48 protein-coding genes, 1 other RNA gene and 1 riboswitch (1 of these 50 running past the window's edge) are annotated in these 56582 nt (G+C 75.1%); of the genes, 22 read left to right on the top strand and 27 right to left on the bottom strand.

The window, feature by feature from the left end; genetic code table 11:
- Positions 1-793 carry part of the coding region annotated (locus SM793_RS26955) for a Tat pathway signal protein (protein WP_320440875.1) on the top strand (this coding region is incomplete at its 5' end). Its footprint begins 258 nt before the window's first position, so 793 of the 1051 annotated nt are shown.
- Positions 794-806: 13 nt separating this feature from the next.
- Complete coding sequence (locus tag SM793_RS26950; protein WP_266269214.1) at positions 807-1298, top strand: TrmO family methyltransferase; 492 nt, start codon at positions 807-809, stop codon at positions 1296-1298.
- Between the two features lie 108 nt (positions 1299-1406).
- On the opposite strand, the gene SM793_RS26945 is transcribed toward SM793_RS26950, so the two are convergent.
- The 6 genes from SM793_RS26945 to SM793_RS26920 form a co-directional block, all read right to left on the bottom strand.
- The gene (locus tag SM793_RS26945) at positions 1407-2258 is read right to left on the bottom strand and encodes an ECF transporter S component (RefSeq protein WP_320440874.1); all 852 of its coding nucleotides are present in this window, start codon (positions 2256-2258) and stop codon (positions 1407-1409) included.
- Positions 2255-3877 carry an ABC transporter ATP-binding protein gene (locus SM793_RS26940; RefSeq protein WP_320440873.1) on the bottom strand — a complete coding sequence of 541 codons (1623 nt, stop codon included), beginning with the start codon at positions 3875-3877 and terminating at the stop codon, positions 2255-2257. Before SM793_RS26940 ends, SM793_RS26945 begins: the two co-directional genes overlap by 4 nt.
- On the bottom strand, positions 3874-5190 hold the full coding sequence (locus tag SM793_RS26935; RefSeq protein WP_413816040.1) for a CbiQ family ECF transporter T component: 1317 nt from the start codon (positions 5188-5190) through the stop codon (positions 3874-3876). The genes SM793_RS26940 and SM793_RS26935 overlap by 4 nt, the downstream gene beginning before the upstream one ends.
- Positions 5187-6068: an SCO2322 family protein gene (locus SM793_RS26930; RefSeq protein ID WP_320440871.1), complete on the bottom strand. Its 882-nt coding sequence runs from the start codon at positions 6066-6068 to the stop codon at positions 5187-5189. The genes SM793_RS26935 and SM793_RS26930 overlap by 4 nt, the downstream gene beginning before the upstream one ends.
- Entirely contained in the window at positions 6065-7441 is a 1377-nt protein-coding gene (locus tag SM793_RS26925) for a prenyltransferase/squalene oxidase repeat-containing protein (protein WP_320440870.1), read from the bottom strand. Before SM793_RS26925 ends, SM793_RS26930 begins: the two co-directional genes overlap by 4 nt.
- Positions 7442-7580: 139 nt before the next feature.
- A riboswitch (cobalamin riboswitch) is annotated at positions 7581-7622 on the bottom strand.
- A 137-nt stretch (positions 7623-7759) separates the two neighbouring features.
- Positions 7760-8335, bottom strand: a complete 576-nt coding sequence (locus SM793_RS26920; protein WP_320440878.1) for a TetR family transcriptional regulator — start codon at positions 8333-8335, stop codon at positions 7760-7762.
- Positions 8336-8676: 341 nt separating this feature from the next.
- On the opposite strand from SM793_RS26920, the gene SM793_RS26915 reads away from it, so the two are divergent.
- The 3 genes from SM793_RS26915 to SM793_RS26905 all read left to right on the top strand — a co-directional run bounded on the left by SM793_RS26915 (position 8677) and on the right by SM793_RS26905 (position 11981).
- Positions 8677-9987: a glycosyltransferase family 4 protein gene (locus SM793_RS26915; protein ID WP_320440869.1), complete on the top strand. Its 1311-nt coding sequence runs from the start codon at positions 8677-8679 to the stop codon at positions 9985-9987.
- 153 nt (positions 9988-10140) lie between these two features.
- Positions 10141-10902, top strand: coding sequence for a class I SAM-dependent methyltransferase (locus SM793_RS26910; protein ID WP_320440868.1), 762 nt, complete (start codon positions 10141-10143; stop codon positions 10900-10902).
- Positions 10899-11981, top strand: a complete 1083-nt coding sequence (locus SM793_RS26905) for a prenyltransferase (protein WP_320440867.1) — start codon at positions 10899-10901, stop codon at positions 11979-11981. Before SM793_RS26910 ends, SM793_RS26905 begins: the two co-directional genes overlap by 4 nt.
- A 146-nt stretch (positions 11982-12127) precedes the next feature.
- Here SM793_RS26905 and SM793_RS26900 read toward each other — a convergent pair whose 3' ends face one another.
- The 7 genes from SM793_RS26900 to lanL all read right to left on the bottom strand — a co-directional run bounded on the left by SM793_RS26900 (position 12128) and on the right by lanL (position 23794).
- Positions 12128-13078, bottom strand: a complete 951-nt coding sequence (locus tag SM793_RS26900) for a hypothetical protein (protein ID WP_320440866.1) — start codon at positions 13076-13078, stop codon at positions 12128-12130.
- Positions 13079-13368: 290 nt separating this feature from the next.
- Positions 13369-14433 carry an N-acetylmuramoyl-L-alanine amidase gene (locus SM793_RS26895; protein WP_320440865.1) on the bottom strand — a complete coding sequence of 355 codons (1065 nt, stop codon included), beginning with the start codon at positions 14431-14433 and terminating at the stop codon, positions 13369-13371.
- 7 nt (positions 14434-14440) lie between these two features.
- Positions 14441-15745 carry a hypothetical protein gene (locus SM793_RS26890; protein WP_320440864.1) on the bottom strand — a complete coding sequence of 435 codons (1305 nt, stop codon included), beginning with the start codon at positions 15743-15745 and terminating at the stop codon, positions 14441-14443.
- Between the two features lie 271 nt (positions 15746-16016).
- Positions 16017-16673: a class I SAM-dependent methyltransferase gene (locus SM793_RS26885; protein ID WP_320440863.1), complete on the bottom strand. Its 657-nt coding sequence runs from the start codon at positions 16671-16673 to the stop codon at positions 16017-16019.
- Positions 16674-16825: 152 nt separating this feature from the next.
- Positions 16826-18196, bottom strand: coding sequence for a M48 family metalloprotease (locus tag SM793_RS26880; protein ID WP_320440862.1), 1371 nt, complete (start codon positions 18194-18196; stop codon positions 16826-16828).
- A gap of 139 nt (positions 18197-18335) precedes the next feature.
- Positions 18336-20342 (bottom strand): alpha/beta fold hydrolase, encoded by a 2007-nt coding sequence (locus tag SM793_RS26875; RefSeq protein ID WP_320440861.1) that lies wholly within the window; start codon positions 20340-20342, stop codon positions 18336-18338.
- Positions 20333-23794 (bottom strand): class IV lanthionine synthetase LanL, encoded by a 3462-nt coding sequence (lanL, locus tag SM793_RS26870; RefSeq protein WP_320440860.1) that lies wholly within the window; start codon positions 23792-23794, stop codon positions 20333-20335. Before lanL ends, SM793_RS26875 begins: the two co-directional genes overlap by 10 nt.
- Before the next feature lie 560 nt (positions 23795-24354).
- Between lanL and SM793_RS26865 the strand changes: the two genes are divergently transcribed.
- The 3 genes from SM793_RS26865 to SM793_RS26855 are packed head-to-tail and all read left to right on the top strand — an operon-like array spanning position 24355 to position 27105.
- On the top strand, positions 24355-25191 hold the full coding sequence (locus tag SM793_RS26865; RefSeq protein WP_320440859.1) for a Nif3-like dinuclear metal center hexameric protein: 837 nt from the start codon (positions 24355-24357) through the stop codon (positions 25189-25191).
- A 23-nt stretch (positions 25192-25214) separates the two neighbouring features.
- Positions 25215-25958, top strand: a complete 744-nt coding sequence (locus SM793_RS26860; RefSeq protein WP_320440858.1) for a zinc ribbon domain-containing protein — start codon at positions 25215-25217, stop codon at positions 25956-25958.
- A gap of 10 nt (positions 25959-25968) precedes the next feature.
- Complete coding sequence (locus tag SM793_RS26855; protein WP_413816041.1) at positions 25969-27105, top strand: bifunctional RNase H/acid phosphatase; 1137 nt, start codon at positions 25969-25971, stop codon at positions 27103-27105.
- Between the two features lie 97 nt (positions 27106-27202).
- On the opposite strand, the gene yaaA is transcribed toward SM793_RS26855, so the two are convergent.
- Positions 27203-27988: a peroxide stress protein YaaA gene (yaaA, locus tag SM793_RS26850; RefSeq protein ID WP_320440856.1), complete on the bottom strand. Its 786-nt coding sequence runs from the start codon at positions 27986-27988 to the stop codon at positions 27203-27205.
- A 259-nt stretch (positions 27989-28247) separates the two neighbouring features.
- Positions 28248-28679, bottom strand: a complete 432-nt coding sequence (locus SM793_RS26845) for a DUF3995 domain-containing protein (protein WP_320440855.1) — start codon at positions 28677-28679, stop codon at positions 28248-28250.
- 188 nt (positions 28680-28867) lie between these two features.
- Between SM793_RS26845 and SM793_RS26840 the strand changes: the two genes are divergently transcribed.
- The 3 genes from SM793_RS26840 (at position 28868) to rnpB (ending at position 32299) form a co-directional block, all read left to right on the top strand.
- A complete protein-coding gene (locus tag SM793_RS26840) occupies positions 28868-30358 on the top strand; it encodes an RNB domain-containing ribonuclease (RefSeq protein ID WP_320440854.1) in 1491 nt (496 codons plus the stop codon).
- 111 nt (positions 30359-30469) lie between these two features.
- A complete protein-coding gene (locus tag SM793_RS26835; protein WP_320440877.1) occupies positions 30470-31888 on the top strand; it encodes an MFS transporter in 1419 nt (472 codons plus the stop codon).
- A gap of 13 nt (positions 31889-31901) precedes the next feature.
- Positions 31902-32299: RNase P RNA component class A (rnpB, locus tag SM793_RS26830), an RNA gene on the top strand.
- 70 nt (positions 32300-32369) lie between these two features.
- Here the strand turns inward: rnpB and SM793_RS26825 are convergent.
- Positions 32370-32627 carry a Prokaryotic metallothionein gene (locus SM793_RS26825; RefSeq protein WP_320440853.1) on the bottom strand — a complete coding sequence of 86 codons (258 nt, stop codon included), beginning with the start codon at positions 32625-32627 and terminating at the stop codon, positions 32370-32372.
- Positions 32628-32742: 115 nt separating this feature from the next.
- Complete coding sequence (locus tag SM793_RS26820) at positions 32743-33141, bottom strand: ACT domain-containing protein (RefSeq protein ID WP_320440852.1); 399 nt, start codon at positions 33139-33141, stop codon at positions 32743-32745.
- Positions 33142-33322: 181 nt separating this feature from the next.
- Between SM793_RS26820 and SM793_RS26815 the strand changes: the two genes are divergently transcribed.
- Positions 33323-33982 carry a PadR family transcriptional regulator gene (locus tag SM793_RS26815; protein WP_413816039.1) on the top strand — a complete coding sequence of 220 codons (660 nt, stop codon included), beginning with the start codon at positions 33323-33325 and terminating at the stop codon, positions 33980-33982.
- 28 nt (positions 33983-34010) lie between these two features.
- Here the strand turns inward: SM793_RS26815 and SM793_RS26810 are convergent, their stop codons facing one another.
- Both SM793_RS26810 and SM793_RS26805 read right to left on the bottom strand, forming a co-directional pair.
- Positions 34011-34208, bottom strand: a complete 198-nt coding sequence (locus SM793_RS26810) for a hypothetical protein (RefSeq protein WP_320440850.1) — start codon at positions 34206-34208, stop codon at positions 34011-34013.
- A gap of 29 nt (positions 34209-34237) precedes the next feature.
- Positions 34238-34468: a hypothetical protein gene (locus SM793_RS26805; protein WP_320440849.1), complete on the bottom strand. Its 231-nt coding sequence runs from the start codon at positions 34466-34468 to the stop codon at positions 34238-34240.
- A 481-nt stretch (positions 34469-34949) separates the two neighbouring features.
- Between SM793_RS26805 and SM793_RS26800 the strand changes: the two genes are divergently transcribed.
- Complete coding sequence (locus tag SM793_RS26800; RefSeq protein WP_320440848.1) at positions 34950-35651, top strand: bifunctional DNA primase/polymerase; 702 nt, start codon at positions 34950-34952, stop codon at positions 35649-35651.
- A 72-nt stretch (positions 35652-35723) separates the two neighbouring features.
- On the opposite strand, the gene map is transcribed toward SM793_RS26800, so the two are convergent.
- Positions 35724-36569 (bottom strand): type I methionyl aminopeptidase, encoded by an 846-nt coding sequence (gene map / locus SM793_RS26795; RefSeq protein ID WP_320440847.1) that lies wholly within the window; start codon positions 36567-36569, stop codon positions 35724-35726.
- A gap of 132 nt (positions 36570-36701) precedes the next feature.
- Here map and SM793_RS26790 point away from each other — a divergent pair, with 132 nt between their 5' ends.
- A complete protein-coding gene (locus tag SM793_RS26790) occupies positions 36702-36935 on the top strand; it encodes a hypothetical protein (RefSeq protein ID WP_320440846.1) in 234 nt (77 codons plus the stop codon).
- 13 nt (positions 36936-36948) lie between these two features.
- On the opposite strand, the gene SM793_RS26785 is transcribed toward SM793_RS26790, so the two are convergent.
- Both SM793_RS26785 and SM793_RS26780 read right to left on the bottom strand, forming a co-directional pair.
- Positions 36949-38340 (bottom strand): MFS transporter, encoded by a 1392-nt coding sequence (locus SM793_RS26785; protein WP_320440845.1) that lies wholly within the window; start codon positions 38338-38340, stop codon positions 36949-36951.
- A 129-nt stretch (positions 38341-38469) separates the two neighbouring features.
- Positions 38470-39093 carry a hypothetical protein gene (locus SM793_RS26780; protein ID WP_320440844.1) on the bottom strand — a complete coding sequence of 208 codons (624 nt, stop codon included), beginning with the start codon at positions 39091-39093 and terminating at the stop codon, positions 38470-38472.
- A gap of 47 nt (positions 39094-39140) precedes the next feature.
- Here SM793_RS26780 and npdG point away from each other — a divergent pair, with 47 nt between their 5' ends.
- Together npdG and SM793_RS26770 are read left to right on the top strand one after the other, a co-directional pair.
- Positions 39141-39833, top strand: coding sequence for an NADPH-dependent F420 reductase (npdG, locus tag SM793_RS26775; protein ID WP_320440843.1), 693 nt, complete (start codon positions 39141-39143; stop codon positions 39831-39833).
- 212 nt (positions 39834-40045) lie between these two features.
- On the top strand, positions 40046-40231 hold the full coding sequence (locus SM793_RS26770; protein ID WP_320440842.1) for a hypothetical protein: 186 nt from the start codon (positions 40046-40048) through the stop codon (positions 40229-40231).
- A 41-nt stretch (positions 40232-40272) separates the two neighbouring features.
- Here the strand turns inward: SM793_RS26770 and SM793_RS26765 are convergent, their stop codons facing one another.
- The gene (locus SM793_RS26765) at positions 40273-41088 is read right to left on the bottom strand and encodes a site-2 protease family protein (protein ID WP_320440876.1); all 816 of its coding nucleotides are present in this window, start codon (positions 41086-41088) and stop codon (positions 40273-40275) included.
- A gap of 205 nt (positions 41089-41293) precedes the next feature.
- Between SM793_RS26765 and SM793_RS26760 the strand changes: the two genes are divergently transcribed.
- Positions 41294-44716 (top strand): AfsR/SARP family transcriptional regulator, encoded by a 3423-nt coding sequence (locus tag SM793_RS26760; protein WP_320440841.1) that lies wholly within the window; start codon positions 41294-41296, stop codon positions 44714-44716.
- A gap of 103 nt (positions 44717-44819) precedes the next feature.
- Here SM793_RS26760 and SM793_RS26755 read toward each other — a convergent pair whose 3' ends face one another.
- The 3 genes from SM793_RS26755 to panB form a co-directional block, all read right to left on the bottom strand.
- Positions 44820-45662 (bottom strand): ABC transporter permease, encoded by an 843-nt coding sequence (locus SM793_RS26755; RefSeq protein WP_320440840.1) that lies wholly within the window; start codon positions 45660-45662, stop codon positions 44820-44822.
- Positions 45659-46693, bottom strand: a complete 1035-nt coding sequence (locus SM793_RS26750) for an ATP-binding cassette domain-containing protein (RefSeq protein ID WP_320440839.1) — start codon at positions 46691-46693, stop codon at positions 45659-45661. Before SM793_RS26750 ends, SM793_RS26755 begins: the two co-directional genes overlap by 4 nt.
- Positions 46694-46902: 209 nt before the next feature.
- Positions 46903-47772, bottom strand: coding sequence for a 3-methyl-2-oxobutanoate hydroxymethyltransferase (panB, locus tag SM793_RS26745; RefSeq protein ID WP_320440838.1), 870 nt, complete (start codon positions 47770-47772; stop codon positions 46903-46905).
- A 277-nt stretch (positions 47773-48049) separates the two neighbouring features.
- Between panB and SM793_RS26740 the strand changes: the two genes are divergently transcribed.
- From SM793_RS26740 to SM793_RS26730, 3 genes are all read left to right on the top strand, one after another.
- Positions 48050-49696 carry a DHA2 family efflux MFS transporter permease subunit gene (locus SM793_RS26740; RefSeq protein WP_320440837.1) on the top strand — a complete coding sequence of 549 codons (1647 nt, stop codon included), beginning with the start codon at positions 48050-48052 and terminating at the stop codon, positions 49694-49696.
- A gap of 145 nt (positions 49697-49841) precedes the next feature.
- A complete protein-coding gene (locus SM793_RS26735) occupies positions 49842-50483 on the top strand; it encodes a TetR/AcrR family transcriptional regulator (protein WP_320440836.1) in 642 nt (213 codons plus the stop codon).
- A 285-nt stretch (positions 50484-50768) separates the two neighbouring features.
- On the top strand, positions 50769-51815 hold the full coding sequence (locus SM793_RS26730; RefSeq protein WP_320440835.1) for an endonuclease/exonuclease/phosphatase family protein: 1047 nt from the start codon (positions 50769-50771) through the stop codon (positions 51813-51815).
- A 61-nt stretch (positions 51816-51876) separates the two neighbouring features.
- Here SM793_RS26730 and SM793_RS26725 read toward each other — a convergent pair whose 3' ends face one another.
- Positions 51877-53631, bottom strand: a complete 1755-nt coding sequence (locus SM793_RS26725; protein ID WP_320440834.1) for an NAD+ synthase — start codon at positions 53629-53631, stop codon at positions 51877-51879.
- 152 nt (positions 53632-53783) lie between these two features.
- On the opposite strand from SM793_RS26725, the gene SM793_RS26720 reads away from it, so the two are divergent.
- A complete protein-coding gene (locus SM793_RS26720; protein WP_030391579.1) occupies positions 53784-55145 on the top strand; it encodes a glutamine synthetase family protein in 1362 nt (453 codons plus the stop codon).
- Between the two features lie 183 nt (positions 55146-55328).
- Positions 55329-56540 carry a hypothetical protein gene (locus SM793_RS26715; RefSeq protein WP_320440833.1) on the top strand — a complete coding sequence of 404 codons (1212 nt, stop codon included), beginning with the start codon at positions 55329-55331 and terminating at the stop codon, positions 56538-56540.
- Positions 56541-56582: the final 42 nt, after the last annotated feature.

The following is a 56582-nucleotide window of genomic DNA, read 5'->3' as shown; positions in this document are numbered from 1 at the left end:
GCGGGGGAAGTTCACCGACGAGAGGGTACGCCGTGACCTCTTCTCCGCAGCCAGCGAACTCGCTTACCTGGCAGGCTGGATGGCGTTCGACGGTGGCCAGCACGCGATGGCGCAGCGGTACTTCGCCGAGGCGGTGAAACTCGCGGCCGAGGCCGACGATCCGCCGATGGCCGCCCACGTGCTGCGAGCGATGGCACACCAGGCCATCGACCTCGGACACCATCAGCAGGCTCTCGACCTCGCCGCCGCATCCGTCGACGGCGATCGGTACGCGCTCGCCTCCCCAAGAGAGCGGGCTCTCCTCGGCGTCGTCCACGCCCGGAGCCTGGCTGCAGCCGGGCGCAAGAACGCCGCTGCCAAGGCGCTGCTGCGGGCCGAGGGCGACCTGTCCGCCGCGAGCGACGACATTGCCGAGCCGGACCGGGTGTTCTTCTTCGGTGAGGCCAGCCTGGCCCACGAGACCGCGTGCACCCTGCGCGACATCGGAGACCTCGACGGCTCCGTGCGCGAGTTCCAGCACAGCGTCCGCACCCGCAGGGCGACGAATTTCACCCGCACCCACGCGGTGACGCTGGGATACCTCGGCTCCGTCCACGCGCAGATGAACAACATCGACCGGGCCTGCGCCACCTGGTCCCAGGCACTCGACGCCATGGACGGCGTGCGGTCCGGCCGCACCCGCCAGGCCGCCGCCGACATGCGCACCCTGCTCTCCCCCCATCGGCGGCGCGGTAGCGCGGCGATCTGCGAGATCGACGCGCGCGCTGCCGCGTACCTTTCCGAAACGGCCTGACGAGGAGTCACTGATGGCAGACGGTGCAACGTTCGAGGTCGAGGCGCTGGGCCAGGTGGTCGGCGGTCGGATCGAACCCACTGACGACTTCTGGGGCGGCACCCGCGCGATCGTCCGGCTGGACGGATCCCGCTTCACCGCCGACGCGACCAAGGGCCTTGAGGAGTTCTCGCACCTGGAGATCGTCTTCCGTTTCCACCTCACCGACCCGACCGACCTGAACCTCGGTGCCCGTCGGCCCCGGGACAACCCGGAGTGGCCGGAGGTCGGGATCTTCGGTCACCGCAACATGCGGCGCCTGAACTGGCTGGGTGTGTCACGCTGCCGCCTGCTCAAGGTCGACGGGCTGGACCTGCACGTCGAGGACCTCGATGCTGTCGACGGCACGCCGGTCCTGGACGTGAAGCCGTGGTTCGGTGAGATGGGACCCCGTGGAGAGCAGCACCAGGCCGAATGGACGACTGTCATGCTCCGTGACTACTTTGCGCCCGGGGCCGGTGATTGACGACGGACCGTGACTGTCCGATCGTGACCGGGCCCTCCTCGCCGTACCCGATCGGGGCGGTGGCCCGCAGGCCGAAGGTGGTTGCTCCGGCGCCGGAGCGCGCCGCTGTCAGTCGGCCGGAGGCCGGAAGGCGACCGGGGCGGTGAAGGCGGCGCGGCGGGTGGCGCGGCGCAGGGCGCGCAGGACGGGGGTGCCGAGGGTGAGGCAGAGGACCACGGTGAGGGCGGCGCGGGGGAGGTCCCAGCCGAGGGAGGTGGTGAGGCAGTAGGCGGCGAAGCGGACCAGGTTCTCCGGCAGCGGGTCGCCGGGGACGAAGGAGACCGAGCCGGCGAGGCCGGCGATGTAGGGCCAGCCCTGGAGGTTCATGACCACCCCGTAGAGCAGCGAGGCCACGGCCCCGTAGGCGGCGAGCAGGGCGAGTTCGCGGCGCCCGCGCAGCCGGGCCGGGCCGGGGAGGAGGCCGGCGCCGAGGCTCACCCAGCCCATGGCGAGCATCTGGAACGGCAGCCAGGGCCCGACGCCGCCGGTGAGCAGCGCGGAGGCGAACATCGACAGCGCGCCGAGGACGAAGCCGAAGCCCGGTCCGAGCACCCGGCCGGACAGCACCATCAGGAAGAACATCGGCTCCAGTCCGGCCGTGCCCGCGCCGAGGGGGCGCAGGGCGGCGCCCGCGGCCGCGAGGACGCCGAGGAGCGCGACGGACTTGGCGTCCAGCCCGGGGGCCCCGCCGCCCGCCGTGCGGCCCTCGGAGATCTGGGCGACGACGACGGCGAGGAGCAGCGGGAGCAGGAGGGCGAACAGCCAGGGGGCGTCGGCGGAGTGGCCGACCAGGGCGGACCGTGCGGAGGCGAGCAGCGGCCAGCCGAAGCCGGCCACGCCGACCAGGGAGGTCAGGGCCAGGGCGAGGACCGAGCGGCGGCCGAGCGGGACCGGGCGGGCGAGCGGGGTCGGCGGGGTCATGCGGCGGGCCCGATCCGGTCGAGGGCCTCGGCGACCTGGTGGACGGTGAGCCAGGGGCCCGGGGCGAGGATCTTGGCGACCTGCGGGGCGAAGGCCGGCGAGCCGAGCACCACTTCGGGGGTCGGGCCGTCCGCGACGATCTCGCCGTCGGCCAGGACGGCCGTGCGGTCGGAGAGTTCGGCGGCCAGCTCGACGTCGTGGGTGGCGAGCAGGACGCCGTGGCCCTCGGCGGCGAGGCCGCGCAGGATCTCGACCAGCCGGGCCTTGGCCGCGTAGTCGAGGCCGCGGGTGGGCTCGTCGAGCAGGATCAGCGGCGGGCGGGCGGTCAGTACCACCGCCAGGGCGAGGGTGAGCCGCTGGCCCTCGGAGAGGTCGCGCGGGTGGACGGCGTCGGGCAGGCCGGGCAGCAGCCGCTCCACCAGGGCGCGGCAGGTGCCGGGTTCGGCGCCCGCGTCGTGGTCGGCGGAGGCGCACTCGGCGGTGACGCTCTCGCCGTACAGCAGGTCGCGCGGGTCCTGCGGGACGAGGCCGACGTGGCGGACGAGTTCGGCGGGCCGGGTGCGGTGCGGGGTGCGTCCGCCGACGGTGACCGATCCGGAGGCGGGCGCGTGCAGGCCGACCAGGGCGCCGAGCAGGGTGGACTTGCCGGCGCCGTTGCGGCCCATCAGCGCGGTGATCGTCCCGGCGTGCAGGGTGAGGTCGACGCCGCGCAGGGCCGGGACGGCGCCGCGTCGGACCACCAGGCGGGAAGCGGTGGCGAGCGGGGTGCCGGGGGCCGTGGCGGCGTCCGCGGCGGGCGGCCGGTGGCCGTCCAGCCGGGCGCGGAGGCCGGCCGCCCGGCGGCGGGCGTCGCGGACGGTGAGCGGCAGCGGGTGCCAGCCGGCCAGCCGGCCGAGCCCGACCACCGGCGGGTGGACCGGTGAGTGCGCCATGATCTCGGCGGGCTCGCCCAGGACGGGCGGCGCGCCGGGGGTCAGCAGCAGGACCTGGTCGGCGTACTGGACCACGCGCTCCAGCCGGTGTTCGGCCATCAGCACGGTGGTGCCGAGGTCGTGGACCAGCCGCTGGAGCACCGCGAGCACGTCCTCGGCGGCGCCCGGGTCGAGCGCGGAGGTCGGCTCGTCCAGGACCAGCACCTTCGGATGGACGGTGAGCACCGAGCCGATGGCGACCCGCTGCTGCTGGCCGCCGGAGAGCGAGCCGAGCGCCCGCTGCCGCAGCTCGGCCAGGCCCAGGAGGTCGAGGGTCTCCTCGACCCGGCGCCGCATCACGTCCGGCGGCAGGCCCAGGGACTCCATGCCGTAGGCGAGTTCGTCCTCGACCGTGTCGGTGACGAAGTGCGCCCTCGGGTCCTGGCCCACCGTGCCGACCAGGTCGGCGAGTTCGCGCGGCCGGTGGTAGCGGGTGTCGCGCCCGCCGACGGTGACCCGGCCGTGCAGCACGCCGCCGGTGAAGTGCGGGACGAGGCCGCTCACGGTGCCCAGCAGGGTCGACTTGCCGGAGCCCGACGGGCCGACGAGCAGGCAGAGTTCGCCCTCGGGGACGGTCAGATCGACGCCGTCGATCGCGGGCGCCTCGGCGTCGGCGTACTGGACGCCGACCTGTTCGAAGGTGATCACGGAGTCCTCCCGGGCCCGGACGGGGTCTTGGCGGTGCCGACGGCCTCGGTGGCCCTGGTGGCCCTGGTGGCGGTGGTGGCGGTGGTGGCGGTGGTTTCGGTGGTGCTTCCGGCGGTGCTGCCGGTGCCGCCGGTGGTGTCCGGCGGTACGGGGGTGACGAAGGCGGGGAGCAGTCCGACCAGGACGGCCGCCGCCGCGGCGACCGGCAGTACCGGCGCGGTCGGCGGCACGACGGTGGGGGCGAAGGCGAGCGGGTCCAGCGCGGCCAGCCAGGCCGTCGCCGCCGCCACCACGACCCCGGACCCGGCGGTGAGCCACTCCGGCAGTGCCCAGGGGTCGGGCCGGTAGCGGGTCCGGACCGAACGCCGCCCGCCCAGCAGCAGCCCGGCGAAGGCGGCGGCCAGGCCGATCACGAGCACCGGCGCCGCCCAGCCGGCGCCGCCCGCCGTCAGCAGCCCGTACGCGGCCAGGCAGACGCCGAGCAGTCCGGCCAGGGTCAGCCCGGCGGTGAGCACGGCGATCCGGCGCGGCACGGCGGCGGTGCGCCCGAAGCCGCGGGTGTCCATCGCCGCCGCCAGCGCCACCGAGCGCTCCAACGCGCCCTCCAGGACGGGCAGTCCGACGCTGAGCACGGCGGCCACGCCCCGGTCGGTACGGCCGCGCAGACGGCGGGCGGCGCGCAGCCGCTGCACGTCGGCCACCAGGTTGGGCGCGAAGGTCATCGCGACCACGACGGCCACGCCCGCCTCGTAGAGCGCCCCGGGGAGGGTGCGCAGCAGCCGGGCCGGGCTGGCGAGGGCGTTCGCGGCGCCCACGCACACCAGCAGGGTGGCCAGCCGCAGCCCGTCGTACAGCGCGGCGAGCAGTCCTTCGGCGGTCACCCGGCCGCCGATCCGGACGCCCTGCGCCCAGGCGGGCAACGGGACTTCGGGGAGGGTGAGGAGGACGTGGGTGCCGGGGACCGGCGAGCCGAGGAGGACGGCGAACAGCAGCCGGATGCCGAGCGCCAGGAGGCCGAGCCGCAGGAACGCGCCGTAGGAGCGCGACCAGGGAGCGTCACCGCGCCGGGCGGCGACGACGTAGCCGGCGACGGCGGCGAGGAGCAGCAGGACCAGCGGATTGGTGCTGCGGGTGGCGGCCGCGCCCAGGCCGAGTGCCCACAACCACCAGGCCCCGGGGTGCAGTTGGCGAGGTCCGGCGGCCGGTCGGCGGCGGGCGGCGCGGGGTGTGGGCACGGTGGGGTCCAGGGGGTCGGTCCGGAGTGGGGCGGCGGCGGGTCGGCGGGGCCGGGTTCGGGCGGCGGCCTGACTCATCGGCGGCGGCGCGACTGCCAACGGGCGCCCACGGCCACGGCGAGGACGAGGGCCAGGCCGGCGCCGACCCCGAGGGCGGGTCCGGCGGCCCCGGGGGAGGCCCCGGCCGCTCTCGCCCCGGCGGGGTCGGCGCCGGTGGCTCCGGTCGAGGGGGCCGCGGTGCCGGTCGGCCGGGCCGCCCCGCCCAACTGCTCGCCGCAGCCCGTGCGCGGATAGCCGGCGATGGCGCAGAGCAGTCCGTTGCCGTCGTACCGCAGCGGCGGGGCGACGACGGCCAGGACCTCCGCCGAGCCGGCCCGGGCCGGCACGACGGCACACGCGGTCCGGGGCTCCGGCGGGGTCTCGCGGGCGGGCGCGTCGGCGGGGCCGCCGAAGTCCAGCACCACGGCCACCCGCTTGCGCCCGGCCTCGGCCGGCGTACCGGCGCAGAGGGCGGCGAAGTCCCCGGCCGGACCGGGCCGGGTGGCCTGCCGGCCGTCGTCGGGGCTGACGGCGAACCGCCAGCCCTCGACCGCGCCGTCCGCCGGGACGTGCACGGCGGGGCCCTGCTGCTGGTACACCCAGCCGCCGTCGGACCACCGCCAGAACGACCAGTACCGGTAGCCGGCGGCCTGCGCCGGCGCGGCGCCGAGCAGGAGCACGATCAGCAGGCCGGCGACCGTCCCGGCCAGGAAGCGCAGGGCCGCCCGCGCCACCCGCCGCCGTCCCGCCGCCGCCTCGTCCTCGTCCTCGACGAGGACGGCGGTGGCGGTGGCGGTGGCGGTGGCGGTGGCGGTGGCGGTGGCGGTGGCGGCGGTGGCCGTGGCCGTGCCGGTGGCAGCGGCCGGGACCGCGGCCGTGGTCGGACGCGCTTCCCGGTCCCGGCCGGGAGGGGTCACAGCTTCGCGCCGCGCTTGCGCTGGAGGCTGAGCACCAGCCCGCCGCCGATGCCGATCAGCAGACCGATACCGAGCAGCCAGAACTTGCCGATACCGCTGTCCTTGTCCTTGTCCTTGTCCTTCTCGGCCGAGGCCGAGGCCGACGCGGAGGCACCGGCGGACGCCGCACCGACGGCCTTGGGCGCCGGGCCGAGCGCGGTCAGCTGCTTGACCAGGTCGGTCCCGCCGAAGGCGGCCGGGTCGCGCTGCGCGGCCTGAGCGACCAGCACCAGGGTGGCGGTGGCGGCGGCGTCGCTGCCGCCCTTGGTCCAGTTCCCGCCCTCCTCGGCCAGCCAGTCGACGGCCCCCGCGGCCTGCTGCGGGTGCCCGCCCTGGACCAGGCCGAGCGCCGCCCAGGCGGTGGCGGTGTAGTCGGGGGTGGGCGTGGCACCGGGCATGTTCAGGGTCAGGTGCCGGCCGCCCGCCGCGAGCTGCGCGGTGAGGTGGGCGCCCGCCGCCTCGCCGGAGTCCGCCCGGGGGACGGCAGCGGCGGCGATGGCGGTGGCCGTGGCGGTGGCGGTGGCGGTGGCCGTGGCGGTGGCCGTGGCGGTGGAGCCACCGTCGGCGCAGGCCAGGGCCTTGGGGGCGGCGTCGGTCCGGTTGCCGTTGGCGACCGGCAGCTTCCCGCCGGCTGCGGCGAGCGCGGCCTGGCCGCTGGCGAGGGCGTTGGCCTCGGCGGCGGGGGCGCCGGCCGGGGCGGTCTGGTAGACGAAGGCACCGCGCTGGTCGGCGGGAGCGGCGCAGCCGAGCTGGAAGACGGCGAGCCCGTCGAAGGCGTTGCGGCCGGCCTTGGCGACGCCCGCCGGGTCGGCCTTGGTGGCGATCAGGGCGTTGACGGCGAGGCCGGTGGAGTTGGCGTCGCCCGGGTTGCCGGGGTTGTAGGCCCAGCTGCCGTCCGCGTTCTGGTTGGCCCTGAGCCACTGGACGCCCTTGTCCACGGCGTCCTGGTGTCCGCCGAGGGCGGTCAGCGCCTGGATCGCCAGCGCGGTCGCGTTGCTGTCCTCGGACGCCGGGTCGCAGGCCGTCGCGGCGTCGGCGCGGTACGAGGGCCAGCCGCCGTCCGCGCACTGCTGTCCGGTCAGCCAGGAGACGGCGGAGTCGGCCGGGGTCACCTTGGCGGCGGTCAGCGCCGTCAGGGCGAGGGACTGCCGCCACACCGCGTCGTAGGTGGGGTCGCCCTTGCCGTACAGGCCGTCGGGGAGCGGAGCGGCGCCGAGGCTCGCGGTGGGGCTCGGGACGTCGGCGAACGCCGGGGTGGCGGCGGCGCCGGCGAGCAGCGCGGCGGTCAGGGCGGCGGTCAGGGCGGCGGCGCCCGCGCGGGCGGCGGTCAGCATGATCGGAGTTGTGCCTTTCGATGAGCGGTACCGGCCGGGACCGGCCGTTCCGTGGACCTCGACGGTGCCCGGCGGTGGTCCGCCCGGCGTGGGCCCGCCCGCCCCTCCCCGGGTGCGTCGGCTCACCGGCGGGCGGGCGCCGGGCTCACGGTCGCGGGGACGGCGCCGGATTCGCACCGGCCTTCCCCGGGGTCGGAGAAGCGGGACGGAGTTGTCCTGCCCGTCGACTTTAGCCGCCGGGCCGGGCGCCCGGACGCGGTCGGGGTGAGAACAGGTTCCAGTTCGACGGGCCCCCGCCGGGCCGGGGGCGGCCGGGCCTCAGGGCAGCTCCAGCAGCCGGGCGGCGGTGTGCAGGTCGGCCCTGACCTCGGCGATCGAGGCGCGGCCGGACAGCCAGGCGACGAGTGCCGCGTGCCAGGTGTGCTCGATCACCCGGACGGCGGCACGCTGGCTCCCGGTGGGCGGTCCGGACTGCCCGATGGCGTCCAGGATGAGCTGCCCGGTGGTGGCGGAGACCTGGTCCACCTCGGCGCCCACCGAGCGGTCGGCGAAGGAGAGCGCGCGGACCATCGCCTCGGCCAGCAGCGGCTCGCGCTGCAGCGCGTAGAACGCCCGGGTCAGCGTCTCGGCGACCCGCGGCGCCGGTTCGCGCTCGGTCGGCGGGTGCCGCCGGACCTGCTCCTGGAGGCCGCGCAGCTGCTCCAGCATGACCGCGACCAGCAGGTGGACCTTCGACGGGAAGTACCGGTAGAGCGTGCCCAGAGCCACCTGGGCGCCCTCCGCCACCTCCCGCATCTGGACCGCGTCGTAGCCGCCGCGGGCCGCCAGCGTGGTCGCGGTCCGCAGGATCCGCCGCCGCCGTTCGGCCTGCCGGGCGGTCAGCGGGGGTGCCATCGGGGCGGCCGGGAGCGGCGCCGGGGCGGCGCCGGACGAGGGGGTGGCGGAGGGGTCGGACGCCTGCGGCGCGGGCGGTGCGGGCGGGGGTGAGGACGGTGACGGCAAGGACGCTCCCGGGCGCGAGAGTGGTGGGGCTGCTCCGGACGGGCACGGTCGGCCGGGCGTGGCGGCCGGGCGTGGCGCGAATCACCAGCCCTGGATCCTGGGCGGAAGCTACGGGCCGGTATCTTCGAGGTCTCTCATTGTTCACAGGGTCACCGGTGAACTCCACACCACACTGAAACCTGATCTACTTTACCGACCGGCAGCACAGACAGCAGCAGAGATGAGGGCCGACGATGACCGCGCAGCCGCTGCGGATTGCCCTGCTCTCGTACCGCGGCGACCCGTTCTGCGGCGGTCAGGGCGTCTACGTACGGCACCTCTCCCGTGAGCTGGCCCGGCTCGGCCACCATGTGGACGTGATCGGCGCCCAGCCGTACCCCGTCCTGGACCAGGTCGAGGGGCCGGGTTCGGTCCGGCTGGTGGAGCTGCCCAGTCTGGACCTCTACCGCGCCGACGACCCCTTCCGCACCCCGGCGCGCGAGGAGTACCGGGGGCCGGTGGACGTCCTGGAGTACGCCACCATGCGCACCGGCGGCTTCCCCGAGCCGCTGACCTTCTCGCTGCGCGCCCGCCAGTACCTGGCCCGGCACCGCGGCCGCTACGACGTGGTGCACGACAACCAGACGCTCGGCTACGGCCTGCTCGGCCTGGCCCGGCACGGCTTCCCGCTGGTCACCACGATCCACCACCCGATCACGGTGGACCGCCGGGTCGAACTGGACGCGGCCCCGGGCCGGCTGAAGCGGCTGTCGCTGCGCCGCTGGTACGCCTTCACCCGGATGCAGCGCCGGGTCGCCGCCCGGCTGGACCACATCATCACCGTCTCCGGCAGCTCCAAGCGCGAGATCGCCGAGCACCTGGGCGCCGCCCCGGACGCCGTCTCGGTGGTGCCGATCGGCGCAGACACCCGGCTGTGGTCCCCGTCGGACGAGGTCGCCCGGGTGCCCGGACGGATCGTCACCACCTCCAGCGCCGACGTCCCGCTCAAGGGCCTGGTGCACCTGGTCGAGGCGCTGGCGAAGGTCCGCACCGAACGGGACGCGCACCTGGTCGTGGTCGGCAAGCCGCAGAAGGAGGACGGCCCGATCGCCCGCGCCGTGCGCGCCTTCGGGCTGGAGCCGCACATCGAGTTCCGGCACGGCCTGACCGACCGGGAGCTGGTCGACCTCTACCGCTCGGCCGAGGTGGCCTGCGTGCCGTCGCTGTACGAGGGCTTCTCGCTGCCGGCCGCCGAGGCGATGGCCACCGCGACCCCGCTCGTCGCCACCACCGGCGGCGCGATCCCCGAGGTGGCCGGTCCGGACGGCGAGAGCTGCCTGGCGGTGCCCCCGGGCGACCCGGACGCGCTCGCGACGGCGCTCGGCCGGCTGCTGGACGACCCGGAGCTGCGCGCGGCGCTCGGCGCGGCGGGCCGGGAGCGGGTGCTCGCCCGGTTCACCTGGGAGCGCGCCGCCGAGCTGACCGTCGAGGGCTATCGGGCCGCGATCGCCACCGGAACCGGCCGCCGGGCCCGCTCCGGCCCGGGCTGGCGCTACGTGGCCTGACGGCGTCCGCCGAACGGCCGGGCGGGCGCGGCGGCTGACCGGCGCCCGCACCCGCCGCCGCGCCGGCCGGCGCCCCCGCCCGCTCGTCCGTCCCCGTGATTTCTCTGACTCGGCGTCAGGAACCCTTTGGTACCGAAGGAATGGGAGTCCGCAGTGCTGACCGTTGATTTCTCGCGCTTCCCGCTCGCCCCCGGCGACCGGGTGCTCGACCTGGGCTGCGGCGGGGGACGGCACGCGTTCGAGTGCTACCGGCGCGGAGCCGACGTGGTCGCCCTCGACCAGAACGCCGAGGAGATCGCCGAGGTCAGGAAGTGGTTCGCCGCCATGGAGCAGGCCGGCGAGGCACCGGAGGGCGCGTCCGCGGTCGCCATGGAGGGCAACGCGCTCGCGCTGCCGTTCGAGGACGAGCACTTCGACCGGATCATCATCTCCGAGGTGATGGAGCACATCCCGGACGACAAGGGCGTGCTCAACGAGATGTTCCGAGTGCTCAAGCCCGGCGGCCTGCTCGCCGTCACGGTGCCGCGCTGGCTGCCCGAGAAGATCTGCTGGGCGCTCTCCGACGAGTACCACGAGGTCGAGGGCGGCCACATCCGGATCTACCGGGGCGACGAACTGCTCGACAAGCTCAAGGACGCCGGTCTGGAGCCCTACGGCACCCACCACGCCCACGCGCTGCACTCCCCGTACTGGTGGATCAAGTGCGCGGTCGGCGTCGGCAACGACAAGTCGCTGCCGGTCAAGGCGTACCACCAGCTGCTGGTCTGGGACATCGTCGGCACCCCGGTGATCAGCACCCTCACCAAGGCGGCCGAGCGGGCGCTCAACCCGGTCATCGGCAAGAGCTTCGTCGCCTACGCCACCAAGCCCCACCGGGCCGGGCGCGGGGCCGAGGGCGCGGGCGGGACGGAGTGACCGCCGCCGTCCCCGAGGTCCTGCTGCTGGACGGGGTGCTCGACGCCGAGCAGGCCGCCGGCACCGTCCGCAGCATCCTCGCCGAGCAGCAGCCCGACGGGGCCGTGCCGTGGTTCCGCGGCCACCACCTCGACCCGTGGGACCACACCGAGGCGGCGATGGCGCTGGACACGGCCGGCGAGCACGCCGCCGCCGAGGCCGCCTACCGCTGGCTGGCGGAGCGCCAGAACCCGGACGGCTCCTGGTACGCCGGCTACGCCTACGGGAAGCCGGGGCACGCCGACGGCGAGGTCTGCGACACCGCCAAGGAGACCAACTTCTGCGCCTACCTGGCGGTCGGCGTCTGGCACCACCACCTCTCCACCGGTGACGAAGCCTTCCTGGGGTGGATCTGGCCGACCGTCCGGCGCGCGCTGGACTTCATCGTCGCCCAGCGGCTGCCCGGCGGCCCGATCGCCTGGCGGGTCGACGAGGACGGCCGGGCCACCGACGAGGCGCTGCTCACCGGCTCCTCCAGCATCCTGCACGCGCTGCGCTGCGGGCTGGCCGTCGCGGACTACCTGGACGAGCCGCAGCCCGACTGGGAGCTCGCGGCCGGCCGGCTGCGGCACGCCGTCACCCACCACCCCGAGCGGTTCCTCGACAAGGACCGCTACTCGATGGACTGGTACTACCCGGTGCTCGGCACCGCGCTGCGCGGCCCGGCGGCGCAGGCGCGGATCGCCCGGGACTGGGACCGGTTCGTCGTCCCCGGCCTGGGCGTGCGCTGCGTCAGCGACCGCCCCTGGGTCACCGGCGGCGAGAGCGCCGAGCTGGCGATGGCGCTGTGGGCGATCGGCGAGTCCGACCGCGCGGTGGACATCCTGCGCTGGATCCAGAAGCACCTGCGGCACCCCGACGGCTCGTACTGGACCGGGTACGTGTTCGAGGACGACGCGATCTGGCCGGAGGAGCGCACCACCTGGACGGCGGGCGCGCTGCTGCTGGCGGTCGCGGCGCTCGGCGGCGACCCGGCGACGGTGGCGGTGTTCGGCGGCGAGGAGCTGCCGACCGGACTGGTGGTCCAGGACTGCTGCTGAGCGGCGGCCGCGGCCGTCGGGCTGTCACGCCCGCGCGGCGCCCGCGGCGCCCGCGGTACTCGCGGTCGGCGAAGCGGTACGGCGAAGGGGCGGGACCGGATTTCTCCGGTCCCGCCCCTTCGCCGTACGGGGTGTCGGGCGGCGGGTCAGCCGCGCTGGATGCCCGAGGTGTCGGCCAGCACGCCCTGGGTGCCGTCCTGGAGCTGGGCGACCAGCGCGGCGCCGCGCTGCTCGACCGCCAGGTACCAGGTGCCGGGCACGAGTTCGCCGACCGGGCCGCCGGCCGGGTTGTCCTTCGGGGCCAGCTGGCGCGGCGCCGGGACGGCGAACCAGAACGGCGCGAAGTCCGCCGCCGGGGCGGGCTGCGGCTGGGCGGCCTGCTGGGCGGAGGCCTGGCGGGCGGCCTCGGCCTCGGCGGCCTGCGCGGCCGAGGCCTGCTGGGCGACGAGGTCGTGCGGCTGGCCCGGGACCGGCTGACCGGGCTGACCGGCCTGCGGGGACGGGTAGCCGTAGCCGCCGGGCTGGCCGCCGAAGGCCGGGGACTGCGCCTGGCTCGGGTCCTGGCCCGGGCCCGGGTAGCCGTACTGGCCGGGCTGGCCCGGGGCGGGGTAGCCGCCGGCCGGGAAGGCGGCCGGTGCGGCCGGCCGGTCGGTGACCAGCGGGGTCTTGAGCACCGGGATCAGCTGGCCGCCGGCGGAGGCGCCGGCCAGCAGGATCAGCGCGATGACGGCGAGCCAGGCGCCGAAGCCGTGGCCGATGCCCTCAAGGCCGCCGCCGAGCGCCCACACCGCGGTCCAGAGCGCGGCCACCGAGAAGGCGATGCCCCACTGGTCCAGGCGAAGGCCGAGGATCTGACGGTTCGCGGCCGCCTGGCCCTGGAAGCGCTGCACCAGGATCAGGGCGGCGGCGAGGATGCCGAGCAGGAAGACCGAGGGCAGCACGGGGAACAGCACACTGTCCCAGGCGTTCGTCGAGGTGTCGCCGCAGTACTTGCCCTTGCACTCGACGGTCCAGTACGGCAGGAAGGAGGCGATGAAGAGCAGGACGGCCGCACCTGCGACGGCGGCGTCTCCCTTGGTGAGAGCGCGCAGATTCACTAACGTTCCCCTCGTTGGTGTGTCGTGGTCGGCGGTTTTCGGTTCGGCGCTCGGCCGCTGTGTTCCGGCGCCCGTCCGGTCGGCTGACCGGCCGGAAAACCCCGAACGGACCAGAAGCCTAGGGCCAACGGCCTCGCGGGTGCACAGCGGGCTCGGGAACAGGGCGAAGTCGTTGCAAATCACGCGCTTCCGGTCCCGGCCCGTCGGCCGGCCCGTCCATCGTTCCAGTGCCCGGTCCGTCGCCCCGTCAACCGGGCCGGTGGTGGGTGCCGGGGCCGCCGGACGGGTCCCTACCGGGTGGTCAGGAACGAGGTCAGCGCGTCGGCGATCCCCTGGGCGGCCTGCTGGCGCCACTGAGGGTCCGTCATCCGACCGGCGTCCGCCGGGTTGCGCATGTTACCGCACTCGATGAACACCTTGGGGACGGTCGAGAGGTTCAGTCCGCCCAGGTCCGAACGGGTGTCCAGGCCCTTGCTCGCGACGTAGTCGGCGTACTGCTCGCCGGTCGCCGCGCGGAAGCTGTCGCGCAGCAGCAGGCCCAGCCGGTGCGAGGGGTCGACGATCGCCGCGGTGTCGGCCTTCCCGGCGACCACCTTGGCGGGCATGATCACGTGGAATCCGCTGCCGTTCACCGGTCCGCCGTCGCCGTGCACCGAGACCGCGGCGTCGGCGCGGGCGGCGTTGCCGATCCGGGCGCGCTCGTCGATGCACGGCCCCCACGGGCGGTCGCCGTCGTGGACCAGCACCACGGTGGCGCCGCGGGCGGCGAGGATCGCGCGGGCGCGGTGGACCACGTCGAGGGAGTACTCGGCCTCGCTGTAGCCGCCGCTGGTACTGGTGCCGGTGGTGTCGCACTCCTTGCGGGCGTTGCCGATGTCGACCTTGCGGTTGATCTCGGCGGTGTGGGCGGAGTTCCCGGTGTTGTGGCCGGGGTCGAGGAGGACGGTGCGCCCGGCCAGGGTGGTGGCGGTGGGGGCGGCCTGGAACGGGAAGGCGGGGTCGGCGGTGCCGCTGGGCGCGGTGCCGGGCGCGGGGGTCCCGGTGGGGGCGACGGTGGGGCCCGCCCCGCCGGGCGGCGCCGCGGCGGGGGTGCCGGTACCGGCGGCCGCGGCGGCGGGGACGCTCCGGTCGGGGCTGCCGACGGTCCGCCAGCCGAGCCAGCCGGCCAGGCCGAGCGGCGCCAGCACGCCGATCACGGTCACCGTGCGCAGCAGCGCCGAGCGGCGCCGGCGCCGGTCCCGGCCGGGGTCGCCGGTGCGGCCGGGGGCCGCACCGGTGCTGTCGGGAGCGGTGCTGTCGGGGGCGGTGCTGTCGGGGGCGGTGGGGCCGGTCGCGCGGCGGGTGGTGCGAGTCACGGGTGGTTCAGATCCGGTCCTGGGTGCGGGGGGTGAGTCCGAACTGGTCGGCGATCGCCTTCCACTTCGTGACGAAGTCCTTCTTCGCCTGGGTGGCCTGCGGGTTGAGCTCGTCGGCGCGCTTCTTGTCGGCAGTGTTCGGGGCGCCGCCCGAGCAGCCCTGGGAGGCGACCGTCCGGGCCCAGCTCGCGTACGCCCGGTCGATGTCGGCGGACAGCTGCCAGGCGGACTTCAGCGACTGCACCGCGTCCGTGCCGCCGGGCAGGTCGGTGACGCCCAGCTGGGCGAGTTTGGCCAGCAACTGGTCGCGCTGCTTGGCGCCGCTGTCGAACACCTGGGCGGCGGACTCGATGTCGGGCTTGGTCGGGCAGCTGTTCACCTTGGCGACCGCGTTGCCGATCGGGGCCTTGGCGCTCTCGCCCTGGGTGAGCAGCTCGTCCAGGGCCTTGGCCTGGGCCGGTGCGTTGGCGCCGGCGGCGGTCGCGGTGGGGGAGGGGCCGGTGCTCGCCGCGGGGTCGGGGGCGGTCGGGGTAGGCGCGGGGCCGGAACCGGTGGGGGCCGGGGCGGGCTGGGGGTTCCCGGACCCGGCGGTGCCGCCGGTGACGGTGGCGGAGGGGGTCGCGGGGCCGGCCTGGTCGGTGCCGGAGCCCTTGTCCTTGACCGCCCAGAGGATGCCGCCGCCGAGGGCCAGCACGAAGAGCAGCGCGAAGGCGATCAGCAGCGGCGCGCGCCGGCTGCCGGGGCCCTCGTCGTCGTCGGCGGTTTCGTAGCCGGTCGGGTAGTCGTGCCCGGCGTGCTCCTGCTGCGGGTACGCGCCCCCGGGGTAGTCGTTGCCGGGGTAGTCGTTGCCGGGGTAGTCGGGCTGGGCGTACTCGGGCTGGGGGTAGCCAGGCTGGGCGTGGCCCTGCTGGGCGGGGTCGTGCGGCGGTCGGCCGGGCGCACCGTGCGGTGCCTGGCCGTACGGTGCCTGGCCGTACCCGGGCCGCGGCTGGGCCTGCGGCGGGTACGGCGGCTGCTGGGCCGGCCGGGGCGGGCCGTAGGGCGCCTGCTGCTGCGGCGCGCTCCGGGGCGGGAAGGCGCCGGGCGCGTCGGGGCGCGGCGGCACCGGCTGCGGGATGAAGGCGGTCGGGGCGTCCTCGCCGTACGGTCCGGCCGGCGGCGGCGGTTCGGCGGGGGAGCCCGGCGGCGGGCCGGGGGCGGTCGGCGGCGCGCCCGGAGCGGCGGGCTGCTGGGGACCGCGCACCCAGCCGCCCGCACCGCCGCGGGCGGTCGGGTCCCAGACCGCCGGAGCGGTGTTCTGCTGGTCCGTCATCTGTCCCTGGCCCCCACGGTCTGCCCGGGCCTGCTCCGCCCGGGTGCTCTGCTGGTGTCGTGCGGCCGTGCCGCGCGGTCGGGGGCGCCCGCGACCGCGCGGACACCGTACCGTTCGCGCCCCCGCCCGGCAGCCCCGGCACGACGTTAGAGCATCCGTGATCGCCCGTGGGGCGGGTCGGCCGATTCCGGACACCCCGCGCGGCGGCCGGGCGGCGGTGTCCGCGGGACGCCGGGCGCGGCGGGTCCGGACGGCGGGCCCGACCTGCGGGTCAGCCAGCGGTGGCGCGGCGCAGGACGCGCAGCGAACCGGTCACCGAGACCTCCTCGAAGCCCTCCGCCAGCGCCCGCAGGTACACGCGGTAGGGCGCCTGGCCGCCGTCGGCCGGGTCGGGGAAGACGTCGTGGACGACCAGCAGACCCTCCGGCGCCAGGTGCGGCGCCCAGCCCTCGTAGTCGGCGGTGGCGTGCTCGTCGGTGTGGCCGCCGTCGATGAAGACCAGGGCCAGCGGGCCGCCCCAGACCGCCGCGATCCGCGGCGAGCGGCCGACCAGGGCGATCACGTGGTCCTCCAGACCGGCCGCGTGCAGGGTGCGGCGGAACCGGGGGAGGGTGTCCATCCGGCCGACCTCGGGGTCGATCAGCGTCGGGTCGTGGTACTCCCAGCCCGGCTGCTGCTCCTCGGAGCCGCGGTGGTGGTCGACGGTCAGCGCCACGGTGCCGGTCTCCCGGGCGGCCTCGGCCAGCAGGATCGCCGAGCGGCCGCAGTAGGTGCCGATCTCCAGCACGGGACGCCCGGTCCGGCGGGCGGCGGTCACGGCGGCGGCGTACAGGGCGAGGCCCTCGTCGACGGGCATGAACCCGGTCGCGGCCTCGAACGCCGTCAGCACCTCGGGCCGGGGGCGGGTGTTCTCCAGGAGGTCGGACATGGTGCTGCTCCTCGGCGGGGTGGTCCGGTGGTCCGGTGCTGCTGCTCGCCGTCGGACCCTACTCGACAGTACGCCCCCGTCCCCAGCCCCCGTCCCCGTCCCCAGCCCCCGTCCCCAGCCCCGGGACCCGTCGGACGCCGGGGCGGGGTGCGTCAGCCGGCCAGGAGGGTGCGGGCGACGCGGGTGCGGTGCGGGGCGAGCTCGCTGTCGACGGCGGCGGCCTCCTCCGGCGGGCAGACGACCGCCGCCGGGACGGGCGTCCGCCGCGCCAGCGCCGCGATCCGCAGATGGGTCGGCGGGTGCGAGGCGTCCACGGCGTGCCCGGACCTGCGCGACCGGCGGAGCAGCCGCTCGCGCTCCAGCGGCGGGATCGCCGCCAGGTGCGCGCGCAGCTGCGGCCAGAGGGCGTCGGTGTCCGGGCCCGGCGCGGCGTCCCGCCGCCCGGAGCGGGGCCGGGACTGGATCTCGGCCCGCAGCCGCATGGTCACCGTCCCGGCCGCCGCGTGGAGCAGGACGGCCGCCAGGCTCTCGCGCGCCGCCCCGGTGGACCCGACCCGGGCGCCGAGTTCGTCGGCGTGGTACTCGGCCTGCTGCCCGGCCCGCGCCGTGAGCCGGTCGAGTACCAGGTAGGCCCGGAACAGCAGTCCGCTGAGCAGGCGCAGGAAGGCGTTGCCGAGATAGTCGCCGATCATGGTCAGCAGCGCGACCACGCCGTACCCGGGCGCGGTCCGCTCGCGCGGCAGGCTGAGGTCGTACCAGTGTGCGAGCGACCGCATCGCCGAACCGAGCCACAGGCCGCGCCGGTGGTCGCCGTTCACCCGGTGGGCCAGCTCGTGGCCGAGCACCGCGATCCGCTGCGGCCCGTCCAGCGCCTCCCAGAGCGGCAGGCCCAGGGTGAGCACGGAGGTCCGGCGCGGTCCGACCACCGCCATGCTCGCGTTGAAGCTGTCGTCGACCTGGATCACCCCGATCGGCGGCGCCCCGAGTTCGGCGGCGATCCGGTCGGTCAGCCCGTACAGGGCGGGCGCCTCGGCGCGGGTCAGCACGCCCTGGCCGCTCGGCACCCGGCCGAGCCGCGGCCGGAGCAGGAAGGCGACGGCGAGCAGCAGGGCGCCCAGGCAGCGCAGGGGCGTGTTGCCGGTGGCGAGCAGCCAGAGGCCGGACCCGGTCACGGCGACGGTGACGAGGTGGACCGGGACGGCCAGGGCCGAGGCGGCGAGCCAGTCGCGGCGGGTGGTGTCGGCGCGGCCGGCCACCACGTCCTCGAACAGCCGCTCGGTCCGCTCGGCCGCCGCGCCCTCCCGGGCCAGCTCCTTCGCGCTCCTGACGGCGTCCTCGGCGGCCTCCTCGGCGGGGACGAGGTTCCACTCGCAGGCCGGGCACCAGGCGGTGAACCGGGGGTCGGGGTCGACCGGCGCGGAGCACTCGGGGCAGCGGTCCGGACGGCCGCCGACAGGGGCGGGAGCGGAGGCCGGAGCGGCGGTCGGGGGCGCGGTGGGATTCGGCGCGGCGGATTTCGGCACGGTGGACGATCATGCCAGTGCCGGGGTGGCGGCGGAAGGATCCGGCCGTGGCCGGATCCGGCGGCCGGGAAGGTGAGGTGCGGGGTCGGCCGAGTGGAACGCGTTCTACTCCGTCGAGGCGCGGGTTCGAGGACTGGCCCTAACCCGGGCGGCCGGTGCGCAGGAAGCCTGCCAGCAGCTCGTGCAGCACCGCGCCGCCCTCCTCGGCCAGCACCTCGTGGCCGGCCCCCGCCGCCTCGACGTAGCGGAAGTCGGCGCCCTCGGTGCGTCCGATCCGCAGCAGCTCGTGCCGCAGGGAACGGGACTGGCTCACAGGTACGACCTCGTCCCGGTCGCCGTGCACCACCAGCAGCGGCGCGCCGATCCGGTGCGCGAGCTGGAGCACGTCGCGCGGTCCGCGGGCGTCGGCGATCGGCTCCCCGCCGCCCAGCCGGGTGGTCAGCGCTCGCACCGGGTCGGAGGCTTCGGCGAGCAGCCGGGCGCCGGACAGGAACGGCGCGACCACCGCGCAGCGCGCCACCTGCTCGGCCGGCGCGTGGGCCGCCGCCAGCAGCGCGAGGAAGGCGCCGTAGCTGACCCCGAACAGGGCCGGCGGCTCCAGTCCGAGCGCGGCCCGCTGGCCGGCGATGCCCTCCAGCAGGTGCAGCACGTCGTCGAGATCGGGCCCGCCCCAGGCGCCCCGGATCGCCAGCGCGTGCGCCACGCCGTAGCCCGTGGAACCGCGCTGGTTCGGGGCGAGCACCGCCAGGCCCTCGCCCGCCATCCGCTGGAGCGCCGGGTCGAACTCCAGCCGCCAGGCGTCCGCCGGGCCGCCGTGCAGGGCGAGCACCAACTGGGGGCTGCTCAGCCAGGCGTCGCCGCCGTACACCACCGCCTCCAACGGTCCGGCCGGGCCGGAGAGTTCGAGGCTCTGCGCGGGGTGCCAGCGGCCGCCGTCGCCCGGCTCGGCGGAACCGTCCAGCCGCCAGCCGCGCGGCGTCGTGCCGGGGCGGCTCCTGGCGGTGCCGGGCTGCCAGGGCAGCACGGTGTCCCGCCACGGCCCCGGCAACCCCGAGCCGAGCGGCGCCAGTCGGAGCGGCAGCGGCACCGGCCCCGAGGTGCTGGCGACCGGGCCCTGGGTCAGCAGCGCGTCCACGTCCAGGGTGGCGAGCGCGGCGGGGTGGTCCGGCGCCGAGTACGGCAGCCGCAGCCCGTCCGCCGACCAGTGGCCGACCGCGCCGAATCGTCCGGGCGGGACCGGCAGCGGGTCCAGCCGGCCGAGGGCGGGCCGCCACAGGGCGAGCGAGCAGCCCGCGCCGTGGTCGATCTGCACGGCGACCCGAAGTCCGTCGGCGGCCGGACGCAGGGCGACCGGCCGCAGGAACATGCCCGCGACGTGCAGGACTTCGGGGAACCGCAGCGGCGCGCCGCCGCCCGGCACGCCCCAGCCGATCCGGTCGGTGCCGGGCGCGTCGCTGCGCACCATCGCGAACCGGCTGTCCGGGTCGAACAGCAGCAGCCGGTCGTTGCTGCGCTCGCCGATCTCCAGCAGCGGTGTGGCGGCGCCCGTGCGCAGGTCGAGCACCACGGTGCGGACCAGGCCGTCGCTCACCCGGTCGAGGGCCAGCAGCGCGCCGGCGTGGTCCAGCCAGATGCCACCGCCGTGCAGGCCCGGGATCTCGGCGATCCGGTGCGGTGGCGAGCCGTCGGCCCGGACCAGCCAGACCGTGGTGCCCGGCCGGGTGTCGCTGCCCAGGGCGAGGGCGACCGGGGCGCGGGGGCCGGACGCCGCGCCCGCCGGGAGCGGCAGGAGCCGGAGGCCGGGCATCCGCAGGGTGGCCAGCGGCCGTTCGGCGGTGACGGCCCGGCCGTACTGGTCGGTGGCGGCGGAGAGCGTCACCAGGTCGTGCCGGTCGCCGTCGGAGCGGCGGACCAGCACCGAGCCGTCCGGCAGGGCGACCAGTTGCGAGCGGAGGTCCTCGGAGCGGTGGCCGGGCAGGGGCAGCCCGGTCGGCAGGGCGGGGCCCCGGGCCGGGAGGCGCCAGCTCTCGGCGTACCAGCCGCCGTCGGCGGCGGAGGCCAGGCAGGCGGCGTGGCTGCCGTCGGCGGCGAAGGTGAAGGCGAGCCGGCGCAGGGCCTGGGTCCCGGCCCGAGTGGTCACGTCCATGCGTCCGCCTGCCCGGCCGGATCGGGACCGGTCCGCCCGGGCGGTGTACCGGGCGAGGTGTCGGGCGAGGTGGCGAGCGAGGTCCCGGCCGGTGTACCGGGCGGTGCGTCGGACGGGACCGGGTCCACCCAGAGCCGCGGACCGCCGTGCCGCAGCCGCAGCAGGAAGGCCAGTGCCCCCGCCGTCCCGGTGCCGTACGCGGGCGCGCACCCGGTGCCGGTCTCGTCCGGCAGCACCAGCAGCCCGTCGCGCAGGGCCGGGCGGGCGGCGATCAGCAGGCCCGACTCGACGGCGGCGGAGCGGAACCCCGGATCGCCGGTGGCCCCGGCGAGGTCGAGCAGGAACTCCCCGTCCCCGGCCAGGCCGTGGCAGGCGCAGACACCGCTGTGCCAGCGCCCCGCGGTCACCGCCCGCCCGGCGGCCAGGGCCAGCCGGAGCGTGTCGGGGTCGCCGGTGGCGCGCCAGAGCCGCAGCAGGAAGGTGCCGGCGCCGGAGGAGCCGTTGCACCAGTGGCCCAGGCGGACGTGCGCGGGGTCGTCGGCGCTCCGCGGCCACCAGGCGGCGGGGAGGGTGCCGTCGCCCGCCGGGCCCGGGGCGGTCGGCGGGTCGAGGCGGGCGGTGGCGGCGAGGGTGCGGCCGGCCTCGACGGCGCCGGCGAGCAGCGCGCCGTCCCCGGTGGCCTCGGCCGCGGCCAGCAGGAAGGCGCCGACGCCCGCGACCCCGTGGGCGAACCCGAGGTGGGTGATCCCGGCCAGCGCGGAGTCGAAGTCCTGCGGCACCGGCCACACCGCGCCGTAGGGCGCCTGCCGGGCGGCGGCGAGGAGGCCGTGGCCGCACCGCGCCGCCCGGGCGAGGAACTCCGCCGCCCCGGCCGTCCCGTCGGCGGCGGGGGGCAGGTCCTCGGCGGCGGGCAGATCCTCGGCGGCGCAGCGCAGTTGCAGGAAGCCGGCGCCGGCCGCGCCGTGGCAGACGTCCGGGTTCGGCCACTCGACGGCTATCCGGGCGGCCAGCTCGGCCGCCCGCCGGGCGAGTGCCCGGTCGTCCAGGGCGCGGGCGGCGTCCAGCAGTGCCCAGGCGGCTCCGGAGCGGCCGAAGTGCAGTCCGGGCAGGACCACCGGTTCGGCGGCGCAGCGGCGCTCGATCCAGTCGGCGGCGGTCCGGGCGGTGGCGCGGGCGGCGGCCCGGACGTCCTCCGGCAGCCCGGTGGTGCCGGCAGCCCGGGCGAGGACGGCCAGTACGCCGGCCGCGCCGTGCTGGACGTTGCAGGGGTCCGCCCGTTCGCCGGCCGGCACCACGGGCCACAGCCGGTCCCGGCGCGAGGGTGTGGCGGTGGCGGCGATGTGCCGCAGTCCGTCGTGCAGTACCCGGTCGAGGACCGCGGTGTCGCTGTGGCCGTGGGCACGGCCGTGGCGGTGGCCGTCGACCTGGGGAGCGGCGGCCGGGGCGGGACCGGGCCGGTCCGGAGCCGAGGCCGGGTCGGTGTGCCAGAACGCCCCGCCGGGGCCGGTGCGCCCGGCGCCTCCGGTACCGCTGCCGCTGCCGCCCGGCCCGGGGCCGTCGGGGCGCTCGGGGTCCCGCACCGGTGCGGGGCGGTGCGCGTCCGGCGCGGGGCGGTCCGGGCCGGACGGGCGGTCGGCCCGGACGGGGGTGTGCCCGTCGGCCGCGAGGGACTCCCGGACCAGCGCCGGGTGCCAGCGGTGGCGCGGGTCCTCGGCGCGCAGGCCGAGGACGGCCGGGGCCAGCCGGCGCGCGGTGGTGCCGCAGCGGGCGGCGAGGGCGAGCCAGCGGCCGAGCCGGTCGGTGACCGGGCGGGCGTGCGGCAGGTCCTCGGGCAGCAGCGGGTCGTGGCCGGTGACGAGCAGGAAGAACAGCCCGCCCAGCGCGTAGAGGTCCGCCTCCGGTTCGGCGGTGCGGGTGCCGTCGCCGCCGCGCCCCGCTGTCAGGCCGGCGAACCCGCCGCCGCGCCGCGGCGCCGTCGGGGCCCCGGCGGAGCCGACCAGGGCGAGCCGCCCCGGCCTCTGCTCGGGGGCCTGGTAGCCGGGTACGCCGGCCGAGCCGGCGGGGCTGCCGGCCTCGGCGGCCAGCTCCAGGTCCACCAGCCGCAGCGAGCCGTCCGGCTGGACGAGCACATGGCCCGGGGAGAGGTCGCGCAGCACCAGCCCCTGCTCGTGCACCCGCTCGACGAGGTCGAGCAGGATGTGGGCCATCGGTCCGGCCTCGGCCCAGTCGACGTCGGGGCTGCCGTCGCGGCGCAGTCTGGCCGCGACCCAGCTGCCGAGCGGCTGTCCGGCGATTCGTTCCTGCACCAGAAAGAGCGAGTCGTCCTGTTCGACGAGTTCGACCGGTCTCGGGGCCAGCCCCAGGCCCTCCAGCCGGGCGAGCAGCGCGGCCTCGTGCCGCAGGGCGGCGCGCGCGTCCGTGCCGGCGGGGTCCATCTCGATGTGGGCGCGGGCCTGCTTGACCACGACCTCGGCGCCGCCGTCGGTGTCGCGGCCGAGGAAGACGCCGCCCTTGGCGCCGTGCCGGATCGCCCCGGTGACCACGTAGCGTCCGGCGAGCAGGACCCCGCCGCTGCCGCGCCGCCGGGGCGCGGGCCGGCCGACGCCCGGCCGGTAGCCGGACCCGGACCCGGACCCGGGCGAACCGGCGGTGCCGGGCACACCCGGCGGGGTCGGGCCGGGGGAGGCCCGCGGCCCGTCGAACGTCCGCTGTCCGTCGACGGCCAGCGGATCCCGGGCCCACGGCGGGATCCGGTACGAGGCGCCGCGCACGTCCTCGACCCGCTCGCCGTCCGGTCCGTGCAGCATCGACCGGTACCCGCCGTCGTTGCCCAGCTCGGCCCGGGCCGCGATGGCGCCGTACCGGTAGTGGACGAGGCTGCCCGGCCGGTACGGGCGGTCGGAGAGCACCGCGGGCCCGGGCAGGCCGTCGGTGGCGCGGTGCAGCGCGGCGGCCAGCCGCCGGAACTGCGGTTCGCCGACCGGGTAGACGGTGATGAACTTGCCGGCCGAACCCTGTTCGCCGTGGCGCGAGTTGATCTCGTGCAGCTGCGCCGGGCCGGTCGCGAACCTGAACGCGCACGGGTCCTCGGCGAGTACTTCGGTGACGGCCGCGAGCACCGCGCCGCCGACTGTCGAGGCGGCGCTGACGTGGAGCTTCCAGCCCTCGTCGGGGAGTTCGCCCGGGCTCGGCCTGGCCGTGGACCAGAAGCCCTCGACGTCCACCCGCCAGTCGATCCGCCGGTCCTGCCCGCCGTCCTGACCGTCCTGCCTGCCCGGCCCGTCGACCGGCGGGCCCGCGGCGGCGAGGGCGGTCCGCGTCATCCCGGGCCACCGGCCGTCCTGGTCCGGCCCCTCGCCCGCCGGCCCGTCGCCTGCGGGCCCCGCGCCCGTCGGCCCCTCGCCCGCCGGGTCCGTGCCACCGGCCGTCCGCAGCGAGGTGTCCGCCCGCATTTGCCACCACATCCCTTCGTCGGGTGCCGACGCGCCCGTCCCGGTGCCCACTGCTCGGGCGCCGGGCGCGCTGCCACGGCCCGAAAATCGGTTCCCCGGAAGGCCCGGGTCCGCCGCCCCGGCTGCGGTCCGCACCGCCCCGGCCTCGTCCGGCCCGTTCCGCGTACCCGGGACGGCGCCTCCGGCGGATCGCCCTTCCAGCGCCCTGGCCGTGGCAACTCCCGTCCGCCGAAGTGAAGTTACTTTCGGTAGCGAGGGATGCTCAATCCGAAGCCGGTCACTTCACTCGTAAGGGTGATCCGGCCGCCGTTTCGAATTCGTGCGAACCGCCGGGTGTGCGGGACGCTCGCCCGGTCACCCGGCGTGCACCGGACCGGGTGCCGGTCGAACGGGTCGGCCGACCGCCCGCGGACACCCGCGCCGCGGGTTGACGCGCGCCCGCGCGCCCCGGTGGGCGCCGCCCGCCGCGCCCCGGGGCCGGTCCGGCGGGTGCCCGGGCGGCCGGAGGGGCCGGCCGGGCGGGCGGACGGCTTCCCCCGCGCGCACGGTAGTCTCGACAGGTGCCGAAACTGTCCGACGTCATCACCGCCCTCGAAGAGCTGTACCCGCCGCAGTGGGCGGAGTCCTGGGACGCCGTCGGCCTGGTCTGCGGAGACCCTCGGGCCGGGGTCCGCCGCGTGCTGTTCGCCGTCGACCCCGTGCAGGCGGTCGTCGACGAGGCCGTCGAGTGGGGGGCGGACCTGGTGGTCACCCACCACCCGCTGTACCTGCGCGGCACCACCACCGTGGCCGCCACCACCTCCAAGGGCCGGGTCGTGCACACCCTGATCCGCGCCGGGATCGCCCTGCACGTGGCCCACACCAACGCCGACCACGCCGACCCGGGCGTCTCGGACGCGCTCGCCGCGGCGGTCGGTGTGACCGTGACCGGCCCGCTGGTCCCGGACCCGACCGACCCGCTGGGCCGGCGCGGCACCGGGCGGGTCGGCCTGCTGGAGCCCCCGCTGCCGCTGGCCGCCTTCGCCGCGCGGGTCGCCGCCGGCCTGCCGGCCACCGCCGCCGGCGTCCGGGTCTCCGGTGACCCGAACCGGCTGATCAGCCGGGTCGCGGTGTGCGGCGGCTCGGGCGACAGTCTGTTCGCCGAGGTGCGCACGGCGGGCGTCGACGCCTACCTGACCGCCGACCTGCGCCACCACCCGGCCTCCGAGGCCACCGAGGCGGCGCCGATCGCCCTGGTCGACGCCGCACACTGGGCCACCGAGTGGCCCTGGCTGCCGCTGGCCGAGCGGGCGCTGCTCGGTACCGCCGAGAAGCGCGGGTGGACCGTGGAGACCAGGGTCTCCCGCACGGTCACCGACCCGTGGACCGCGCACGCCCCCATGTCCTTCCCCGCCTGACCCGATTCACAGGAGCTCTCCGCTTGAACGCCGCGCCCGCCGACCAGATCCGCCTGCTCGACCTCCAGGCTTTCGACTCCAAGCTCGACCAGCTGGCCCACCGGCGGCGCAGCCTGCCGGAGCACGCCGAGATCGACAGGGTCAACGCCGACCACGCCGCACTGAAGGACCTGGTGATCGCCGCCCAGGCCCAGCTCGGCGACACCACCCGTGAGCTGACCAAGGCCGAGCAGGACGTGGAGCAGGTCCGCTCCCGGGCGGCCCGCAACCAGCAGCGCCTGGACTCCGGCGCGATCACCTCGCCGAGGGACCTGGAGAACCTCCAGCACGAGATCGGCTCGCTGGCCAAGCGCCAGGGCGACCTCGAGGACGTCGTGCTGGAGATCATGGAGCGGCTGGAGTCCGCCCAGACCCGGGTCACCGAGCTGACCGCGCGCCTGGAGCACTCCACCGTCGTGCTGACCGAGGCCGAGGGCCGCCGGGACGCCGCGTACGCCGCGATCGACGCCGAGGTGGAGAAGGTCGGCCGCGAGCGCGAGGCCGTCGCCGCCGTCGTCCCGGCCGACCTCATGAAGGTCTACACCAAGCTGCGCGAGACGCAGGGCGGCGTCGGCGCGGCCCGCCTGTTCCAGCGCCGCTGCGAGGGCTGCCGCACCGAGTTCTCGATCACCGAGCTGAACTCCATCAAGGCCGAGCCGGCCGACAAGGTGGTCCGCTGCGAGAACTGCTCGCGGATCCTGGTCCGCACCGCCGATTCGGGCGTCTGACCCGGTGGCCGTGCGCAGGTTCGTCGTCGAGGCGGACGGCGGTTCCCGGGGCAACCCGGGGCCGGCCGGCTACGGCGCGGTGGTCCGGGACGGCGACACCGGACAGATCATCGCCGAGGCTGCGGAGTTCATCGGCCACGCCACCAACAACGTCGCCGAGTACAAGGGCCTGATCGCCGGCCTGAGGGCGGCCCGGGCGATCGACCCGGACGCCGCGGTGGACGTCCGGATGGACTCCAAGCTGGTCGTCGAGCAGATGTCCGGCCGGTGGAAGATCAAGCACCCGGACATGCAGCCGCTCGCGGCCGAGGCGCGCGAGGTCTTCCCGCGCGGGCGGGTGGCGTACACCTGGATCCCGCGCGAGCGGAACAAGGACGCCGACCGGCTGGCCAACGAGGCGATGGACGCGGGCAAGGCGGGCCGCCAGTGGGAGCCGAGGGCCCCGAAGGCGGTCACCGTCGTCGAGGAACCGCCGCTGGAAAGCGCCGCCCCCAAGGCCGGCTGGGCGGCACCCGCCGACCTCGGCACCCCGACCACCTTCGTCCTGCTCCGGCACGGCGAGACCCACCTCACCCCGGAGAAGCGTTTCTCCGGCAGCGGCGGCACCGACCCCGAGCTGTCGGAGAAGGGCCGCTGGCAGGCCGAGCGGGCCGCCGAGGCGCTCGCCGCGCGCGGTTCGGTCCAGGCCGTGGTGGCCTCGCCGATGCTGCGCACCCGGCAGACCGCGGAGACCGTGGCCGCCCGGCTGGGCCTGGAGGTCCGGTACGAGGAGGGGCTGCGCGAGGTCGACTTCGGGGCCTGGGAGGGGCTGACCTTCGGCGAGGTCCAGGAGCGGCACCCGGAGGACCTCGCCGCCTGGCTCGGCTCCGCCAGGGCCAGGCCGACCGGCGGGGGCGAGAGCTTCACCACCCTCACCCACCGGGTCGGGGTGGCCCGGGACAAGGTCCTCGCCCGCTATCCGGGGAAGACCGTGCTGGTGGTCTCGCACGTCAGCCCGATCAAGACGCTGGTCCGGCTGGCGCTCGGCGCCCCGCCCGACTCGCTGTACCGGATGGAGCTGTCCGCCGCCTCGATCTGCGCCGTCCAGTACTACGCGGACGGCAACGCCTCGCTGCGGCTGCTCAACGACACCGGGCACCTGCGCTGACGGACGCCGGGGGCGGACGGATCCCGTCCGTCCGGCCCCGGCGCGCCTCCGGCCCCAGGCGCTCGGTGCCGCTCGGGACTCAGCGCACCTCGGGCGCTCAGTGCACCTCGGTGACCACCACGTCCAGCTGCCACGGCTTGCGCGCGGTGCCCTCGGCGGCGACCTCCACCCGGTGGCCGAGCCCCAGCAGCGCGTCCAGCAGCTCGCCGGGCGTCTTGGGCTCGGCGCCCGCGACCAGCAGGTCACGGACCAGGCGGCCCTTGGTGGCCTTGTTGAAGTGGCTCACCACCGTGCGCCGGCCGTCGCGCTCCTGGAGCACCCGCACGGTCGCCGTCCGGGCGACGAGTTCGCCGGCGGGCCGCCAGGCGGCCGCGTACGCGGAGGAGCGCAGGTCCAGCACCAGCCCGTCGGCGACCTCCGGCAGCACGGGCGCCAGCGCGCCCCGCCAGTACGCACCGAGCGCCCCCAGGCCGGGGAGTTTCACGCCCATCGAGCAGCGGTAGGGCGGGATCCGGTCGTCGATCCGCACGGCGCCCCAGAGCCCGGAGAACACCAGCAGCGTCCGCACGGCCCGGTCGTACGTAGCCTCGTCGAGCGTGGCCAGACCGAGGTTGTCGAAGAGCACCCCGGTGTACACCTCCCCGGCCGGGAACGCCCCCGCCGTCGGCAGGCCCGCGTTGCGCGCCACCTCGCCGCGCAGCCCGGGGCTCAGCCCCAGCACCTCGGCGGCGGCGTCCCCGTCGCCCCGGCAGAGTCCGACCAGCGTCTCCAGCACCCGGGCCCGGGCCGCCGTCAGCCCGGACAGCGACAGTCCGTCGAGCGCCACCGGCACGCCGTCCCCGGACGCGGCCTTCCCCTCCGAGGGCGGCAACAGGACCAGCACGGCGGACTCCTCAACAGTTTGTGGCGACGGACCCGGCCACCCTACGCAACCGGCCCCGGCTCCCGGTAACCCGTGTCAGGGCCCGAGCCGCCGCGACTCGGGCTTGTCTCTTGGATTTTGTCGGATCGGGCCGCGGCGTTGGGGTGCGTGCATCGCAAGGCGGAGGAGGGAGCCACTGCGGAGCATTGGCGACCGACGACAACGCGGCGAGGTGCGTGCCCCAACGCCGCGGCCCCGGCAAGGATCCAAGAGACAAGCCCTAAGCCGCCGCGACCACCGCCGCCCCGGTGCCGAGCGCCAGGCAGAGCGGCGAGTAGTACCGGGCGTCCAGGCGCCGGAACCGCTCCGAGCGCAGGGCCCGCTCGCCGCCGAACACCATCAACCCGCCCGCGCCGCGGGTCAGCAGCACCGCCGACACCGTCCACACCCCCGCCCGGCGCAGCCGCGCCGGTCCGACCGCCGGTACCGCCCCGGCCTCCGCGGCCACCAGGTACGAGGCGGCACCGAGCAGCCCCGCCACCGCCGCGCACGCCGCCGCCGGGGGTACCCCCTCGCCGGTGCCGAGCACGGCGTCCGCGAACTCCTCCGGAGTCCGCAACGGCCACGGCGTCACCGTCCACAGCGCGTGCAGCACCCCCGTCCCCGCCAGCACCCCGGCCACCGCCGTCCCCACGGTCCGTACCGCTCGCATCGCCCGTTCCCCCTTCGCCGTCGATCATCAGCGCCTCCCACGCTACGGCTCCTTACGCCGACGGCCCGCACGCGTGCCCGCCCTGCCCGCCTGCGACCCGCCGCTCGGCCGCGCCCCGCCCGGACGTCGGCGCGCCGCCCGCCGCCGACCTCCGGCCGGAACCACCCGCCCGGCCCTACGCTGCCCCCATGCCCCGCCGAAAACTGCGCGTCAAGGCCGCCGACTCCGCCCGGATCAATGCCGAACTGGCCGAGCTGCGGGCCACGCTGGAGATCCGCACCGAATGGCCCGAGGCGGCGCTGGCGGAGGCCGAGCGGGCCGCCGGGGCACCCCGGCTGCCCGACTACGACGCCACCGAGCTGCCGCTGTTCACCGTCGACCCGCCCGGCTCCCGCGACCTCGACCAGGCGATGCACCTCGCCCACCGCCCCGGCGGCGGCTACCGGGTGCACTACGCCATCGCCGACGTCGCCGCCTTCGTCCGCCCCGGCGGGGCGATCGACGAGGAGGCCCGCCGCCGGGTGCAGACCCTGTACTTCCCCGACCGGCCGGTGGCGCTGCACCCGACCCGGCTCTCCGAGGACGCGGCCAGCCTGCTGCCCGGCGAACCCCGCCCCGCGCTGCTCTGGCAGCTCGACCTGGACGAGGACGGCGCCGTCGTCCTCGCCGACCTGCGGCGCGCCGTGGTCCGCTCGCACCGCCGGCTCGACTACGAGGCCGTCCAGCGCGCCGTGGACGCCGGCGGCGCCGACGAACAGCTCGTCCTGCTCGCCACCGTCGGCCGGCTGCGCGAGGAACAGGAGCGCGAGCGCGGCGGGGTCAGCCTGCCGGTGCCCGAGCAGGAGGTCGAGGAGACCCCGCGCGGCTACGTCCTCGGCTACCGGGCACCCACCCCCGCCGACGGCTGGAACGCCCAGATCTCGCTGCTCACCGGCATGGCCGCGGCCGAGCTGATGCTGGACGCCGGGGTCGGCCTGCTCCGCACCCTGCCCGCCGCCCCGCCCGCCGCGTACGAGCGGCTGCGCCGCACCGCCCGCGCGCTGGACATCGACTGGCCCGACGGCCTGCCGTACCCGGACCTGGTCCGTTCGCTGGACCCGGACCGCCCGCTGCACGCCGCCTTCCTGAACGAGTGCACCGGCCTGCTGCGGGGCGCCGGCTACCGGGCCTTCGACACGGCCCGGGGCCGGTCCGCCCCGGCGGACCCCGGGCACGCCGCGCTGGCCGCGCCGTACGCGCACTGCACCGCGCCGCTGCGCCGGCTGGGGGACCGGTTCGCCCAGGAGGTCTGCGCGGCGGTCGCGGCGGGGGAGGAGCCGCCGGACTGGGCGCGCGAGGCGCTGGTGGACGTGGCCGCGCTGATGACGGCGGGGGACCGCCGGGCGGGCGAGGTCGAACGGGCCTGCCTGGACCTGGTGGAGGCGGAGGTGCTGTCCGGCCGGGTGGGCGAGGACTTCCCGGCGGTGGTCATCGACGTGGACGGGAAGCGGCCGGGCCGGGGCACCGTCCAGCTCCGCGAGCCGGCCGTCCGGGCCCGCTGCGACCGGGCGGGGACGGGGCCCGGCGACGGGGCCGACGGGGAGTCACCCGGAACCGGCCTGCCGCTCGGCGGCCGGATCGCCGCCCGGCTCACCGTGGCGGACCCCGCCACCCGGACGGTCCGCTTCGCCGCTGTCTGAGCCGGGCCCTGGTGGGAGGATCGACCCGTGCCCGATGCGACCTTTCCGAGTCCGCCGCCCGTCGCCGACCCCGGCCGGCGCCGCCGACAGCTCGTCCTGGCGATCTGCTGCATGAGCCTGTTCATCGTCGGGCTCGACAACACCGTGGTGAACATCGCCCTCCCGGAGATCCAGAAGGACCTGGACGCCCCCGCCTCCGGTCTGCAGTGGATCATCGACGCCTACACCCTGGTGCTGGCCTCGCTGCTGATGCTGTTCGGCTCGCTCGCCGACCGCTACGGCCGCCGCCGGGTGTTCCAGACCGGGCTGGTGGTCTTCGTGCTCGGCTCGCTGCTCTGCAGCCTGGCGCCGAGCCTGGGGTGGCTGGTGCTGTTCCGTGCCGTGCAGGCGGTGGGCGGCTCGATGCTCAACCCGGTGGCGATGTCGATCATCGCCAACACCTTCACCGAGCCCCGGGAGCGGGCGCGGGCGATCGGCGTCTGGGGCGGGGTGGTCGGCATCTCGATGGCGCTCGGGCCGCTGCTCGGCGGCTTCCTGGTGCATGCCGCCGGCTGGCCGGCGATCTTCCTGATCAATGTCCCGATCGGACTGCTGGCCTGCCTGCTGACCGCCCGCTACGTCCCCGAGTCGCGCGCGCCGCGGGCCCGCCGGCTCGACCCGGTGGGGCAGCTGCTGATGGTGGTGCTGCTCGGCTGCGGCACCGCCGCGATCATCGAGGGCCCGGAGCACGGCTGGACCTCCCCGCTGATCCTCGGCCTGGGCGTGGCGGCGCTCGCCGCGCTGGTGGCGTTCCCGCTCTGGGAGCGGCGGGTCGCCGAGCCGCTGGTCGACCCGAGGTTCTTCCGCAGCGCGCCGTTCACCGGGGCCACCCTGACCGCCGTCTGCGCCTTCGCCTCGCTCGGCGGATTCCTGTTCCTCAACACCATCTACTTGCAGGACGTCCGCCGGTACAGCCCGATGGAGGCCGGCCTGTGGACGCTGCCGATGGCCGTGATGATGCTGGTCTGCGCGCCGCTGTCGGGCCGGATCGTCGGCGCCAGGGGCCCCCGGCTGCCGCTGGTGCTGGCCGGTCTCGGCCTGGTGGGCAGCGGTCTGCTGCTGACCCGGCTGGCGGCGGACTCCCCGCCGGTGCTGCTGCTGGCCGCGTACGGGCTGTTCGGCTTCGGCTTCGGCTTCGTGAACGCGCCGATCACCAACTCCGCCGTGTCCGGTATGCCGCGGGCCCAGGCCGGGGTGGCGGCGGCCGTCGCCTCGACCAGCCGGCAGGTCGGCCAGTCGCTCGGCGTCGCGGTGATCGGCACCGTGGTCGCCTCGGCCGTGGTCGGCCCGGTGCTCACCGGCTTCGCCCCGGCGAGCCACGCCGGCTGGTGGATCGTGGTGGGGCTCGGGGCGACGATCCTGCTGCTCGGCCTCGTCACCACCTCCGCCTGGGGCACCGCCACCGCGGCCCGGGTGGCCGCCCGCCTCGGCGCGGAGCCGCCGCCGGTCCGCCCCGCAGTTCGGGAGGCCCCGCCCGAGCGGCTACCATGACCCCTACGGCGGAAGAGCCGGCCGGGCGGTCGCGACGGGTCCCAGGACCCGCCGAGGAACGTCCGGGCTCCACAGAGCAGGGTGGTGGGTAACGCCCACCCGGGGTGACCCGCGGGACAGTGCCACAGAAAACAGACCGCCCGCCGCTTCGGCGACGGGTAAGGGTGAAACGGTGGTGTAAGAGACCACCAGCGACCGGGGTGACCCGGCCGGCTAGGTAAACCCCACCTGGAGCAAGGTCAAGATCGGCGCCCCAGGGCGCTGTGCGCGGATGCCTGAGGGCTGCTCGCCCGAGTCCGCGGGTAGACCGCACGAGGCTGTCGGCAACGGCAGTCCTAGATGGATGACCGCCTCCCCGGCCCGCGCGAGCGGCCCGGGAGACAGAACCCGGCGTACAGGCCGCCTCTTCCGCCCCTGACGTCCGCGAGGGCCCCCCGACCACGGTCGGGGGGCCCTCGGCGTTCCCGGTGCGGGTGGGCGGTCAGCCCGGGTGGGTGCCGACGGCGTCGCGGATCTGGTCCCCGAGGCCGCCGTTGACGCGGGCGCAGTGGGCGCAGCAGAAGAACATCCCGGCGACCTCGACGCCGTGGCCGACGATCCGGACGCTGCACTGCTCGCAGCGCGGGGCGAGTTTCTCCATGGCGCACTCGAAGCTGTCGAAGGTGTAGACGTCGCCGGTGACGGTCTTGATCTCGAAGGCGAGCCAGTAGTCGTTGCCGCAGGTGACGCAGATGGCCATGGCGGCGCACTTCCTTCCGGGCGGGTGGGGCGGACGGCGGGGCCGGGCGGGTTCGCCCGGCCCTTCCCAGTGTCCGAGCGCCCTCGGCGGGCGGCCACCCGGTGGAGCCACCCGGTCACGCGGAGCGGGCGGAGAGCTCCCCGAGGGCGTGGAGGGCGCGTTCGGCGTCGTCGGCGGCGACGAAGAGGTGGTCGTGGTGGTAGCCGGCCACCACGTTGCAGCTCAGCCCCTCCTCGGCGAGCCGGGTCGCGACGGCGGCGGTGAGTCCGACGGCCTCCAGGGAGGAGTGGATCCGCAGGGTGATCCAGGCGGCCACGTACTCGTAGCGCAGGCCCAGCGCGTCCGCCTCCTCCTGGGGCACCACCACCGTCACCCCCTCGGGTTCGGCGACCGTGGCGACCGGCCGCAGTCCGGCGGGCACCTTGGCGGGGAGTGTGCAGTAGACGTACCGCCCCGGGTTGAGCTCGGGGCGCAGGTCGCGCAGCAGCGTTGCGAGGTCTCGTTCTCCGGCCATGCACGCACCGTAGCGGCCGAGGGGGCGGCAGGGTCGGAAGGTGTATCGGAAGGCGTTGACGACCGACAGTCAGCGATATATCGTCGAGTTATCGAGACAGTAACTCGACTGTCCCGAACGATCGTCTGACGATCGTCGCGACGGGGCCGCGTCGGAGCGGCCCGAACGGGAGGTGGGTGCCATGCGCCCAGGACGATTCCGTGGAGAAGGCGGTCCCGGCGGTTGCCGCCCGGGGCCGGAGTTCGCCGGGATGCCCGGTGAGCGGTACGAGGGCCGGGGGGCGTTCGGCCCGTTCGGGCCGCCCTTCGGTGGCGGCGGGCCGGGCGGACGCCCGGGTCCGCCGTGGGCCAGGGGCGGCTTCGGCGGGCCGCCGCCGTGGGTGCGCGGACGGCGCGGCGGGCGCGCCCGGCGCGGGGACGTGCGCGCCTCGCTGCTGGCGCTGCTCAAGGAGCGGCCGATGCACGGCTACGAGATGATCGCCGAGATCGCCGAGCGCTCGGGCGGGGCCTGGCGGCCCAGTCCCGGTTCGGTCTACCCCACCCTCCAGCTGCTGGAGGAGGAGGGCCTGGTCACGGCGGAGGAGGTCGGCGGCAAGCGGCTGGTCCAGCTCACCGAGGCGGGCCGGACCGAGGCCGAGGCCGGACCGGACGAGCCGTGGGCCGAGGCCGGTCAGGAGGTCGACTGGGCCGCGGTCCAGGAGGTCGGCCAGGCGCTGGGCGCGGTGGAGCAGGCCGTCCGCCAGGTCATGGCGACGGGTACCGAGGCGCAGCGCGCCAAGGGCCTTGAGGTGCTCAACGAGGCCCGCAAGAAGCTGTACCTGATCCTGGCCGAGGACGCCTGACCGGTCCCGGTGCGGGCGGTGCGGCTGCTCAGGGGCGGACGGCGAACAGCGCCACGCACGCGAGCAGCAGCACCGCCCAGCCGAACCAGAGCCAGCCGTTGGAGCCGAGCACCGCGCTGTAGGCGCTGACCGCCACCAGCAGGCCGGCCGTGACGCCGGCCAGCTGCCGGTTGTGCAGCGCCACCGACCGGGAGCGGTTCCTCGGGTGCCGTTCGGTTCTCGCCATCGCCGTCCTCCCGCGAGGGGAGGCGGCCGTCACCCGGAAGCGCGGGCGGTGGCCGCCTCGTCGTACTCGTACTGCCAGAACCAGCGGGTGCCCCGCTGCTGCTTGGCCCGGACGTACACCAGTGTGCGCGCGGGAGTGTCCCCGTGCGAAGGGACCGGCACGGTGTACTTCTTGGGCACCCCGTACATCGGGCCCAGCGGGATGGGGAGGGTCCGGCCGTCCAGGGGGCCGCCGACGAATTCGGTGTCCGCGCTCTTCACCCCACCAGGGTCTCACCCCGGCGGGGATCCGCGGCGGGTCGGGGGACCGGGGCGGGACGGGGGCGGACCGGGCCGCCGCGGGCGTCCCGGCGGAGGCGGTGTGAGGGCCGGGTGCCGGGAGTGTGACCGGAGAGGCACCGCCCCCGGTCATCCGAAGGGCCCGCGCACCCTTATCCTTCCTGTTACGCCCTCGGGGTCCACCCGGGTCAGCGGGCCCGTACGGGCCGGGCGGGGCGCGTCTCATCGTGCCCGCCGGGCCGCCGAGCCGCAGCCGTCGTGCCGCCCTGACTCCGTACCGCCCTGACTCCGTACCGCGACCCCGGGCGTCGGCCGTCCGGCGACCCCGGCTCCGACCGGCGGGGCGCGGGACCGCAGTGCCGAGCACCACCCGGGGAAGCAGCGGGGGGCGCCGTGCGTTGCGTCGGAGTGGTACGTCGAACGCTGTGTCACACCAGGCACGGCAATGCGCGGAAGGGGCCCGATGGAATCCGGCGGCAGGTGGACGGCCTGGTGGCAGAAGCGGGATCGTGAGCGGGCCCGGTCGGCGGCACCCGACAGCCCCGCGGCCAGACTGGACCAACTGCTCGGCGCGGTCCGCGCCGGGTTCCCGCTCGCTCCCGCCGCGCATCCGGCCGGGTACCGCTGTTCCTGCGACCGGGTGGCCTGTCCGGCCCCGGCCCAGCACCCGGTCTCCTTCGCCTGGCAGACGCAGGCCACCACCGACCCGGAGCAGCTCGCCCGCTGGCTCTCCCGCGACCCGCTGGCCAACTTCGTCACCGCCACCGGCCGCGCCCACGACGTACTGGACGTACCGGCCGAGGCCGGCCGGCTCGCCCTGGAGCGGCTGACCGCGCTCGGCGTCGAGGGCCCGGTGGCCGCGGTCGGCGAGGACCGCTACCTGTTCTTCACCGCCACCAGGGGCACCCCGGTGAACGAGGACGAGTGGTGGCCGAGCGCCCTGGACTCCACACCCGACACCATGTCCGAGCACCCCGGCCTGCGCTGGCACTGCCGCGGCTCGTACACCCTGCTGCCGCCCGCCGCGCTGCCGGACGGCTCCGAGGTGCGCTGGCTGCGCGGACCGGAGCAGCCGCTGCCGGATCCGCTGCGCGTCCTGGACGTGCTGACCGACGCCTGCACCGAGGTGGGCGCGGTGGCCGAGGAGCAGTGGCTGATCGGCTGACCGGCCGACCAGTTGACCGACCGGCCGACCGCCGACGCGGGCCGGCCCGGTGGGCCGGCCCGGTCCCCCGGCCTACGGCAGGGTGAGGACCTCCGCGCCGTCCGCCGTGACCACCAGGGTGTGCTCGAACTGGGCGGTGCGCTTGCGGTCCTTGGTGACGACGGTCCAGCCGTCCGGCCAGATCTCGTAGTCGTAGGTGCCCAGGGTGAGCATCGGCTCGATGGTGAAGGTCATGCCCGGCTTGATGACCTCGGTGGCCCGCTCGCTGTCGTAGTGCGGGACGATCAGGCCGGAGTGGAACGACGTGTTGATGCCGTGTCCGGTGAAGTCCCGGACCACGCCGTAGTCGAAGCGCTTGGCGTAGGACTCGATGACCCGTCCGATCACATTGATCAGGCGGCCCGGCTTGACCGCCTTGATCGCCCGGTCCAGCGACTCCCTGGTCCGCTCGACCAGCAGCCGGGACTCCTCGTCCACGTCGCCGACCAGGTAGGTGGCGTTGAGGTCGCCGTGCACCCCGTGGATGTACGCGGTGGCGTCGATGTTGACGATGTCGCCGTCCTGGAGGACGGTCGAGTCGGGGATGCCGTGGCAGATGACCTCGTTGATCGAGGTGCAGACCGACTTGGGGAAGCCCCGGTAGCCGAGGTCGGACGGGTAGGCCCCGTGGTCGCACATGTACGCGTGCGCGACCGCGTCCAGCGCGTCCGTGGTGACACCGGGCGCGATCAGCTTCGCCGCCTCGGCCATCGCCCGGGCGGCGATGCCGCCGGCGATCCGCATCTTCTCGATCGTCTCGGCGCTCTGCACCTCGGGCCCGGTGTACGGCGTCGGCGCGGGCTTCCCGACGTACTCGGGGCGCGGGATGTGCGCCGGGACCTTGCGGACGGGGGACTGGATGCCGGGTACGAGTGCCATGGCGGCGAGTCTAATTGTCGGGCCCCGCGGTCCGGGGCGGCACCGGGTGTGCGGACGGCGCCGGGGCGGGGAATGATCAGGACGACGCGACGCCACGGCGGGGACACGACCGCCGATACGGAGGTGACCACGATGGCTCTGGGATTGCGCCGGAACAAGCCGACCGGCCGGCCCGGCGAATGGTTCTACTGCATCAAGCACGCCAAGGTCGAGGAGGGGCCGGAGTGCCCGGCCAAGGACCGCCTCGGCCCGTACGCCACCCAGCAGGAGGCGGCGCACGCGCTGGAGACCGCGGAACTGCGCAACCGTGAGTGGAAGAACGACCCGCAGTGGAACGACCGGCCGCAGGACGGCGCGGGGGAGTAGTCCCGGACCACTCCTAGCCGGCGGCGGCGGGGCTCTCCTCGGCCGAGGCCGGTCCCGCCGCCCGTTCCGCCACCGCCTTCTCCGCCACCGACCGGTCCGCCGCCGCGCGCTCGTGCTCGGCGCGGACGGCGGCCGCGTGCGGATCGGTGCGGTCGTCGTAGGACAGCAGCCGGGGCAGCGCGGTGGCCAGCGCGAGCACGCCCACCACACAGGCCACGCCGCCGACCCACACCGAGGCCCGGACGCCGACCAGCCCGGCCATGCCGCCCGCCCGGACCTGGCCCAGCTGCGGCCCGACCGAGTAGCTGAGCAGCTCGACACCGGCCATCCGGCCGCGCAGCGCGTCCGGGATCGACTGGTTCCACAGCGTGGAGCGGGCGATGCCGCTGATCTGGTCGGCGCCGCCGGCCAGCGCCAGGAAGAGCAGTACCAGCCAGACCGAGCCGGACAGGCCGGCCAGGGCGATCGCCGCGCCCCAGCCGAGCGCCGCGACCAGCAGCAGCCGGCCGTGCCGGTGGATCCGGGACGTCCAGCCGCCGGTCACCGAGACCAGCAGGGCGCCGACCGCCGAGGCGGCGTACATCGGGCCGAGTGCCCAGCCGGCGTCCAGCTCGGCGGCCAGGAACGGGAAGATCGCCACCGGGAAGGCGAACAGCATCGCGCACAGGTCGATCGCGTAGGTGCCGAGCAGGTCCTTGCGGCTCCACGCGTAGCGGACGCCGGTGAGTACCGCCCGCACCGAGGGCTTCTCGGCGCCGGTGGGCGGCGGGACCGCCCGGATCCGGGAGAGCAGCAGCAGCGAGGCGGCGAAGGTGACCACGTCCAGGGCGTACGCGGTCTGCACCCCGGCGAAGGTGACCACGATGCCGGCCATGGTCGGACCGGCCACCGAGGCGGCGTTGCGGTAGAGGGAGTTGAGGGCGAACGCGGCGGTCAGCTGGTCGTGCGGGACGATCCGGGGGGTGAGCGCGTCCAGTGCCGGGCGCTGCAGGCCGTCGGCGGCGGCGACCAGCGCGGCCACCAGGTAGATCGGCCACAGCACCGGCGTCGGCAACAGCGCGTTGACCAGCAGCAGGACGCTGAGCAGGCCGAGCCCCGCCTCGGCGAACAGCACCAGCCGGCGGCGGTCCAGGGCGTCGGCGAGGGCGCCGCCCCAGAGGCCGAAGACGATCAGCGGGACCAGCTCGAAGGCGCCGACCAGGCCGACCGCGACCGAGGAGTCGGTCAACTCCTTGATCTGCATCGGCACGGCGACGTAGGTGAGGAAGCTCCCGAAGCCGGTGACACAGCCGGACAGCCACAACAGGCGGAACTCCCTGGAGGAGCGCCAGGGGGTCAGGTCGGGAGTGACCGTGCGCAGCAGGGATTTCGCCCGACTGCTCGGGGACGGGGAGGCTTCGTTCACGAGCGACCATCCTCTGCGGGGACCGGGCCCGGCCGCAACGGGTTTTCCGGCCGCCGCCCCGCCTACCGCCCCGTCCGCCGTCCCGCCTGCCGCGCTACCCGCCGTGCCCGCGCGCGGCCTGGCCCGCCGTCACCAGCGGCTGATCGTGGGCCCCGCGGTGATCCGCTCGGCGAGCGCGACCAGCCGCCGCAGCGCCGAACGCTGCCCGGGCGGCTGCCCGGCGGCGGCGCTGACCAGGTGTTGGGCGAGGTCGAAGGGTTCGTCCTCGGCCGTGCCGACGGCGAGCCGACGGTGCGCCAGCCCGGCCAGGTCGCTCGGGTCGGCGGACCCGCCGGGGGTGCCTCGCGCCGCGCCTTCCAGCGCCAGCACCGTCGCCCCGTGCCGGCGGGCGTCGTGCACCCGCTCCAGCAGCGGCCCGCCGGCCGTGGTCGGGGCGACCACCAGGACGGTCGCCCCACGCCCGGCCCCGGTCAGCCGGCCGAGGCCGTGCGCCAGATGGGCCGGGGCGGCGGCCGGGACCCGGTGCCGCAGCAGGGTGGGCGCCAGCCGGGGGACGTCCGACCAGGCGGCCTCGTCCTCCAGATGGGCGGCCAGGTGCCAGGGCTCGTACCCGGTGGTGCCGACGAGCAGCAGCTCGCCCGCGGCACGCCGGGTGACCGCGTGCCGCAGCTCCCCGGCGAAGCCGCCGACGGCTTCCAGCCAACCGGTTCCGGCCAGACGGTCCCTCAGTGCCGAAACTCTCACCGCGTCCATGGCGCACAGGATGTCGCGACGGGCCGCTCGTTTGGCAGGATCGGCCCATGACTTCCCTCGATTCAGCGACAAACCCGGCCCACGAGCTGCCGGACGTCTCGCAGCTGGTGGTCGGCGTCCTCGGTGGCACCGGCGACCAGGGGCGGGGGCTGGCCCTGCGGCTGGCCAAGGCCGGCCAGCAGGTGATCATCGGCTCGCGCGACGCGGCCCGCGCGCAGACCTCGGCCGACGCGATCGGACTCGGGGTGCGCGGCGCCGACAACGCCACCACCGCCCGTGAGAGCGACATCGTCATCGTGGCGGTGCCCTGGGACGGGCACGCCGCCACCCTCACCGCCCTCCGCGAGGAGCTGGCCGGCAAGATCGTGGTGGACTGCGTCAACCCGCTCGGCTTCGACAAGCAGGGCGCCTTCGCGCTCGTCCCGGAGGAGGGCAGCGCCGCCCAGCAGGCCGCCGCCCTGCTGCCGGACTCCCGGGTGACCGCGGCCTTCCACCACCTGTCGGCGGTGCTGCTCCAGGACGAGTCGATCGAGCGGATCGACACCGATGTGATGGTGCTCGGCGAGGAGCGGGCCGCCACCGACATCGTGCAGGCACTGGCCGGCCGGATCCCCGGTATGCGGGGCGTCTTCGCGGGCCGGCTGCGCAACGCGCACCAGGTGGAGTCGCTGGTGGCGAACCTCATCTCGGTCAACCGCCGCTACAAGGCGCACGCGGGTCTGCGGATCACGGACGTCTGATCGCGGACGTCTGCTCACGGACGTCCGGCCACGGACGTCCGGTCACCGGCGCTCGGCCACGAGCGCCCGACCAGCACGACCGTCCGCCGATCGCACGGTCCGGTCGTCCGACGGTCGGACCGGATCGCCGACCTCACCCCTGGACCCGGTCCGGGGGTGAGGTCGGCGACAATGGGGGCCGACCTCACCCCCGGCCGCAGGAGTACCCCGCCATGCCCCGCACGTCCGTCCTCGCCTCGCTCGTCGTCGTTCTCGCGCTGGCCGCCGCCGTGGTCTCGCTGGTGCAGGGCTGGTGGCTCGGCCTCGTCTGGCTGCCGATGGCCGGCATCGCCAGCAATGTGCTCTGGATGAACGTGCGCCGGGAGAGGCTGGCCCGCGCGGCGGCCGAGCGGGCCTGAGGGCCGCCCGGCGTGATCCGGGAGGCACGGCCCCGGTCCGGTCAGTCCTTCCAGAACATGAACAGCTCGTGGCCCACCTGCGGGTAGGCGCGGTCGACGCCCACCAGGTCCATCGCCCCGTACACGACCTCGAAGAACCAGTGGTTGATCTCCGGCTGCCAGAGCAGCGCGAAGACGGCCAGCATGCCGTACGGCGCGAACGGCTCGATCGCCCGCCGGGTCCTGGCCGACAGCCAGGGCTCGACGATCCCGTAGCCGTCCAGTCCGGGCACCGGCAGCAGGTTGAGCAGGGTCGCGCTCAGCTGGAGCATGCCGAGGAAGCCCAGGGCGAGCGCCAGCGGCGAGACGTTCAGCTCGTAGCCGTTCCAGACCGCGTGCACCGCGGGGTCGTCCAGCCAGCCCGCGCCGACCGGGGCCAGCAGCAGCACCGCGGCGAGCAGGTTCACCAGCGGCCCGGCGGCCGAGATCAGGCTGTGCTTGAGCCGGCCCTTCACCCGGTGCCGCTCGATCCACACCGCGCCGCCGGGCAGGCCGATGCCGCCGAGCAGCACGAAGACGATCGGCAGCACGAAGCTGAGCAGGGCGTTGGCGTACTTGAACGGGTTGAGGGTCAGGTACCCCTTGGCGCCGACGCTGATGTCGCCGCCGTGCAGCGCGGTGCGCGCGTGCGCGTACTCGTGCAGGCAGAGCGAGACCATCCAGCCGGCCACCACGAACAGGAAGATCCCGAACCGGGCGTTGCCGTAGCCCTGGAACACCGCCACGGCGGAGGTGGCGAAGATCGCGAGCAGGGCCCAGAACACCGGGCTGATCCGGCGGTCCTCGCTGCGTGAGCGCTGCGTGGCGGCGAAGGTCATGGTGTGGGTGCTCCGGTGGTCGGGGACGAGGGCTGGGCAGAGGCCGATCATGCCGGGCGGGCCCGTGCCGGACAAGCCGTCCAGGGTGAACGTACGGAGCCCGGCACCGGGTTCCTGGCGCGATCTCCCGGTCTCAGGGTGCGGTCAGGGTCGAGGGCTGGACAAATGTGCGTGGGGGACGGGGTCGATCCACCAGAATGGTGCGGTGCACTACGGCATCCTCGGCACCACCACGGCCCACCACGACGACGGCACCCCGGTCCCGCTCGGCGGAGCCCGGCTGCGCGCCCTGCTCGCCGCGCTCGCACTGCGGCAGGGACGGCCGGTGCCGGCCGACCTGCTGGTCGACGAGGTGTGGGAGGCCGAGCCACCGCAGGACGCGTCGGCCGCGCTCCAGACCCTGGTCGGCCGGCTGCGCCGGACCATCGGCCGCGACCGGGTCGGCTCCGGCCCGGCCGGGTACTGGCTGACCGAGCCCGCCACGGACCTCGCCGAGTTCCAGCGGCTGGCCGGGGAGGGCCGGCGGGCGCTGGAGCAGGGCGACCACATGTCGGCCGCCGAGCGGCTGCGCGCCGCGCTCTCGCTGTGGCGCGGTCCGGCGCTCGCCGACCTGCCGGACCGGGGCGGCCCGGCGACCAGGCTGGAGGCACAGCGCGAGGAGGCCCGCCGGCACCGGATCACCGCCGAGCTCGGCCTCGGCCGGGCGGCCGAGCTGGTGGCCGAGCTCGCCGAGCTGTGCGAGGGCCGGCCGCTGGACGAGCCGCTGCAGTACCTGATGGTCCGGGCGCTGCACGAGTCCGGCCGGACGGCCGAGGCGCTGCGCCACTACGAGCACACCCGGCGCGCCCTGGCGGACGAGCTGGGCGTCGATCCCGGGCGCCGGCTCCAGTCGCTGTACGCCGAGCTGCTGAGCCCGGCCGACCAGACGGCCCCGGCAGCTCCGGCGGCCCCGGTTGTGGAGGGCTCCCCGGCCGCGGTGCCCGTGCCGCCGGCACCAGGAGCAGCCGCACCGGCAGCGGCAGCACCGGCAGCACCGGCGGCACCGGCACCGCCCGCCCGGGCGCTCGGCAATCTGCGCGGCCGGCTGACCAGCTTCGTCGGCCGGGAGAACGACCTCGCCGCACTGCGCTCCGTCCTGGCCACCAGCCGGCTGGTCACCCTCACCGGCCCCGGCGGCTCCGGCAAGACCCGGCTCTCGGTCGAGGCCGGCCGCCTGGAGCAGGGCGCCGGGCACTGGCCGGACGGCGTCTGGGTGGCCGAGCTCGCCCCGGTGGAGCGCCCGGACGCGGTGCCGGGCGCCGTGGTGTCGGCCCTCGGCCTGCGCGCGACCGTCCTGCACACCGGCGCCAGCATGGTCGCCGAGGTGATCGAGGGCCGCACCGACGACCCGGTGCGGCGGCTGATCGAGCACTGCGGGCGCCGCCGGATGCTGCTCGTCCTGGACAACTGCGAGCATCTGATCCAGTCCGCCGCCGACCTCGCGGACACCCTGCTCACCGAGTGCCCGGGGCTGACCGTGCTGGCCACCAGCCGGGAGCCGCTGGGGGTGCCGGGCGAGACCGTGCTGCCGGTCGAGCCGCTGCCGGACCCGGTGGCGCTGCGGCTGCTGACCGAGCGGGCCGCCGCCGCCCGCCCCGGCTTCGACCCGGAGAGCGACCCGGAGGCCTGCGCCGAGATCTGCCGCCGGCTGGACGGGCTGCCGCTCGCCATCGAACTGGCCGCCGCCCGGCTCCGGGTGATGACGGCTCGGCAGATCGCCGACCGGCTGGACAGCAGGTTCGCGCTGCTCACCGCGGGCAGCCGGACCCTGCTGCCGCGTCAGCAGACGCTGCGCGCGGTGGTCGACTGGAGCTGGGACCTGCTCGGCAAGCAGGAGCGCGCGGTGCTGCGCCGGCTGGCGGTGTTCGCGGGCGGCTGGAGCCTGGAGGCGGCCGAGTCGGTCTGCTCGGACGAGGCCGAGGTGCCCCGCGAGGAGGTCGCCGACCTGCTGCTCTCGCTGGTCGACAAGTCCCTGCTGGTGGCCGACCTGGACGGGGAGGGACCGCCGCGCTACCGGATGCTGGAGACCATCCACGAGTACACGGACGAGCGGCTGGCCGAGGCGGAGGAGACCGCCGCCACCGGGGGCCGGCACGTCGAGTACTTCCGCGAGCTGGTCCGCGGCGCCGACCTCAATGTCCACGGGCCCGAGCAGCTGCACTGGCTGGCGGTGCTGGAGCGCGAGCACGACAACATCCGGGCGGCGCTGCGCCGCGCCGTCTGCCGCCGGGACGAGGGCGAGGCGCTGGTCCTGGCGCTGGGCATGAGCTGGTACTGGTCGCTGCGCGGCTACAGCCAGGAGGCCCGCCGCTGGTACGACGCGGTGCTGTCGATCGGCCCCGACCCGTTCGACGCCGGGGCCCGCCCGCTGCCGCTGGACCGGCACGTGCTGGAGTACCCGGTGCCGATGCCGCCGGAGGCGCTCGGCGAGGCCCGCCGGGCGATCGTCATCTACCGGCTGATCAGCATGTTCGAGGGCAATCTCGACGTCCTGGCCGACCAGGAGGCGGTCGCCACCGCCCGCAAGGTCACCGAGGCCTACAGCCGCGACCTGCCGCAGTCCTACCGCTTCCCCGGGCTGATGCGGGTCTTCGGGGCCTTCCTGATCGGCCGGCTGGACACCATGCGGGACCTGCTGGACGACGCGGTGGAGGGCTGCCGGGAGCACGGCGGTCCGAGCGACCTGGCGTTCATCCTGCAGATCCGGGCCAAGATGATGAACGACTGGCCGGGCGGGGCCGAGCAGAGCACCCTGGACGGCGAGGAGTCGCTGGAGCTGTACCGCCGGGCCGGCGACCGCTGGGGGATGTCCCAGGCGCTGTCCGCGCGCGGCGAGTCGCTGGCCAACCAGGGCCGCTCGGCGGAGGCGGTCGAGGCGTACCGCCGGGCGATCGAGCTGGCCGAGGAGCTGGGCGCGCCGCAGGAGGTGCCGATGCTCCAGGTGCACCTGGGCTCGGCGATGCTGGACCACGACCTCGCGGCGGGTGAGCGGCGGATCCGGGCGGCGCTGGAGGGGATCGAGCCGGGCGACAACCAGGCGACCAACGGCGCGCTGCTGTTCGGTCACCTGATGCTCTGCGGCATCAATGTGCAGCGCGGGGACTTCGCGCGGGCCTTGGCCGAGCTGGACGCGCTCCGGTGGACGCGGATCGGCGCGTTCGCCCCGGACGTGGTGGGCGGGATGCTGACGGTCACCCGGGGCTGGATCACCGCCCGGGCCGGCGACCCCGACCGCGGGCGGGAGCTGGTCAGCGAGGGCCGGCAGCTGATGCGCTCGGTGCCGCTCGCGGCGAGCGGCTTCGTGGAGCAGATGTCGGTGATGATGCTGCCGCCGGTGATCGGGCTGCTGGAGGCGTTCGCCCGGCGGGACGGCGACCTGGCGCAGGCGCGCCGGGCCGCGGTGCTGTTCGGCGCGCACGCCGGGATGAACGGGCCGAAGGGCGGCTACCTCGACCGGGTCGAGCGCGAGCGGTCCGAGGAGGTCCTGCGCGGGATGCTCGGTGACGCGGAGTTCGGGGCGGCGGTGGCCGAGGGGCAGGAGATGTCCATGGCGGAGGCCAACGCCATGCTCGACCGACTGGTGCACTGAGCCGGGAGCACTGAGTAAGGAGTAAGGAGCAGGGCGCAAGGAGCCGGCCCCGGGCGCTCCCCTCGCGCGTCCGGGGCCGGTGCGCCGGCCGGTCGGCCGGGGTTCAGGTCCGCTTGCGGAACCGGGCGACGGCGAGCGGCGCGAAGACCGCGGTGATGCCGACCGACCAGGCCAGCACGATCAGCACCGGGTGCGCCACCGCGCCCTGGCCGTTCATCAGGGCCCGGCAGGCGTCGGCCAGCGCGGACAGCGGGTTGACCTTGGTGAAGGCCTGGAGCCAGCCCGGCATGGTGTCGGTCGGGGCGAAGATCGAGCTGCCGAACTGCATCGGCATCAGGACCAGCATGGAAACCCCCTGGACGGCCTGGGCGCTGCGCAGCGCCATGCCCAGCAGCATCGAGATCCACACGATCGACATGCCGAAGAGCAGCGAGAGCCCGACCGCGGCCAGCGTGGGCAGCAGGCCGCCCTTCAGGTCGAAGCCGATGCAGAGCGAGAAGGCGATCATGATGGCGAAGGAGAGCAGCGCGCGGCAGGTCTCCGCGCCGATCTTGGAGAGCAGGACCGAGGCCCGGCCGATCGGCAGGGTGCGGAACCGGTCCATCACGCCGGTCTGGAAGTCGCTGTTCAGCCCGGTGCCGACGGCCATCGCCAGGGTCAGCCCGGTCTGACCCATCAGACCGGGGATCATGTACTGCTTGTAGGCGTCCTGGTCGCCGGAGACGGCGCCGCCGAAGACGTAGACGAACAGCACGGTGAAGATGATCGGCATCAGCACCGCGTCGAACATCGACTCCGGGTCGGCCTTGATCCGCATCAGGTTGCGGCGGGTCAGCGCGCCGACGTGGCGGAGGTTGGCCCCCAGGCCGATCCGGCCGTCCTCGGCCGCCGTCGTCCGGGTGCCCGCGGCCGGGGCCGGGGTCGGGGTGAGCGTGGCGGTGGTCATGCGACGGGCTCCTTGGCGAGGCTGGGGGCGGCGGTGTCCATGGGGTCCGCGGCGTCCGCGGGCTTGCCGGTGATGGCGAGGAAGACCTCGTCCAGGCTGGGCACCTGCGTGTCGATGCCGGCTATGCCGAAGCCGCGGGTGCCGAGGACGCCGACCACGGAGGTCAGCTGGTCGTCCGAGGTGAGGGGCACCGAGAGCAGGCCGGTGTCGGCGGAGAAGGTGGCCGTCGCGATGCCGCTGTCGTGCAGGCAGCGGGCCATCTCGGGGAGTTCGGCCGGGTGCGTCGGGCGGACCTGGAGGGTCCGGCCGCCGACCTTGGCCTTGAGCTCCGCCACGCCGCCGCTGGCGATCACCCGGCCGCGGTCGATGACGGTCAGCTCCTGGGCGAGCTGCTCGGCCTCCTCCATGTACTGGGTGGTGAGCAGCACGGTGGCGCCCTCGGCGACCATCCGCTGCACCTCGTCCCAGACCTCGTTGCGGGTGCGCGGGTCCAGGCCGGTGGTGGGCTCGTCCAAGTAGAGCACCCGGGGCCGGCCGATCATGGAGGCCGCCAGGTCGAGGCGGCGGCGCATGCCGCCGGAGTAGGTCTTGGCGACGCGCTTGGCGGCCTCGGTGAGCGAGAACCGCTCCAGCAGTTCGGTGGCGCGCGCCTTGGCGTCCTTGCTGGAGAGGTCGAGCAGGCGGCCGATCAGGTAGAGGTTCTCGTAGCCGGAGAGCAGTTCGTCGACCGAGGCGTACTGGCCGGTGAGGCCGATGGTGCGGCGCAGCTGCTTGGGCTGGCGCAGTACGTCGTAGCCGCCGACGAAGGCGGTGCCGGCGTCGGGCTTGATGAGCGTGGAGAGGACGCGGACCAGGGTGGTCTTGCCGGCACCGTTGGGGCCGAGCACGCCGAGGACGGTGCCCTCGCGCACGGTGAGGTCGACGCCGTCGAGCGCCTTGGTGCTGCCGAAGTGCTTGACGATGCCGCGGACCTCGACGGCATTCCCCGCGGCGGGCCCCCGGTCGTTCGGGGCGGTGGAGATTCGTGTCATGCGAGAAGACTGTCCGCCGCGACTGACAGCCCGCTGTCAGCGGGGTGACGGGCGGGCGGCCCGCCGGCGAGCCGCTGTCGGCGCGCTGTCAGGCGGCTGTCACCGGCGCCGCGGTCACGGGCGCCGCTGTCACCGGCGCCGCTGTCACCGGCGCCGCTGTCACCGGGGCCCGGCCCGGCCGTGGCCGGGCCCCGGTGACGGGGAGCGCGTCAGTGGAAGGTGTGCTCCGGGGCGGGGAAGGCGTCGCCGCGGACGTCCTCGGCGAACGCGCGGGCGGCGTCGCCGAGGACGGCCCGCAGGTTGGCGTACTGCTTGACGAACTTGGGCACCCGGCCCGCCGTCATACCGGCGAAGTCGGTCCAGACCAGTACCTGGGCGTCGCAGTCCACCCCGGCGCCGATGCCGACGGTGGGGACGGTGAGCTGCTCGGTGACCTGCTTGGCCAGCTCGGCGGGCACCGCCTCCAGGACGACCGCGAAGGCGCCGGCCTGCTGCACCGCCTTGGCGTCGCGAAGCAGCTGGTGCGCGGCCTCGTCGCCGCGGCCCTGGACGGGGTAGCCGCCCAGCGCGTGCACGGACTGCGGGGTGAGGCCGATGTGCGCCATCACCGGGATGCCGGCCTCGACCAGCAGCTCGATCGAGCGGGCGCTGCGCTCGCCGCCCTCCAGCTTGACCGCGCCGACCCCGGCGTCCTTCATCAGCCGGACCGCGTTGTGCATCGCCTGGGCCGGGGACTCCTGGTAGGAGCCGAACGGCAGGTCGGCGACGATCATGGCCCGCTTGGTGCCCCGGACGACGGCGCCGGCCAGCATGACCATCTGGTCCATGGTCACCGGCACGGTGGTCTCGTAGCCGAGGTGGCAGTTTCCGGCGGAGTCGCCGACCAGCAGGACGGGTGTGCCGGCCTCGTCGAAGACGCCGGCGGTGAGGGCGTCGTAGGCGGTCAGCATCGACCACTTCTCGCCGCGCTGCTTGGCTGCGGCGAGGTCGCGGACGGTGACGCGGCGGGTGGTGACTCCACCGTAGAGGGTGGCGGTCGACGCCTGGTTCTGGGCAGGCGAAGGCGAAGAAGCGTTCATCGAACAGGCTCCTGAAGGGTTGTCGTCTCGTGGCGCCGTGCGGCGTCCCCGGATCACCTCCATGCTTGCACGGCCCGGCACGGGTGCAAAAGGGGCGCGGGGTCGTCCGTGTGCGGGAGCGGCCCCGTGGCAGCCCCGTGGATCTTTGCCAGGGCTTTACGAAACGGAGCCGTCTCGTATCGAAATGGGCGCTACGCTGACCGCGGGGGGTTTACGAGACGATCGCGGCTCGAATTTGCCCGCCAGTGCCACGCCGTACCACGGACGGGAAGAAGCCATGACCACCGCCGCCGCGCCACCCCGGGTGCCGGAAGCCATCCACCGCCGCCGCTGGGCGATCCTGGGCACCCTGGTGCTCGCCCTGCTCGTCGTCGTCCTCGACAACTCGATCCTCAACGTCGCGATGAAGACCATCGCCTCCCCGGCGCCCACCGGCATCGGCGCCAGCCAGAGCGACCTGGAATGGTCGATCAACTCGTACACCCTGGTCTTCGCCGGACTGCTGTTCACCTCCGGACTGCTGGGCGACCGGTTCGGCCGCAAGCGGGCCCTGCTGGCCGGCATGGTCGTCTTCGGCCTCGCCTCGCTGCTCTCCGCGCTCGCCTCGACGCCGGGCGAACTGATCGGCTACCGCGCCCTGATGGGCATCGGCGGGGCGCTGGCCATGCCGGCCACGCTCGCCATCATCATGAACGTCTTCGAGCGCGCCGAGCAGCCCAAGGCGATCGGCATCTGGGCCGGCGCGGTCGGACTCGCGATCGCGATCGGCCCGATCACCGGCGGCCTGCTGATAGAGCACTTCTGGTGGGGCTCGGTCTTCCTGGTCAACGTGCCGATCGTGATCGTCGCGGTGATCGCGATGGCCCTGCTCGTCCCGGAGTCCAAGGACCCCGCCCCGGGCCGGATGGACCCGGTCGGCGTGCTGCTCTCCATCGTCGGCCTGGTGGCGCTGATCTTCGGCATCATCAAGGGCGGCGAGCTGGCCGACTTCACCGCCGTCGCGGCCTGGGGGCCGGTGCTGCTCGGCCTGGTGGCGCTGACCGCCTTCGTGCTCTTCGAGCGCCGCACCGCGCACCCGGCGCTGGACGTCGGCTGGTTCCGCGACAAGGTGTTCAGCGCCTCGGTGGTGGTGATCGGCGTGGTGTTCTTCGCGCTGATGGGCGTCTCGTTCTTCGGCGTCTTCTACACCCAGAGCGTGCGCGGCTACAGCGCCCTGGAGGCCGGCGTGCTGATGCTGCCGCTGGCCGCCGCCCAGCTGGTCTTCGCCCCGCGCGCCCGGCTGGTGGTCGACCGCTTCGGTGTCCGCGCCACCTGCGCCGCCGGTATGGCGTTCATCGCGGTCGGCTTCCTCGGCTACCTGCTGCTGGGCGCCACCACCCCGATCTGGGTGCTGGTCGTGCTCGGCCTGCTGATGGGCACCGGCATGGCGCACGTCATGCCGCCGATCACGGTCGCGATCATGGGCTCGCTGCCGCGCGAGAAGGCCGGCGCCGGCTCGGCCGTCAACAACACCTTCCGCCAGGTCGGCGGCTCGCTCGGGGTCGCGGTGCTCGGCGCCGTGCTCTCCACCGTCTACCGCGACGGGATCTCCGACAAGCTCGCCCAGCTGCCCACCCCGGAGCTGCGGGACAAGGCGGGCGAGTCGCTGGAGGCCACCCTGGGCGTCGCCGCGCGACTCGGCGACCGGGGCCGGGAACTGATCGGCCCGGCCAACGACTCCTTCATCCACGCGATGCACGTGGTGGCCGGGCTGTCCGCCGGGATCACCGCGGTCGGCGCCCTGCTGGCCTGGTTCCTGCTGCCCGGCAAGGTGCCGGCCGGCGGCCCGGGCGGCAGCCCCGCCGGTCCCGGTCCCGGTGCGGCGGCGGACGCGGCCGGCGAGCGGGCCGGTTCGGCCCGCCGGACGGCGGACGCGGACGTCTGACCGGCGGCCGGGGGGCGTCCGACCGGCGGCCGGGCTGAGCGAGAATGGGGCCCTGTCGCCGGGAGGACCGCCGGCGACAGGGCCCACGAGCGCGTGCGACCCCCGCCCCTCTCCGGGCGGGGGCTCCACAACCGGGAGATGCGAGATGAAGACCGACCCGACGGCCGCGCCGCCGCACTGCACCGGCCCGCGCCGCGGCAGGCCCCGCAGCGAGGCCGCCGAACAGGCGATCTTCGCCGGCGTCGAGGAACTGATGGCGGCCGGCACCAGCCTGGCGGAACTGACCATCGAGGGCATCGCCACCGCCGCCGGCGTCGGCAAGGCCACCATCTACCGGCGCTGGCCCAACAAGGAGGCCCTGCTGATCGACATGGTCAGCCGGCTGGAGGAGCCGCTCCCCGAGTCCACCGGGTCGATCCGCGGCGACCTCGTCGCGATGATCGAGTACATGCGGTTGCGCGGCCTGGCCAAGCGCTCCCGCTGGGTGCTCAAGGCGGCGCTCGGCCAGATGCACAGCTGGCCCGAGCTGCACGCCGCGTACCGCGAACGGGTGATCGCGCCCCGCCGGGAGGCCGCCCGCCAGGTGATCCGGCGCGGTGTCGCCGCCGACGAGCTGCGCGCCGACCTCGACGAGGAACTGCTCGGCGATCTGCTGATCGGCCCGATCCTCGCCCGCAGCGTGCTCTGGGACGACTCCGACCTCGACGACCCGCAGCTCGCCGAGCGGATGGTCGACGCCCTCCTCGGCGGCGTCGCGGGCCCCGCCCTCCGGCCCGCCCGGGCCTGACCCGACGGATACCCCGCCGTCCCCCCGTCGCCGTCCCGCGCCCCCGGCCGGCCCTCCCGTCGGCATCGCCGCAGGCCGGGAGGCCGTTCCGGCCTGCGGTGAGCCGCGCAGTGGCCTGGCTCACCAACCGGGCCACGCCGGAACCCCGGTCGCCCGACCGGGCGTCTGTCCCGGCATAGGCTGGGCCGGAATCCGACCGAACCGGCACAGGTCCGGCATGCCCTCCGCCCACCGGGCGGCGGCGCACCCCGGACGGACAGACGGCGCGAACGACGGGAGTCACGGATGGCGCAGGCGGACAGGGCGGACCGGGTGTCCCCCGCAGAGGCCGGCGACCCGGGACCCGGCCGGCGCCCGGCCGGATTCCTCGGCGTGCGCGACTGGGGCCGGGACGCCCGGGGCAGCACCACCTGGTGGCGCGGCCTCGTGCTCGCCGTCCTGGCCCTGCTCACCGGCGCCCTGCTGGCCTTCCACGCCGAGGTGCCGAACAGCGTCGGCAACCTCGGCAGCCTGCTGGAGACCTTCCTGCCCTGGCTGGGGCTGGCGGTGCCGGTCCTGCTGGTCCCCGCCCTGCTGCGGCGCTCCGCCACCGCGCTGCTCGCGCTGCTGGTGCCGGTGGCGATCTGGGCAAATATGTTCGGCGGCCTGCTCACCGACAAGAGCGGCGGCACCGGCGACTTCACCGTGGTCAGCCACAACGTGGCCGCCGCCAACACCGATCCCCAGGCCACCGTCCGGATGCTGGAGAAGTCCGGGGCGCAGATCGTCGCGCTCCAGGAGCTGGCCGGCAGGCCGCTGCGCGCCCTGGAGTCCGGGCTGGCCGCGAGCTACCCCTACCACGCGGTGGAGGGCACGGTCGGGCTCTGGTCCAAGTACCCGATCGGCGACGTCTCGGTGGTGGACATCAAGATGGGCTGGACCAGGGCGTTCCGGGCCGAGGTGACCACCCCGAAGGGCCCGCTCGCGGTGTACGTCGCCCATCTGCCGTCGGTCCGGCTCAAGGCCGAGGGCGGCTTCACCGTCAACCAGCGGGACGTCAGCGCCCAGGCGCTCGGCGACGCGGTCGAGGCCGAGCCGCTGAAGAAGGTGCTGTTGCTCGGCGACCTCAACGGCACCATGAACGACCGCAGCCTGGCGCCGATCACCTCGCAGATGCGCTCGGCCCAGGGCGCGGCCGGGGACGGCTTCGGCTTCAGCTGGCCGGCGTCCTTCCCGATGGCCCGGATCGACCAGATCATGAGCAAGGGCGGACTGGACCCCACCGACTCGCGGACCCTGGAGCGGGACGGCAGCGACCACCTCGCGGTGGCCGCCACCTACCGCTACCGGTGAGCCGTGAGCCGTGAGCCCTGAGCCGCCGCCCCGGAGGCGAAGGGCGAACAATTCAAGCAGCTCAGCCCTGGCGCCACCGGTTGGTGATCGGCAGCCTGCGGTCCCGGCCGAAGCCCTTGACCGAGATCTTCGGGCCCGGCGGGTACTGCCGGCGCTTGTACTCGGCCGTGTCGACCAGCCGCACCACCCGGTCCACCACGGCCGGGTCGAAGCCGGCCGCCACGATCGCGTCCCGGCCCTGGTCGCCCTCGACGTAGAGGTCGAGCACGGTGTCCAGCAGGTCGTAGTCCGGCAGCGAGTCGGTGTCCTTCTGGTCCGGCCGCAGTTCGGCGGACGGCGGCTTGACGATGGTGTTCTCCGGGATCGGCGGCACCGCGCCGAGCCGCTCGGCCTCCTCGTTGCGCCAGCGGGCCAGCCGGAAGATCAGCGACTTGTAGACGTCCTTGATCGGGCCGTAGGCGCCGACCGAGTCGCCGTACAGGGTCGAGTAGCCGACCGCCAGCTCGCTCTTGTTGCCGGGCGCGAGCACGATGTGCCCCTCCTGGTTGGAGATCGCCATCAGCAGGGTGCCGCGCAGCCGGGACTGCAGGTTCTCCTCGGCCAGGCCGGTCAGTTCGGTCGCGGCCACGTAGGCGTCGAACATCGGGGCGATCGACACCGTGCGGAAGTGCAGCCCGGTGCGGCGGGCCAGCTCGGCCGCGTCGTCCCGGGAGTGCTGCGAGGAGTAGCGGCTCGGCATCGAGACGCAGTACACGTTCTCGGCGCCGATCGCGTCCACCGCAAGGGCGGCCACCACGGCCGAGTCGATGCCGCCGGACAGGCCGATCAGCACCGAGCGGAAGCCGTTCTTGCGCACGTAGGCCCGGGTTCCGGAGACCAGCGCGGACCAGATCTCGGCCTCGTCGGCGATCCGCGGCGCGACCTCCGCCCGCCGGGGCTCGGCGGGCGGGTCGGCGGGCTCGCCGCCCAGCTCGGCGCGGACCAGGTGCAGGCCGTCGGCGAGCAGCAGGCCGTCGGTGTGGTCGCTGCTGGCGGCCGGCAGGTCGAGGTCCAGCACCAGCAGGTGCTCCTCGAACTGCGGCGAGCGGGCCAGCACCTCGCCGTCCGGGGCGACCACGACCGAGTCGCCGTCGAAGACCAACTCGTCCTGGCCGCCGACCATGTTCACGTAGGCGAGCGCGCAGCCGGCCTCGGCGGCCCGGCGCCGCACCAGCTCCAGCCGGACGTCGTCCTTGTTCCGCTCGTACGGCGAGCCGTTGATCACCAGCAGCAGGCCGGCCTCGGCCTCGCGGGCGGCGGTCACCCGGCCGCCGTCCTGCCAGATGTCCTCGCAGATCGCCAGCGCGACGTCCACCCCGTGCACCCGCACCACCGGCAGCTGGTCGCCGGGGACGAACCAGCGGTACTCGTCGAACACGCCGTAGTTCGGCAGGTGGTGCTTGGCGAACCGGGTGGCGACCTCGCCGCGGAACAGCACCGCGGCGCAGTTCTGCGGGGAGCCGGCCGGCCGGCCGAAGCGCGGCGAGGCGTGTTCGGAGCGGCCGAGGTAGCCCACCACCACGGGTACCTCGCCGAGCCCCTCCGTGGCGAGCCGTCCGGCCAGGTCGACCAGCCCGGACCGCGACGCCTCGACGAAGGAGCGGCGCAGCGCGAGGTCCTCGACCGGGTAGCCGGTCAGGGCCATCTCGGGGAACGCGACCAGTTGGGCACCGGCCTCGACGGCCTGCTTGGTCCAGTGCACCACCTCATCGCTGTTGCGTGCGATGTCACCGACCCACGGGTCGGTCTGGCAGAGGGCGAGACGGAGATTGGGCATGCCGCCGAGTCTAATCGTCGATCTGACGCAATGTCTCGGCCGGGGTCGCCACTGCCTCCGGCGGCCGGGATCCGCCATGATGGGGAGCAGTCGCCGCCGGGGTCGTCTCCGGGCGTAACACGAACGTAAAGAGCAGAGGTGAGACTGTCCCCATGGGCAAGCAGCAGGAGTTCGTGCTTCGGACGCTCGAAGAGCGTGACATCCGGTTCGTCCGGCTGTGGTTCACCGATGTCCTGGGGTTCCTCAAGTCGGTCGCGGTGGCGCCGGCCGAGCTGGAACAGGCGTTCGAGGAGGGCATCGGCTTCGACGGCTCGGCGATCGAGGGATTCGCCCGGGTGTACGAGTCCGACATGATCGCGAAGCCGGACCCGACCACCTTCCAGATCCTGCCGTGGCGCTCGGAGACCCCGGGCACCGCCCGGATGTTCTGCGACATCCTGATGCCGGACGGCTCGCCCTCCTACGCCGACCCGAGGTTCGTGCTGAAGCGCACCCTGGAGAAGGCCTCCGCCCAGGGCTTCACCTTCTACACCCACCCCGAGATCGAGTTCTTCCTGCTGAAGAACCTGCCCGGCGACGGCACCGCGCCGATCCCCGCCGACCACTCCGGCTACTTCGACCACACCCCGCGCGGGGTCGGCCACGACTTCCGCCGCCAGGCGATCACCATGCTGGAGTCGATGGGCATCTCGGTGGAGTTCTCCCACCACGAGGGCGCCCCCGGCCAGCAGGAGATCGACCTGCGCTACGCCGACGCGCTCTCCACGGCCGACAACATCATGACCTTCCGGCTGGTGATGAAGGAGGTCGCGCTGGAGCAGGGCGTGCACGCCAGCTTCATGCCCAAGCCGTTCTCCGACCACCCCGGCTCGGGCATGCACACCCACCTCTCGCTGTTCGAGGGCGACCGCAACGCCTTCCACGAGTCGGGCGCCGAGTACCAGCTCTCCAAGGTCGGCCGCTCCTTCATCGCCGGCCTGCTGCGCCACGCCGCCGAGACCGCCGCCGTCACCAACCAGTGGGTGAACTCCTACAAGCGGATCTGGGGCGGCTCCCAGCGCACCGCCGGCGCCGGCGGCGAGGCCCCGTCGTACATCTGCTGGGGCCACAACAACCGCTCCGCGCTGATCCGGGTCCCGATGTACAAGCCGGGCAAGCAGGGCTCCACCCGGGTCGAGGTCCGCTCCCTGGACACCGGCTGCAACCCCTACCTGGCCTACGCCGTCACCCTGGCGGCCGGCCTCAAGGGCATCGAGGAGGGCTACGAGCTCCCGCCGGGCGCCGACGACGACGTGTGGGCCCTCACCGACCCCGAGCGCCGCGCCCTCGGCATCCAGCCGATGCCGCAGAACCTGGGCGAGGCGATCGACCTGATGCAGCGCAGCGAGCTGGTCGCGGAGACCCTCGGCGAGCACGTCTTCGACTTCTTCCTCCGGAACAAGAAGCAGGAGTGGGAGGAGTACCGCTCCGAGGTCACCCCCTTCGAGCTGCGCAAGAACCTCCAGGTCCTCTAGAAGGTCCCGCCGCAGGAGGCTGACGCCGCGTCAAGCACCACCGGGCCCGCTGTCGTTCCAATGGATGACGGCGGGCCCGCCGTTTGGGTTGCCGCGTTCTCCGATGGCGGTATGTGAGGGGATTGTGACGTTGCGTTGTGATCCGATAAGCGTGATCAATCCCCTCCCTCCTGAGAGGACCTCATGCCCTCCTCCACCGTCAGCCGCGCCGCCGCCGTACGCACCCTCGCCCGCCGGATCGGGATCACCGGCGTCGCCGTCGCCGCCGTCGCCGGCCAGCTGCTCTCCGCCCCGATCGCGGACGCCCGCGGCTCGGGCCCCCAGGGCCCGCAGCAGCGTGCCGACACCATCGTCTCGAACCCGCTGCCGTTCAAGACGCGCTTCGAAGGCGACTTCCACGGCTCCGTCACGCGGATCAGCAACTCCCTGATGACCTGCGACGAGACCCAGCCGCCGGTCGACCCGGCGCAGCCGGCGTGTGTGGACGCCCGGACCGGTGCGGGCAGCCGGCCGATCAACAACAACTACCAGATGAAGTACATCAACATCGATCCGGGCAGCGTCGGCCCGCTCGGCGACGAGATCTACTCGGCCAGCTCGGCCGACCTCTCGCTGCTGGAAGGCTCCAAGGTCAAGTACGCCCGGCTGTACTGGGGCGGTACCCGGGGCATCGGCGACACCGTCCTGCCGGAGAGCCAGATCGACGAGATCTACCTGAAGTTCCCGGGCGAGAACCAGTACCGCAACATCGCCAACGACCAGCCCTCCATCGGCTACATCACCACCACCGAGGAGAGCAGCTACCAGGCCTCCGCCGACATCACCGACCTGGTGAAGAACGCCGGCAACGGCACCTACACCGCCGCCAACATGGACTCGGTGGTCAAGCCGCACAGCTGGGGCGGCTGGTCGATCGTGGTGGCGTACGAGAACGACTGCAAGCCGCTGCGCCACGTCCACATCTGGGACGGCTTCCAGGTGGAGCTGCCGGACAGCCCGCCCCGCGAGTTCAACCTCGACGGGCTGCAGACCCCGGCCACCGGGCCGGTCGCCGGCAAGCTCGGCTTCATCGTCTACGACGGCGACCTGAAGTGGACCGGGGACACCCTGGCGATGAAGTCCACCAACGGGCCGGAGTCGATCTTCACGGACGTCAACCACCCCTCCAACGACGCGTTCAACTCCACCATCGAGGAGCTGACCCCGGCGGACCAGTTCGTCCGCAACCCGTACAACCGCAACAACTTCGGGTACGACTCCAACCGCTGGGACATCTCGCCGTTCCTGCGCAACGGGGACACCGACATCACCATCAAGTTCGACACCGACAAGGACGGCTACGACCTCGGTGTCTTCTACGCCTACGTGAACCTGGACGGCTCGCTGGAGGGCTGACCGCCCGCCACCGACCGGCGCCGCCGGCCCCCCCACCCCCCC

Source organism: Kitasatospora purpeofusca, assembly GCF_034043715.1.
GTDB classification, from domain to species: Bacteria; Actinomycetota; Actinomycetes; order Streptomycetales; family Streptomycetaceae; genus Kitasatospora; species Kitasatospora purpeofusca_A.
Note: the sequence above shows the minus strand (reverse complement) of the source record. Positions and strands in the feature narration are given on the sequence as shown.

What these genes read in the sequence shown, in the direction of transcription:
- SM793_RS26750 (WP_320440839.1), bottom strand. Translation starts at nt 46,693, where the DNA reads ATGACACGAATCTCCACCGCCCCGAACGACCGGGGGCCCGCCGCGGGG.
- SM793_RS26765 (WP_320440876.1), bottom strand. Translation starts at nt 41,088, where the DNA reads ATGACCTTCGCCGCCACGCAGCGCTCACGCAGCGAGGACCGCCGGATC.
- SM793_RS26790 (WP_320440846.1), top strand. Translation starts at nt 36,702, where the DNA reads ATGGCTCTGGGATTGCGCCGGAACAAGCCGACCGGCCGGCCCGGCGAA.
- panB (WP_320440838.1), bottom strand. Translation starts at nt 47,772, where the DNA reads ATGAACGCTTCTTCGCCTTCGCCTGCCCAGAACCAGGCGTCGACCGCC.
- SM793_RS26915 (WP_320440869.1), top strand. Translation starts at nt 8,677, where the DNA reads ATGACCGCGCAGCCGCTGCGGATTGCCCTGCTCTCGTACCGCGGCGAC.
- SM793_RS26730 (WP_320440835.1), top strand. Translation starts at nt 50,769, where the DNA reads ATGGCGCAGGCGGACAGGGCGGACCGGGTGTCCCCCGCAGAGGCCGGC.
- SM793_RS26815 (WP_413816039.1), top strand. Translation starts at nt 33,323, where the DNA reads ATGCGCCCAGGACGATTCCGTGGAGAAGGCGGTCCCGGCGGTTGCCGC.
- SM793_RS26725 (WP_320440834.1), bottom strand. Translation starts at nt 53,631, where the DNA reads ATGCCCAATCTCCGTCTCGCCCTCTGCCAGACCGACCCGTGGGTCGGT.
- SM793_RS26720 (WP_030391579.1), top strand. Translation starts at nt 53,784, where the DNA reads ATGGGCAAGCAGCAGGAGTTCGTGCTTCGGACGCTCGAAGAGCGTGAC.
- SM793_RS26935 (WP_413816040.1), bottom strand. Translation starts at nt 5,190, where the DNA reads ATGAGTCAGGCCGCCGCCCGAACCCGGCCCCGCCGACCCGCCGCCGCC.
- map (WP_320440847.1), bottom strand. Translation starts at nt 36,569, where the DNA reads ATGGCACTCGTACCCGGCATCCAGTCCCCCGTCCGCAAGGTCCCGGCG.
- npdG (WP_320440843.1), top strand. Translation starts at nt 39,141, where the DNA reads ATGACTTCCCTCGATTCAGCGACAAACCCGGCCCACGAGCTGCCGGAC.
- SM793_RS26755 (WP_320440840.1), bottom strand. Translation starts at nt 45,662, where the DNA reads ATGACCACCGCCACGCTCACCCCGACCCCGGCCCCGGCCGCGGGCACC.
- SM793_RS26735 (WP_320440836.1), top strand. Translation starts at nt 49,842, where the DNA reads ATGAAGACCGACCCGACGGCCGCGCCGCCGCACTGCACCGGCCCGCGC.
- SM793_RS26740 (WP_320440837.1), top strand. Translation starts at nt 48,050, where the DNA reads ATGACCACCGCCGCCGCGCCACCCCGGGTGCCGGAAGCCATCCACCGC.
- SM793_RS26950 (WP_266269214.1), top strand. Translation starts at nt 807, where the DNA reads ATGGCAGACGGTGCAACGTTCGAGGTCGAGGCGCTGGGCCAGGTGGTC.
- SM793_RS26945 (WP_320440874.1), bottom strand. Translation starts at nt 2,258, where the DNA reads ATGACCCCGCCGACCCCGCTCGCCCGCCCGGTCCCGCTCGGCCGCCGC.
- SM793_RS26840 (WP_320440854.1), top strand. Translation starts at nt 28,868, where the DNA reads ATGCCCCGCCGAAAACTGCGCGTCAAGGCCGCCGACTCCGCCCGGATC.
- SM793_RS26825 (WP_320440853.1), bottom strand. Translation starts at nt 32,627, where the DNA reads ATGGCCATCTGCGTCACCTGCGGCAACGACTACTGGCTCGCCTTCGAG.
- SM793_RS26810 (WP_320440850.1), bottom strand. Translation starts at nt 34,208, where the DNA reads ATGGCGAGAACCGAACGGCACCCGAGGAACCGCTCCCGGTCGGTGGCG.
- SM793_RS26715 (WP_320440833.1), top strand. Translation starts at nt 55,329, where the DNA reads ATGCCCTCCTCCACCGTCAGCCGCGCCGCCGCCGTACGCACCCTCGCC.
- SM793_RS26890 (WP_320440864.1), bottom strand. Translation starts at nt 15,745, where the DNA reads ATGACGGACCAGCAGAACACCGCTCCGGCGGTCTGGGACCCGACCGCC.
- SM793_RS26820 (WP_320440852.1), bottom strand. Translation starts at nt 33,141, where the DNA reads ATGGCCGGAGAACGAGACCTCGCAACGCTGCTGCGCGACCTGCGCCCC.
- SM793_RS26920 (WP_320440878.1), bottom strand. Translation starts at nt 8,335, where the DNA reads ATGGCACCCCCGCTGACCGCCCGGCAGGCCGAACGGCGGCGGCGGATC.
- SM793_RS26780 (WP_320440844.1), bottom strand. Translation starts at nt 39,093, where the DNA reads ATGGACGCGGTGAGAGTTTCGGCACTGAGGGACCGTCTGGCCGGAACC.
- SM793_RS26925 (WP_320440870.1), bottom strand. Translation starts at nt 7,441, where the DNA reads ATGCTGACCGCCGCCCGCGCGGGCGCCGCCGCCCTGACCGCCGCCCTG.
- SM793_RS26835 (WP_320440877.1), top strand. Translation starts at nt 30,470, where the DNA reads ATGAGCCTGTTCATCGTCGGGCTCGACAACACCGTGGTGAACATCGCC.
- SM793_RS26770 (WP_320440842.1), top strand. Translation starts at nt 40,046, where the DNA reads ATGCCCCGCACGTCCGTCCTCGCCTCGCTCGTCGTCGTTCTCGCGCTG.
- SM793_RS26875 (WP_320440861.1), bottom strand. Translation starts at nt 20,342, where the DNA reads ATGGACGTGACCACTCGGGCCGGGACCCAGGCCCTGCGCCGGCTCGCC.
- SM793_RS26845 (WP_320440855.1), bottom strand. Translation starts at nt 28,679, where the DNA reads ATGCGAGCGGTACGGACCGTGGGGACGGCGGTGGCCGGGGTGCTGGCG.
- SM793_RS26885 (WP_320440863.1), bottom strand. Translation starts at nt 16,673, where the DNA reads ATGTCCGACCTCCTGGAGAACACCCGCCCCCGGCCCGAGGTGCTGACG.
- lanL (WP_320440860.1), bottom strand. Translation starts at nt 23,794, where the DNA reads ATGCGGGCGGACACCTCGCTGCGGACGGCCGGTGGCACGGACCCGGCG.
- SM793_RS26800 (WP_320440848.1), top strand. Translation starts at nt 34,950, where the DNA reads ATGGAATCCGGCGGCAGGTGGACGGCCTGGTGGCAGAAGCGGGATCGT.